Origin of the sequence: Sphingomonas dokdonensis, assembly GCF_002197685.1 — a bacterium.
Classification (GTDB): Bacteria; Pseudomonadota; Alphaproteobacteria; order Sphingomonadales; family Sphingomonadaceae; genus Sphingomonas; species Sphingomonas dokdonensis.
Genome location: NZ_NBBI01000001.1, coordinates 849731 through 902646 on the forward strand (window position 1 = coordinate 849731; position 52916 = coordinate 902646).

Here is a 52916-nt window from a genome sequence, read left to right on the forward strand (position 1 = left end):
GATGCCCCGGCCTTTCACATGCAGCATGATCAGAAGATCAACGCGTGCCGGGCACCTCCGGCTCGATCGCGTTAACCGCCTCATCCTCGTGTACCTCGACGAGGCCACGCCCGAGATGCGACGCGCGATAGCTGTAGCCGTAGTAGATCACGAGCCCGATCGCGCCCCAGATCGGCAGCACCAGCATGGCATCGATCGGCAGGTTGAAGAACAGGAAGATGCAGCCCGCGATCGTCAGCGGGCCGATGATCGAGAGCGCCGGCGTGCGGAAGCTGCGCGGGCGGTTCGCCTCCGTGCGGCGGAGGATCATCACGGCGATTGCCACCATCATGAAGGCGTACAGCGTGCCGGCATTGGCGATGTCCGCCAGCTTGCCGACCGGCAGGAAGGCCGCCGCGAAGGCGACGGCGATGCCGGTGATCGCGGTGACGATGTACGGCGTCTTCCACTTCGGATGCACCGCCGACAGCCGCTCGGGAAGCAGACCGTCACGGCTCATGACGAAGAAGATGCGGGTCTGGCCGAACATCAGGATCAGGATGACCGACGGCAGCGCGAGGAAGGCGGCGACACCCAGTGCGTTGCCGACGCCCGACCAGCCGATCTGGCGCAGCACATGCGCCAGTGCCTCGTCCGAACAGACCAGCGGCAGCTGATCGGCGGCATAGGTGGCGCACTGGCGCGCAAGCTCTTCCGAACCCGCCGGGAAGGGTACGCCATTCGGCCCCATGATCGGCTGGCCACCGATGGTGCCGATCGCGCCGGCGGCAACCAGGATGTAGAAAACGGTGCAGAACAGCAGCGAGCCGACCAGGCCGATCGGCACGTTGCGCTGCGGGTCTTTGGTTTCCTCCGCCGCCGTCGAGACGGCGTCAAAGCCAACGTACGCGAAGAAGATCGTTGCTGCCGCACCGACCGCACCAAGGCCGGTTCCAAAGCCGCCGAACACGCCCGCTGGCAGGAAGGGATTGAACCGATCCGTGCTGAACGCATCCGAGGGGATCGTCAGCGCCACGAAAGCCGTAAGCGCCGTGACCTTGATCGCCACCAGCACCGCATTGACGCGCGCGCTTTCGGTGGTGCCGATCATCAGGAGCCAGGTGATCAGCAGCGCGATCACGACAGCCGGAAAGTTGATAAAGCCACCCTCGACGCCGCCCAGCGCGAGGGGCGCACCAGAAAGCCAGGCGGGCAGGTGTATGCCCAGGAATTCGTTGAGGATCGTGCCCGTGAAATAGCCGGACCATCCGACCGACACGGCGCTGGCCGCGACCGCATATTCGAGGATCAGCGCCCAGCCGACCGTCCAGCCGACCAATTCGCCCATGGTGGCGTAACTGTAGGTGTAGGCGGATCCCGCAACCGGGATCATGGCGGCAATTTCCGCGTAACACAGCGCGGCGATGACGCAGACCGCGCCGGCAATGGCGAAGGCGAGCATGAGACCCGGCCCGGCCTTTTGCGCGCCGGCGGACGTCAACACGAAGATACCCGTGCCGATCACGCAGCCAATGCCGAACAATGTGAGCTGGAACCAGCCCAAGGTACGATGAAGCGATTTCTTCTCGGCAGTCGCCAAGATGGCATCGAGCGGTTTTACCCGGCCAAAGATCATGCGGCCCTTTCCCCCAGGAGGCGCGGCCTTGCCGGCCGCCCAATTCTTGAAGCGGGCGAACCTAGCGGGTGTTCGGCGCTGCGCAATCCCTCACGACGCCCGAGCGGGACATTGCGCTGTTTTCGGCTAGCTGCGGCTGTCGTTTTCGACCAGCATTGGGCCCAGCGGGCGGCCGGCAAGGATATGAACGTGCAGATGCGGCACTTCCTGGTGGCTGTGCGGCCCTGCATTGGCTAGCAGCCGGTAGCCCGGCTCCACGAGCCCCGCTTCACGTGCGACGTGGCCGACCGCGCGCACGAAGCCCGCGATTTCCGGATCGCTGCCACGCGCGGAAAAATCATCCCAGCTGACATAGGCCCCTTTCGGGATCACCAAGATGTGCGTCGGCGACCATGGCGCTATATCGTGGAACGCGAGTGCGAACTCGTCCTCATACACCCGTCGACTCGGGATCTCTCCACGCAGGATGCGAGCAAAGATGTTTTGGTCGTCATAGGGCAGGGTCGCGTCCACCGGCATCTGAGCGTCCTTATTCCGGGCGAAAGGAGAGGGGGCGTCCGGCCTTTTCGTCGTGGCCGGACTGGCCCTCGCGGCGCGCCAGCTCACGCCGGACATCATCGAGGCTTAGGCCAGCGTCCGCGAGCAGGATCATGAGGTGAAAGAGGAGATCGGCCGCTTCCGGCACGATGTCCTGATCTTCGCCGGAACAGGCAGCAATAACGGTTTCGACCGCTTCCTCGCCGACCTTTTGCGCGATCTTGTGCCGGCCCTGGAAAAACAGGCTGGCGGTGTAGGACCGCACGGCAGGAGAATCCTTGCGGGCGCGTATCGTCGCTTCCAGACGCGCGAGAATGTCTTCGTCGGCCATGGCGGCGAGGTGCCGCGGCGCCGCGCTCAGGTCAACCTTTTCGCCCGCGATTGCGCAAGGCACGGCGGGTGAGCCAGACGGCGACCGCTGCGACCAGGAACAAGGCGATGTCCGACAACTCCGGACCGGTACGCGGCGTCGATACCGCACTGGTAGCGGCGGATGCAGCCGTCGCGGCGAAGGAAAAGGCCAAGATCAGCGCCATGTCGCCCGATTGCCCGATCGGCGCCGCCGGTGGCGTGTGCGCATCAGTGTGCCCGTACCGGCACGCCCGCGGCGGCGAGCGCCTCATGGGCCTGCGCGATGGTTGCTTCGCCGAAGTGGAAGATCGATGCGGCAAGAACGGCCGAGGCATGACCCTGCGTCACGCCGCGGACCAGATCGTCGAGATTACCCACGCCGCCCGATGCGACCACCGGAACCGTGGTGCGATCCGCCACGGTGCGAACGAGGTCCAGATCATAGCCGTCCCGCGTGCCGTCGCGATCCATCGAGGTCAGGAGGATTTCGCCGGCCCCGAGCGCCGCAAGCCGAAGAGCGTGTTCGACCGCATCTATGCCGGTCGGGCGACGTCCGCCGTGCGTAAATACCTCCCAGCCCGCGCCAACTCGCTTGGCATCGACGCTGGCGACGCAGCATTGGCTGCCGAACCGCTCGGCAATGTCGGCGACGACCTCTGGACGCGAGACCGCGGCTGAGTTCACCGCGACCTTATCTGCCCCTGCGAGGAGAAGCGCGCGGGCATCGTCGGCACTCCGCACCCCGCCGCCGACCGTCAACGGCATGAAGCAGACTGCGGCGGTGCGGCGCACCACATCAAGGATGGTATCCCGCCCTTCATGGCTGGCGGTAATGTCCAGAAAGCACAGTTCGTCGGCGCCCGCCGCATCATAGGCGCGGGCCTGCTCTACGGGATCACCGGCATCGATCAGGTCGACGAAGTTGACGCCCTTCACCACCCGACCGTTGGCTACGTCGAGACAAGGGATCACGCGCGCGCGAACCGTCATGCGGCGGCGGCAACGTTGATCGCGGCGGCGAGGTCCAGGCGACCGTCGTACAGCGCGCGGCCGGTGATCACGCCCTCCACACCGTCGCGGGCGTGGAGCGCCAGGACGTGTATCTCGTCGATGCCTTTCACGCCGCCGCTGGCGATCACCGGGATAGAGACGGCGCGGGCGAGGTCGACCGTTGCCTCAAGATTGCACCCCTTCAACAGCCCGTCGCGGCCGACATCCGTGAACAGCAGCGCGGCAACGCCAGCGTCCTCGAAGCGGCGGGCGAGATCGACCACGGGCGTTGTCGAGACTTCCGCCCATCCCTTGGTCGCGATCATGCCGTCGCGTGCATCCACTGCAACCACGATGCCGCCGGGGAACGCCGCAGCCATCTCACGTACAAACTGCGGATTCTCCAGCGCCGCCGTGCCGATCACGACGCGTGCCACGCCTGCATCGAACCACGCTTCGACGCTTTCCGGCGTCCGAATGCCGCCGCCCAGCTGAACATGGCCGGGAAAGCGCTGAACAATGGCGCGGACCGCGTCGCCGTTTCGGCTCTCACCGGCGAAGGCACCGTCGAGATCCACGACATGAAGATGACCCGCGCCGGCATCAGCGAACAGCATCGCCTGTGCGGCAGGATCGTCGCCATAAATGGTTGCGCGGTCCATATCGCCTTCGGCGAGGCGGACGACCTGGCCGTTTTTCAGGTCGATGGCAGGAAAGACGATCAGGCTCATGGGCGCCACTTCAGAAAGCGAGAAAGAAGATCGAGCCCATAGCGCTGGCTCTTCTCGGGATGGAATTGAACGCCGACGATGTTATCGCGGCCGATGGCTGCGGCGACGGGGCCGGCGTGATCGGTGGAAGCGATGACCTCTCCGCCCTCATAGGCGAAGCTGTGGAGAAAATAGGCCTCACCGCTGTGCACGAGCGGATGATTGCCGGACGGCTGTACGTCGTTCCAGCCCATGTGCGGGACCTTGGCATCGGTGCCGGCCGCATCAAGGCGCCGAACGCTGCCCTCGAACCAGCCAAGGCCAAGATGGTGGCCAAGCTCCTCGCCATGCTGCGCCAGCAACTGCATGCCGACGCAAATGCCGAGGAAAGGCGCGCCATCCTCCAGCACCCGCTTGCGCAGCGCGCTTTCGAGGCCGTCGACTGCCCGGAGGTTGGCGGCGCAGGCACCGAACGCTCCGACACCGGGAAGCACGATGCGATCGGCCCGACTGATCCGATCGGGATCGGCGGTTATCGTCACGTCGGCAGCGCCTGCGGCGCGCAGCGCATTCTCGACCGAGTGGAGGTTGCCCGATTGGATATCGACGAGCGCTAGCATCAACACGTCCGCCTCACAGCACACCCTTGGTCGATGGGATCGCATCTGCCTTACGCGGATCGATCTCCACCGCTTGGCGCAGCGCGCGAGCAAGCCCCTTGAAGGCGCTCTCGGCGATATGGTGGTTGTTCTCGCCGTGCAGCGTCTCGACGTGGAGCGTGATGCCGGCAGCCTGCGCGAAGCTGTGGAACCAGTGTTTGAACAGCTCGGTGTCCATCTCGCCCAGCTTCTTTTGCGTGAACTCGGTCTTCCACACGAGCCACGGGCGACCGGAGATGTCCAGCGCCACGCGGGTCAAGGTCTCGTCCATCGGCGACAGCGCATCGCCGTAGCGGCGGATACCGCGCTTGTCGCCGAGCGCGCGCGCGACCGCTTCGCCGATCGCGATGGCCGTGTCTTCCACCGTATGGTGCTGATCGATATGGAGATCGCCCTTCGTCTTCACATCGAGATCGATCAGCGAATGGCGCGACAACTGCTCCAGCATATGATCGAAGAAGCCGACCCCGGTGGCGATGTCGTAGGTGCCGGTGCCATCGAGATTGACGGTTACGGCGATCTTTGTCTCGCTGGTGTCGCGACGGATCGTGGCGGTGCGCATGCGGCGCACATAGCGGCGCCTGTGCGTCATGCAATCTTGACCAGCCGTTTGCGACCGTTACCCATGGCGGGGATGGACGACCAAGCACCCGATAGCCTGATTCCGTACGACGAAATCGTACAGGAGGCGCTGCGCGCCGTTGTTGCACGCGTGCTCGGCTCGGTGGCGACCGGCGGGGGGCTGCCGGGCGAGCACCATTTCTATATCACCTTCAAGACGCAGGCTGCGGGCGTCGACATTCCGAAGCGGCTGATCGAGCGCTTTCCGGACGAAATGACGATCGTGATCCAGAATCGCTTCTGGGATCTGACGGTCGATGGCGAGCGCTTTTCCGTGGGGCTAAGCTTCAACCAGGTGCCTTCGAAGCTGGTGATACCCTATTCGGCGATCACCGGTTTTCATGATCCGGCAGTCAATTTCGAGCTCCGCTTCCAGGCACAGGAAGGGCCGGGCGACGGCCCCGAGCCGCACGATCCGGCAGAGAATGACGGCACGCCGACTGCGACCAGCGAGGACGGCTCGAACGTCGTGAGCGTGGATTTCAAGCGCAAGAAGTGAAGGGTGATGGGCGCGCCGGATGACCGGCGTCCCGCTCTCGCGTGAAACTGAACGGCCCGCTCAGCGCTTGATGTTGCGTTACTCTGCGGGAAATTGGGCATGACCACTCGGACCGAAACAGATTCCATCGGCGCGATCGAGGTGCCGGCGGACGCCTATTGGGGTGCGCAGACGCAGCGTTCGATCGAGAACTTTCCCTTTCCGCCGAGCGAGCGGATGCCGATGGCGATCGTTCACGCGCTCGCGCTGGTAAAGCAGGCCGCTGCTCGGGTTAACCGGCGACATGGGCTCGAAGGCAAAAAGGCCGAGGCGATCGAGGTTGCCGCGGCGGAGATCGTTTCAGGCAAGCTGGACGACCAGTTTCCGCTGGTGATCTGGCAAACCGGCAGCGGCACGCAGAGCAACATGAACGTTAACGAGGTGATCGCTGGCCGCGCCAACGAGATCCTGTCCGGCACCCGTGGCGGGAAATCGCCCGTTCATCCCAATGACGATGTGAACCGCGGCCAATCGTCGAACGACTCCTTTCCCACCGCCCTGCACGTCGCGGCGGCATTGGCGGCGAGCCAGCAATTGCTGCCCGCGCTCGATCGGCTGGAGAGCGCCTTTGCGGCGAAAGTGGCGGCGTGGAAGGGCATCGTGAAGATCGGCCGCACGCACCTGCAGGATGCGACGCCGCTTACGTTGGGGGACGAGTTTTCGGGCTATCACGCGCAACTGGCGCGCGCGCGGGAGCGGTTGGCGCCGCTGATTCGGGAGGAAGTCGCCTGCCTTGCTCAAGGGGGCACGGCGGTGGGGACGGGGCTAAACGCGCCGCCAGGCTTTGGCGAGGACATGGCGCGAGAGCTCACCGAGCTTACGGGCTTTCCGTTCAAGACCGCGCCAAACAAGTTCGAAGCGCTGGCAAGCAACGACACGCTGGTCGACTTATCGGGTCGGCTGAATACCTTGGCGGTGGCGCTTACGAAGATCGGCAACGACATCCGGTTACTGGGATCGGGACCGCGATGCGGGATCGGTGAATTGGTTTTACCGGCAAACGAGCCGGGTAGCTCGATCATGCCAGGTAAAGTGAACCCGACGCAAGTCGAGATGATGACCATGGTGGCAGCACAGGTGATGGGCAATCATGCGGCCATTACGATGGGTGGGATGCAGGGCCACCTGGAACTGAACGTCTTCAAGCCGATGATCGGTGCGGCGGTGTTGCGGTCCATATCGTTGCTGGCGATCGGCATGGAACCATTTCGGGAGCGCTGCATCGAGGGCCTGCAGGCGGATGAAAGACGGATCGCCGATCTGCTCGATCGATCGCTGATGCTGGTGACGGCGCTGGCGCCCGAGATCGGCTACGACAATGCGGCCAAGATCGCAAAACATGCCCATTCAGAAGGACTTACGCTGAAGCAGGCCGGTGTTTCGCTGGGGCTGGTGGATGAAGAAACCTTTGACCGGGTGGTCAAGCCGGAGGCGATGTTGGGAACCTGACCGCGGGCACCGGGTTCCACATTGGCATTGTTGAAAGGACTGTCATGCTTCGTAGCGTAATTGGCGCACTCGTCGACAAGGAGATCGATCAGCGGGACGGGCGTGGCGGGCTGAAAGGCGCGGCGATTGGCATGCTGGCGGCGCGCGCGGTGACGCGGACCGGCCCGCTGGGGCTGATGCTGGGTGGTGGCTATATCGCCAAGAAGATGCTCGATCGTCGCCGTGCCGCCAAGCGCCCGGTGAGAAGCGCGGCGCGCTGAGTGGCGGCAGCTGGCGGCCTCCGAGTACAGGCTGCCGGCCTGCCTCCGGCGCAATTTGGCCTTTTTGCTGAAGTGAGCGGCCTGAAGCCGGCCAGATAGCGCTCGGCCTTGACGCTTGCGCCTTGTGCGCGGCAGTAGCGCGCATGGCCGCTTCCAATTCCACCGATCCGCACGGCATGCGCCGGCGCGGCGTGCTGTTCGTTCTTTCGTCGCCGTCGGGCGCCGGCAAATCCACGATCGCGCAAAAACTGCTCGCGGCCGAGCCGGAGTTGTCGATGTCGGTGTCCTACACCACGCGGCCGATTCGGCCCGGCGAGGTGGACGGCAAGCACTATAACTTCGTCTCGCTCGAGAAATTCCGGGCGATGGTGAGCAATCACGAATTCCTTGAATGGGCGCACGTCTTCGACAATCGTTACGGCACGCCCAAGGCCGACGTGTTCCACACGTTGAGCGAAGGCCATGACATCCTGTTCGACATCGACTGGCAGGGCGCGCAGCAGCTGCACCAGCTGGCGGGCGGCGATGTGGTGCGGGTGTTCATCCTGCCGCCTTCGATGGCGGCGCTGCGCGATCGGTTACAGAAGCGGGCCACCGACAGCCAGGCGGTGATCGATGCGCGCATGGCGCGGGCGGCGAATGAGGTCAGCCACTGGGATGGCTATGATTACGTTCTGGTCAACGACGACCTGGAGCATTGCTTCGAGTGCGTGCGCATGATCCTGGCCGCCGAGCGGCTGAAGCGATCGCGCCAGACCGGCATCATCGGCTTCATTCGCAGCCTGCTGAAGCATGGCGGCGCGAACGAGCCGGCTTAATCCGCCGGTCTGATCCTTAGTCGAGGAGGGTGAGGAAGCGCACCGCAGCGTCAAAGTCGCGCCGGCGAGTCGCGCGGGTCTGAACGGCCTCGGCGTCATCGCCCCACAATTCGGCCTGCCAGCTTTCATCGACGATCGCCGCCGTCCAGAGCCTGTCCGCGTCGATCGCCTTCTCCGCCAGGGCGAGCGCGCCAATCAACGTACCGGCGATGGTGACGATCGGCTGTAACGCGACAAGGGCGAACGGCGGGCGACTCGCAACTGCTTCGGTCAGGCGGGCGAGGGTGGCGGGCGCCTGCGGACGGTGCATGATGCCGCTGACCGTTTCGAAGTGGATGTCGTAGCGATCGCGCGCCCAGGCGAGCAACGGATCCCAGGCGGCGGCCTCGCGTGTGATCAGCTCGGCAGGCGACTCGGCACGGTAATAGAGAAGGTCGCTTTCGGCATAGGTCGCCAAGCCACCGGCAAACGCCTGCGGGTCGGGCGCCACGCGGTCAATCGCGGCATTGGCGAGGCCAGTGAGCGGCATGAGGCGGGGATCAAGCGTTTCGCCGACCCCGCGCCATTCGCCAGCGATTGCCTCCGCCAGCGCAGCGGTTGGAAGCGCCAGGGGGGCGCGGCCCGGGGTGCGGACCGGACGACCATCAAGCCGGATCGCACGGTCGTTATCGACCGTCACCTCGGTCCAGAAGCGCTTCATTCCACGGGACTCCGCCACCGCCGTGCCAACGCTTGCGGCACCATCGCCATGCTCCACAAGGATATCAGAACCAGCGCGCCGCCCGTGACCTTTCCCGACACGTCCTGCGCACGCGCGAGCAAGACGATGCCGAGAACGGCAGCAGCCGCGGTGACCAGTCTGACGAGCACCAGGACGAACCAGCGCGATCGGGCGGGATCAGTAGCCATGTGGCGGCTATGGCGCAGACGCACCCCTTGCGCCAGCCACGACAAGTCGGTCCGCAAGCGGGATCAAAAGCCATCAACCCTTTGGTTACAGATGGACTTTATGGCTACATTTCGGCAAATTAGCCTGAGCGGGCCCGGGGGGGCGAGCCTCACATATCGTTAGCAGGAATGGGACGGCGATGGTCGGCGCGGCAGTGTTCTTTTATGGATTGTTGGTCAGCTTCATTTTTTCGGGCGCATCGCAGAATGCGAAGCTCCAACGCCCAAACCCGCCGATGGTTTCATACCTCGGCTATATGCTGGTTGGGGTGACCACGGGCGTTTCGTTGCTGCTGTTTGCCCACGCGCTTGGCCTGTCGATGGGCTACACGCTGCTTTCGCTGACGATCTGATCGAGAGCCGTTGAATTGCAGCAGCTCACCGGCATGTGCCGATGAGCTGCTGATCGTCAGCGTTCCTGCGCGCCGCCGCGGCCCCGGCGTTCGCCGCGCCGCGCCTTGCGCACCTGCTTGGCGTGCGCGCGCGCTTTTGCCTTCTGCACCTCACGCGTGGGCGGCGGGCGCGTATCGGCCGGCATCGAATTACCCAGCGACTCCTCGAACCCGAGGTTGGCGAGGCTCTCGGCGAAGTGGGTCGGCAGTTCAGCGGTGACGTCGATCGCGCCGCCATCGGGATGGTCGACGCGAATGCGCCGCGCATGGAGGTGCATCTTGCGGCTGATCCCGCCGGTCAGGAACGCCGCGGGGCCACCATATTTGCCGTCGCCGACGATCGGATGGCCGATCGCCGCCATGTGGACGCGCAACTGGTGCGTGCGGCCGGTGAACGGCTGAAGCTCGACCCAACAGGCGCGATTGCCGGCGCGCTCGATCACGCGATAGCGACTGCGTGCAGGCTGACCGTTTTCCTCATCGACGTGCATCTTCTCGCCGCCGGTGCCGGGCTGCTTGCCGATCGGCAGGTCGACGGTGCCATCGTCGATCGAAGGCACGCCGACGACGAGTGCCCAATATACCTTCTTGGCCGTGCGCCCAGAAAAGGCGCGGGCGAAAAAGGCAGCGGCGCGCGCCGAACGCGCGACGAGCAGCGCGCCGGACGTATCCTTGTCAAGCCGGTGGACGAGCTTGGGGCGGCCCTCCGCCTCGAACTGCAACGCGTCGAGCAGACCATCGACATGGGCGGTAGTTTTCGTGCCGCCCTGCGTGGCCAGGCCGGGCGGCTTGTTGAGCACCAAGGCGGCCTGATCCTTGTGGATCACCATCTCGCGCGCGAACGCGGCCTCGTCCTCGCTGAGCGGCGGGCGCTCCCGTTTGGGCTTCGCATCCACGCGGACCGGCTCGGGCGGGGGCAGGCGCAGGACCTGACCGGCGGTGACGCGGTCGCCCGGGCCGACGCGCGCGCCATCCAGCCGAAGCTGCCCGGTGCGCGCCCATTTGGCGACGGTGGTGAAGCTGGTGTCGGGCAGATGCCGCTTGCACCAGCGATCGACGCGGATGCCATCGTCATCCGCCGCCACCGTGAACTGGCGTACCGTGTCGCTCATGCCATCGACCTCGCAAGAGTAGCGCCGAGCGCTAGCGCGGCAATCGAGCCGATAACGGAAAGCGCGACATAGCCTGCCATCTGCACGATGGCGCCGCGCTCGATCATCAGCAGCGCATCGAGCGAGAAGGCGGAAAAGGTGGTGAAACCGCCGAGCACGCCAACCGCCAGGAACAGGCGCCACGGTTCACCGCTGGCGAAGCGCGCCACGGTCGTTGCGACGATCCCCATCATCAATCCGCCGACCAGATTGACGATCAGCGTACCCCAGGGCCAGCCAGCGCCGAACGCGTGCAGCGCCGCGCGACCGACCAGATGGCGCAGGCCAGCGCCCATCGCGCCGCCCGCCATCACCAAAACCAATGCATTCATGCTGCCGCCCCTAGCCCCATGCGGGGCGGGGCGGAAGGGTGCTCAACGCGCGTCGTCCACCATCAGGTCGACCGAGGTGCCGCCGCCATCGCGCCGGCGCACATGGAGCATGAAGGCCGCGGCCGGGCGCGTGCCGGCGAGCACATGGTCGGCACCTTCCATACCGTGGCCGTTGCGATAGCCCGCTTCGCTGGTGCGCGTGTGATACCAATCGAGCAATCGCTGCGGCGGGGCGGCGCTGACGAAGCTGACCACGCGCAGCGCGCAGCCTTGCTGATCGGCGCCGGCCGCTTCGGTGACGCGCGCGTCGGGATAGAGCGGCACCGACTGAGGCAAGCGGTTCGCCCAGTTCGCCGAATAAGCCGTGTTGCGGACGCAATTGGCGGACGCCCCTTGGCTGGCAGCGAGCGCGCCGAGCGTGAGGGCACGGCGCGCGGCGGCGCATTGCGGGCATTTGTCGGACGCGGCCGGGGCGGTTTTCAGCGCGCCGGCCTCCGCCTTGAACGCAGCATCGGCGACGTTCTCGGGCGGGAGCCCCAGCGACTCGGGCTGGGCGGGGGGGCGGAGCGTGTCGGCGTTGGCCTGCTGCACCAGCTTGGGATCGACCATGATCTGATCGCGCAGCGCGGCGGCGATCACCGGATCCTTGTCCGCCCCGACGCTCGCCGCCTGCGCCTGGTTCGCGGCGGCAGGCTGCTCGTCCGCCGTCTCGCCGCATGCCGCGGCAAGGAGGGCCAGCGTGGCGGCGACGGCGACGCGACCACGGCTTCGCGCGGGGCGGTCGCCGCTCATGCTGACGCTAGCCCTGGCATGTGTCTCGCCCTTGTAACACACTGGCTTTCTCTCCATGTAGCGGCCATGCTCAATATCGTTTCGATCCTGATCGGCCTTGTCACCCTCGCGCTCGGTCTGGTGGCGTTCATGCCCCTGCTGGGGTGGATGAACTGGCTGGTGATCCCGATCGGCATCGTCGGGGCGGCGGTGGGGGCGTTGTCGTCCAGCAATGGCGGGCGCAACCTCAACATCGTGCTGATCATCATCTTCGCGCTGCGCCTGATGCTGGGCGGCGGGATCATCTGAGCCGAGCCGCCCGATCGCCGACGTCAGGGTGCGACAACGACGCAGCTGACACCGGCCTTGGTGCACGCCTGTTGCGCGGCGCTGCGCGAGGCGAAGCCGGTTGCCTGTAGCCGCGTGACGCCGCCGGCGGCGACATAGGCGGGGCTGCCGCCGGTGCGGCTGCCGACCTTTGCCCACAGGCTGCGCGCGTTGCTCGCGTCGCGGAAGGCGCCGAGCTGGATGCGCCAGGCGCCGCCCGTGGCTGCCGGAGCGGCCGGGGTCGGCGCTGCCGCTTTCGCGGGCGCCGGCGAGGCGGTGCGCGTCGGGGTAGGCATCGGCGCGGCGCGGACCGCTGCGGCGGGCGGGGTGGTGGCGACGCGCGGCGGCGTGGTGGTGCCGGAGACGGTGCCGCCGGTCGGCGTGGCAGGGAGGCGCGTTGCGAGCGCGCGGCTGTCCGCCTCATACTTGCGCGCGAGGGTCAGTCCCTCCTGCCGCTGTGCCTCCGGGATATACTGGTCCATCTGCGCAAGCGTCTGCGACGCCTGCGGCAGGCCCTGCTGCGAGGAGCGGTTGACTAGTGCATAGGCCCGCACCCAGTCGCGCGGCACGCCATCTGCGTTGAACAGCATGGTGCCGAGCACGAGCTGCGCGCGGCGTTCGCCGCGGGCGACGGACTTTTCTAGCCACGGCAGCGCTTCGGTCTTCTTGCCGTCCTGAAAGAGCGCGAGGCCGTAATTGTCGATCGCCTGATTGTGACCCTGCGCGGCCGCCTTGCGGAACCATTCAATCGCGGTGGGAAGGCTGGCTGGGACGCCGCGCCCGAGCTTGAACGCTTGCCCGAGGTTGAACTGGGCATCGCTGTCGCCGGCCGCCGCGAGCGGGCGCCAGATGTCCACCGCCGCCTTGTAATCGCCGCGGCTCCAGGCATCGACGCCCTGCTTCACGTCAGCGCCGGCGACGCCCGCGACAAACACCGCCGCGACGGCCCCAGCAAGATACGCATTCTTCATTCGTTTTTCCCCGAATTACCCGCGAGCATTCTGCCGATCGAGCGTGATGTGGACGCGCGAGGTTACTTCAACGCTAACCGGCGAACCGCGCCGCCAATGGCGACGCGGCGCTGGCGTTTACCATTCCTTATCATCGCATTGGCATCAAGCGCACGAGAGGGAGAAACCCTGCGGCGCAAGCGGATTCCCGGCTTGGGACGTGAGGTTGAGGCTCCCGGTAGAGAATTGGCTCGGGGGAACCGACGATGAACAAGCGCGCACTTGCAGGTCTCAGCCTTTCGGCGCTGATGCTGGGCGGAACAATGGTCGGATGCGCGCAGGGCGGCATCTCGACCGCGAGCACGCGCAGCGACGCGGCGCTCGCCAAACATGCGGCGCGCAATGCCGAAAAGGCCAACGAGGCGCTGGCCAAGGGCGATACGGCGAAGGCGATCGGCTATGCCGAGGCCGCGGTGGCCGGCGCGCCGACGAACGCCGACTATCGCGCGCTGCTGGGCGGGGCCTATCTGAAGGCCGGCCGGTTTACCTCGGCGCACGCGGCCTATGCCGACGTGCTGAGCCTGTCGCCCGAGAACGGCAAGGCGGCACTGAACCTTGCGCTCGCCATGATCGCCGAGGGGCAGTGGGACGAGGCGCGCAGCCATCTGGAAGACCATGCCGCGATCGTGCCGGCGAGCGACCGCGGGCTGGCGATCGCGCTGGCGGGCGATCCGGCGGGCGGCGTCGAGGTGCTGACGGCAGCGGCGCGGACGCCGGGTGCTGACGCGAAGACGCGGCAGAATCTGGCGCTGGCGCTCGCGCTGGCGGGCCGCTGGGCCGAATCGCGGCAGATCGCCGGGATCGACATGGCACCGACCGATGCGGACGCTCGGGTGATGCAGTGGGCGAGCTTTGCCAAGCCGGTTGGCGCGGCGGATCAGGTCTCCGCGCTGCTGGGCGTAACGCCGGTGAAGGATCCGGGCCAGCCGGTCGCGTTGGCGCTGAAAACGCCGGCCCCGGCGAGCAATCCGGCCGAGCAGGTGATGCTGGCCGAAGCGACGCCGGCGCCCGAAGCTCAGGAAGCAGCGCCGGTGGCGGTCGCGGCGGCTGAGGGCGACGCCGGATCAGGCCCGCGGGTCGTTTTTGCCGCGCGCCGCGAGGTGGTGCAGGCATTGCCACAGGGCGCGTCTCGGCCGCAGCGCGTGATGGCTGCGGCGCGCGAGGTGAAGCTCGCCTCGGCAGATACCGTTGCCAAGCCCAAGAGCGGGTCGTGGTTCGTGCAGCTTGGCGCGTACGACTCGGCAGCGGTGGCGAAGGACGCGTGGGACCGCGCGCAGCAGCGCTATCCGGCCTTCGCCGGCGAGACGCCGACGGGCATGGCGTTCAAGTCCTTCTACCGCCTGTCGATCGGTGGCTTCTCGCGCGGGGATGCCAATGCCATGTGCCGCGGCTATCGCGCCAAGGGCGGGGCGTGCTTCGTGCGGACGGGCGCTGGCGACCAGACGGCGAGCTGGGTCAAGCCGGCCAAGGTGCAGATGGCCGGCCGCTAACGCTCCCGCCTCGGCTGCCGGCGCTCAGGCGAGTGCCCGGCCACCCTTGAACAAGCGAAGCACGCGGCCCTGTACCGGTAATCCGTCGAACGGCGTGTTGCCGGCGGCGCCGGGCAATGTGTCGGCGTTGATCTGCCATGGCGCGTCGGGGTCGACGAGCATGAGATCGGCCTCGGCGCCGGGCTGAAGCGAGCCGGTGTCGATGCCCAGCACCGCGGCGGGATTGCGCGACAGCATCGCCATGAGGCGCGGCAAGGCGACGCGATCGTCGCGCACCAGCCCTAGCGCGAGCGGCAGCAACGTGGCCGCGCCAGCCGCGCCGGCACTCGCATCGGCGAAGGGCAGGCGCTTTTCCTCGGGACCACGCGGATCGTGACCGGAGCACAGCACATCGATCGTGCCGTCGGCGAGCGCGGCGAGCGCGGCGCGGCGATCCTCCTCCGCGCGGAGCGGGGGCGACAGCCGGGTGAAGGTGCGAAAGTCGCTGACCGCGTTATCGGACAACAGCAGATGCGCCGGGGTGATCCCGCAGGTGACGGCCACGCCGCGCCGCTTCGCCGCACGCACCAGATCGAAGCCCGCAGCGGTAGTCACCTGACGCAGGTGGAGCCGGGCACCGGCGGCCTCGGCAAGCATCAGGTCGCGCGCGATGGCGATCGGCTCGGCCAGCGCGGGGGCGGCAGACAGGCCGAGGCGCGTGGCGGTTTCGCCCTCGGTGGCGACGGCGTCACCGACCAGACCGGCATCCTCCGAATGGACCACCACCGCGAGGCCGAGATCGCGGGCGTAGGCGAGCACGCGCGCCATGACTCCCGAATCGGCAATCCAGCTGCGTCCGGTGCCGACCGCGCGTGCACCGGCCGAGGCGCAGATTGCCATCTCAGCCAGGTCCGTCCCCTCCAGCCCGCGAGTCGCGGCGGCGATCGGATGGATCCACAGGTTCGGGCGACCGATGAGGGCGGAGCGCTGAACGATACCGGGCTCGTCGAGCACCGGGCGCTGATCGGGCATCAGGCCGACGCGCACGATGCCGCCGGCGCGAAATGCCCCGTGATCGATGCTGGCGACGCCAAGGTCCACGATGGCTGGTGCGAGGAGAGCGCCGCGGCAGTCGATAACCTGCGCGTCATCCGCAGCGTCGACGATGCGGCCATCGGCGACGAAGAGGTCGCCGCGCCGTTCGCCGGCGACGGGGCAGATGATGCGGGCATCGCGGAAGTGCAGCGCGCGGCTCATGCCCAGCCCTCCACGCGGCGCGCTCGGCGGGTGAGGACGTCGAGGCATGCCATGCGCACGGCAACGCCCATCTCTACCTGTTCGGTGATGGCGGACCGTTCCGCATGATCGGCGACGTTCGAGTCGATCTCGACGCCGCGGTTCATCGGGCCGGGGTGCATGACGAGCGCGTCGGGCTTGGCGCGCGCGAGTCGCTCCAGCGTCAGGCCGTAGCGCAGATGGTATTCGCGCGAGGAGGGGACGTAGCCGCCCGACATCCGTTCGGTCTGGAGCCGCAGCATCATGACGACATCGGCACCGTCGAGCGCGGCATCAAAATCGGTAAAGGGCGTGACGCCCATCCGCTCGATCGCGGGCGGCATCAGCGTGGACGGCGCGCAGACGCGAACCTCGGCGGCGAGCGCGGTGAGCGCAAGGATGTTCGACCGCGCGACTCGGCTGTGCAGCACGTCGCCGCAGATCACCACGCGCTGATTGTGGATCGTGCCGCGGCGGCGGCGGATCGTAAGCGCGTCGAGCAGCGCCTGAGTCGGGTGTTCGTGGCGGCCATCGCCGGCGTTGAGGACGGGGCAATCGACCTTGTCGGCGATCAGCCGCACCGCGCCCGAGGACATGTGGCGAATGACGATCACGTCGGCGCGCATCGCGTTGAGCGTCATCGCCGTGTCGATCAGCGTTTCGCCCTTCTTCACGCTGGACTGGGCGGCGTGCATGTTGACCACGTCGGCACCGAGCCGCTTGCCGGCGATCTCGAAGCTGAGCAGCGTGCGGGTCGAGTTTTCGAAGAACGCGTTGATCTGCGTCAGCCCGGCGAGCCGCTTGTCGGGGACGCCGCGCTCGCGATTGGCGGCGATCCAGTTTTCCGCTTCATCGAGCAGGAACGCGATCTCGTGCGGCTCTAACCCCTCGATCCCGGTGAGGTGGCGGTGCGGGAAAACGGCACCGCCAGGGATGAGGGAGGCGGGGCGGTGGTCCGAGGCAGGCATCGGGATGGGCAGGTAATCCCCGCGCGCCAGGGTGGCAAGCGGGGCTGCAATCCCTCGCCGCCACCGAGACCGATGGCGGCGAGGATCCTTGCTTAGCCGAGCGCCTTTTTCAGCAGGTCGTTAACGACCTGCGGATTGGCCTTGCCGCCCATCGCCTTCATCGTCTGGCCGACGAAGAAGCCGAACAGCGCGACCTTGCCGCCGCGATATTGCTCGAGCTGGTTCGGGTTCTTGGCCAGTACGTCGGCGATCACCGCCTCGATCGCGCCAGTGTCGCTGGTCTGCTTGAGGCCGCGCTCCTCAACGATCTTGCCCGGCGCGTCGCCGGTTTCGAGCATCACCTCGAACACCTGCTTGGCGAGGCTGCCCGACAATGTGCCGTCAGCGACCAGCGCGAGCAGCTCGGCGGCCTGACCGGGGGTGACCGGCGACTCAGTGATGTCCTTGCCGATGCGGTTGAGCGCGCCGAACAGCTCGCCCGTGACCCAGTTGGAGGCCGCAGCGGGGGCGGCGCCCTCATCGAGCAACGTGTCGAACCAGCGCGCGGTCTCGACCTCGGCGGTCAGCACCTCGGCATTGTACGGCGTGATGCCGAGCGCCTCGTAGCGCTTGCGCTTGGCGTCGGGCAACTCGGGCAGCGAGGCGCGGCATTCCTCGAGGAAGGCGTCGTCGAGCTCAAGCGGGAGCAGATCGGGATCGGGGAAGTAGCGGTAATCGTGCGCGTCTTCCTTCGACCGCATCGAGCGCGTGGTGCCGGTGTCCGGATTGAACAGCCGGGTTTCCTGGACGATCTTGCCGCCAGACTCGAGCACGTCGACCTGACGGTTCGCCTCATGCTCGATCGCGGCCATGACGAAGCGGACAGAGTTGACGTTCTTCGTCTCAGTCCGCGTGCCGAACTCCTCGCCGGGCTTGCGCACGCTGACGTTGACGTCGGCACGCATCGAGCCTTCCTCCATGTTGCCGTCGCACGAGCCGACGTAGCGCAGGATCGCGCGCAGCTTGCGCAGGTACGCGCCGGCTTCGGATGGCGAGCGCATGTCGGGGCGGCTGACGATCTCCATCAGCGCGACGCCCGAGCGATTGAGGTCGACGTAGGAGCGGGTGGGGTGCTGATCGTGCATCAGCTTGCCCGCATCCTGCTCGACATGGATGCGCTCGACACCAATCGTCTTGACGGTCTCGCCATCCTCGATCTCGACCGAACCTTCGCCGACAAGCGGATGATAAAGCTGAGAAATCTGATAGCCCTGCGGCAGATCGGCGTAGAAGTAATTCTTGCGATCGAAGCGCGACCATTTGTTGATGGCAGCGTCGATCGCCATGCCGGTACGCACAGCCTGGCGGATGCATTCGCGGTTCGGCACCGGCAGCATGCCGGGCATCGCGGCGTCGATCAGGCTGACCTGCGAGTTCGGCTCGGCACCGAATGCGGTGGCGGCGCCGGAGAAGAGCTTGGCGTTGGAGGTTACCTGCGCGTGCACTTCGAGGCCGATCACGACCTCCCAATCGCCCGTGGCGCCCTTGATGCGATAATCAGTCATAGTCCTGAACACCCGTTCGGGCCGGGGCAGCCATGGCCCCGCCCATCCTTCTGGGAAATCTTACGCGCTGCGAGACTCACCACCACGCCTGCGGCCGTGCGGTGAAGCCGGCGCGTTCCTCGATCGCGAGCGCCGCGTTCAGCACGCCTTGCTCGTCGAGTGCCTTGCCGATGAACTGGAGGCCGAGCGGCAGGCCATGCTTGTCGAGGCCGCCGGGCACGCTCATCGCGGGCAGGCCGGCGAGCGACGAGGGCACGGTGAAGACGTCGTTCAGATACATGGCGAGCGGGTCGTCGCTCTTTTCGCCCAGGCCGAATGCCGCCGACGGCGCGGTGGGGGTGAGCAGCACGTCGCAGCTTTCCCAAGCATTCTCGAAGTCGCGCGCGATCAGCGTCCGGACCTTGGACGCCTGCGTGAAATAGGCGTCGTAGAAGCCGGCGGACAGCACATAGGTGCCGATCAGGATGCGGCGCTTCACCTCTTCGCCGAATCCCGCCGCGCGGGTGGCGGCATACATCGCCTGGAGGTTTGCGCCCTCGGGCAGATCGCGCTGGCCGTAGCGCACGCCGTCATAGCGCGCGAGGTTGGACGATGCCTCGGCCGGGGCGATGATGTAATAAGCGGGGAGCGCGTATTTGGTGTGCGGCAGCGACACCTCGACCACCTCGGCACCGGCATCCTTTACCCATTCGATGCCGCGCTGCCACAATGCCTCGATCTCCTCGGGCATGTTGTCGACGCGATATTCGCGCGGGATGCCGACGCGCTTGCCGGCGAGGCTGGCGTTCAAGCCCTGCTCCCACTGCGGCACCGGCACGTCGAGCGACGTCGCGTCCTTCGGATCGAAGCCGCTCATCGCCTCAAGCATGATCGCGCAATCGCGTACGTCGCGCGCCATCGGCCCGGCCTGATCGAGCGACGAGGCGAAGGCGATGGTGCCCCAGCGCGAGCAGCGGCCGTAGGTGGGCTTGATCCCGGAGATACCGGTGAAGGCGGCAGGCTGGCGGATCGATCCGCCGGTATCGGTGCCGGTCGCACCGGGGCAGAGCCGTGCAGACACTGCAGCCGACGAGCCGCCAGAGGAACCGCCGGGGGCGAGCGGCGCGTTGCCGCCGTCGTTGCGGCGCCATGGCGAGATCACGTTGCCGAACGCGCTGGTCTCGTTCGACGAGCCCATCGCGAATTGATCCATGTTCAGCTTGCCGAGCATGCCGGCGCCGGCATCCCACAGCCGCTGCGAAACTGCGGACTCGTACTGCGGGGTAAAGCCCTCCAAAATGTGACTCGCCGCCGTCGAGGTGACGCCCTTGGTGCAGAACAAGTCCTTCATGCCGATCGGCACGCCGGCGAGCGGCTTCAGCGTCTCCCCGGCCGCGCGAACGGCATCGGCGGCATCGGCGGCAGCGAGCGCGTGATCGGGCGTTTCCACCAGGAAAGCATTGAGTTGGCGTGCGTTGCTGACAGCAGCGTTGAAGCTTTCGGCCACTTCTCGTGCGGAGAAGGTGCCGTCGCGCACGCCGTCGCGGATCTCGCGGATGCCAAGGTCGGTCAGGTCAGTCATCAGAACACCGTCACACCGGCATGCGCCGGCGCTGCAAGAGAAAGAAAGCGGCCGCCAGCAGCCGAGGAGAGGATCACTCGATCACCTTGGGCACGGTGAAGAAGCCGTGCTCGGCCTGCGGCGCGTTGGCGAGCACCGCGTCGCGGATGCCGCCGCCGGTCAGCGGATCGGCGTTCACCACATCGTCGCGCAGGCGCAGCGTGTTGGGGATCACCGCCGTCATCGGCGCGACGCCGCTGGTATCCACCTCGCCCAGTTGCTCGATCCATCCGAGGATGTTGTTGAGCTCGGGCACTAGGCGCTCGGCATGGGCGTCGTCGATCGCGATGCGCGCGAGGCTCGCGACCTTTTTCACGGTGGCAGTATCTACGGACATGGGCAGCGCGCTATCACCGCCGCCCGCCCGAAGGCAACAGCGCTGGCGGAGCGTAACGATAGTTGCGCGCGCGTGGCGGCTGGGGCAGGCGAGGGCATGGCTCGCAAGTTCCTTTACGTCATTGCCTTCCTGATCGCGCTCGTGATCGCCGGTGCCGTGGTCTACCGTATCTGGGGCAACGACCTGATCCGCTGGACCTTCGTGCCCGACCGGCCATTCGAGCCGCAAGGCGGCGTGGGCGAGAACGTCTATGACCGGGCGGACATGTGGCTGGCGCGGCCGGATATCGGCGGGAACCCGGCCTTGTGGACGCCGGTCGGCTATCAGCCGCGGCAGAGCCCCGGCGGACCGGCGGTGTTCTTCATCCATCCGACATCTTATCTGAGCGGGGATCATTGGAATGCCCCGCTCGACAACAAGGACGCCAACGATCGCGCCGCGCTGTTCCTGCGCGGGCAGGCGAGTGTGTTCAACGAGGTGGGGGAAATCTGGGCGCCGCGATACCGTCAGGCGACCTTCGGCTCATTCCTGACCGACGCCGCCGACGCGCAGCGTGCGCTGGATCTGGCGTATGGCGATATCCAGGTCGCCTTTGCCGCCTTCCTGCGTCAGATCGATGGCGATCGGCCGATCATTCTGGCCGGCCACAGCCAAGGCGCGCTGCACCTTACCCGCCTGCTGAAGGACAAGGTGGCGGGTACGCCACTCGCCGCGCGGATCGTCGCCGCTTACGTCGTCGGCTGGCCGGTGAGCCGCGACCGGGATCTGGCTGCTCTCGGCCTGCCAGCGTGCGCGCGGGCCGACCAGCGGGGCTGTATCCTGTCGTGGGAGAGCTTTGCCGAGCCGGCCGACCCGTCGCTGGTGATCGACAATTACGATCGCTCGACCGGGTTCGACGGCAAGTCGCGGAAGGACACCAAACTGGTGTGCACCAATCCGCTGACCGGCACGCTGGACGCGACGGCGCCGGCGAGCGCCAACAAGGGGACGTTGTTCCCGGCGGCTGACCTGGGCAGCGCGGAGATCAAACCGGGGCAGGTGCCCGCACGCTGCGACGCACGCGGATTGCTGCTGATCGGGGCGGGGCCGGATGTCGGACCCTATGTGCTGCCGGGCAACAATTACCATGTGTACGATTACAGCCTGTTCTGGGCCAATGTGCGCGCCGACGCCGCGCGGCGGGTGGCGGCGCGATGATCACCACCTCGGCATTAGAATTCCGCGCCGCCATGCCCGGCGGCGGTCGGCTGATCGGGCTGGACCTTGGCACCAAGACGATCGGTACGGCGCTGTGCGATGCCGGCTGGAGCTTTGCCAGCCCCGCTACGCTGATCAAGCGGCGCAAGTTCAGCCAGGACAAAGCGGCGCTGGTGGAACTGATGACCGCGCAGCATGTGGTTGGTGTCGTGCTCGGGCTGCCGCTCAACCTCGATGGCACGGAGAGCCCGCGCAGCCAATCGACGCGGGCGTTCGCGCGCAACATCGCCGATCTTGGGCCGGTTCTGTTGTGGGACGAACGCTGGTCCACGGTCGCGGTGGAGCGCGTGATGATCGAGCAAGACATGAGCCGCGCCAAGCGTGCCGAGCGAATCGACAATCTGGCAGCGGCGCACATCCTGCAGGCGGCGATCGACGCGCTGGTGCGCGACTGATCAGCCCTGCCGTAGCGAGCGGAAGGCGGTGCGCAGTTCCTCGACGAACAGTTCGGGCTGCTCGAAGGCGGCGAAGTGCCCGCCGCGGTCGAGCTCGTTCCAGTGGATGATGTTAGGGTACTGCCGCTCGGCCCAGCGGCGCGAGGCGCGGAAGATCTCCTTGGGGAACATGCTGTAGCCGGTCGGCACCGTGACCTTTTCGACACCGAAGGCGCGGAAGCTCTCGTAATAGAGCCGCGCCGATGATGCGCCGGTGCCGGTGAGCCAATAGAGCATGATGTCGTCGAGCATTTCGTCGCGGGTGAGCGCATTCTCCGGCTCGCCGTCGCAGTCGGACCATTCGCGAAACTTTTCGTAGATCCACATCGCCTGGCCGACCGGCGAGTCGACCAGGCCATAGCCGAGCGTCTGCGGGCGGGTGGCCTGCTGCTGCGAATAGCCGTTGCCGTCCTGCATGTAGCGTTGCAGGCTTTCAAGCGAGGCTTTTTCCTGCGGCGTGGCCCTGGCGAGATCCTCCGGTGTGGGACGGACGACGAGCATGTTGAGGTGAATGCCGGCCACTGCTGGATCGCCGCTGGCACCGATCGCGGTGGTGACGGCAGAGCCCCAGTCGCCGCCCTGCGCGACGAAGCGATCGTAGCCGAGCCGTTTCATCAGCGTAATCCAGGCCGCGGCGATCCGCGGTACGGGCCAGCCCTGTTCAGGGCGTGCGGAAAAGCCGTAGCCGGGGAGGGAGGGGCAAACGACGTGGAAGGCGTCCTCCGCCCGGCCACCGTGCGCTTCGGGGTCGGTCAGCGGGCCAATGACCTCGAGGAACTCGACCACGGAGCCGGGCCAGCCGTGCGTCAGGACGAGCGGCATGGCGTTTGGGGTGGGTGAGCGGCGGTGTAGGAAGTGTAGCTCCAACCCGTCGATCACCGTCTTGAACTGGCCGACGGCGTTGAGGGCTGCCTCGCACCGGCGCCAATCGTATTCATGCTGCCAATAGTCCGCGAGGGCGCGCGCTCGATCGAGTGGTACGCCCTGCTCCCAGTCCGACACCGTTTCGCGCTCGGGCCATCGCGTGCGCGCCAGACGATCGTGCAGATCCTCAAGCGCGGCCTCTGGCACATGGAGGTGAAATGGCGTGACGGCGTGGTTCGGCTGTTCGGTGCCAGTCATGTCAGATCCTCATCCGTCACGGCGCAAGAGCGCCAGTGCCTGTTCGGCAAGCGCCGGGCAGCCATTGATCGCCTCGCCGGCGTTGGGCGTGGTGCCGGCGAGGGCGCGCGCGTAGACACCCTGGCTGATCGAGGCGAGGCGGAAGACCGCAAAGCCGAGGTAGAAGCTCCAGTCGTCGATCCCGCTGCGGCCGGTGCGGCGGCAGTAGGCGGCGACATATTCCTCTTCCGTGGGGATCCCGCTGCTGGCGAAATCGACGCCGTCGAGCGTGCCCCAGGACGGCGATGTGGAATGCCACATGAAGCCATTGTAGCCGAGGTCGGCGAGCGGGTGACCGATCGTGGAGAGCTCCCAATCGAGGACGGCGATCAGCCGTGGCTCCGTGGGGTGGAACATGACGTTTTCGAGGCGGTAGTCGCCATGCGCGATCGCGACCGCTTCGTCGTGCGGGATGCGCGCGGGCAGCTCTGCGATCAGTGCTTCCATGGCGGGCACCGGCTCGGTCTCGGCGCCACGATATTGCTTGGTCCAGCGCGCGATCTGCCGCTCGAAATAGCCGGTCGGGCGGCCGTAATCCTGCAGCCCCACGGCGCGGTGGTCGACCGAGTGGAGCGCGGCAAGGGTGGCGTTCAGCTGATCATAGACCGCGCTACGCTCCGCGGGCGTGAGTTCGGGCAGAGTGGCATCGCGGAAGATGCGGCCCTCCAGATAGTCCATCACGTAAAAACTGGTGCCGATCACCTCGGGATCGTCGCACAAGGCGCGCATCACGGGCACGGGCACGTCGGCATCGCGCAGCGCGGCCATGACGCGATATTCGCGGTCGACCTGGTGCGCGCTGGCGAGCAACTGCCCCGGTGGCTTCTTGCGCAGGACGTAATCGCCGGCGTCGGTGGAGAGCATGAAGGTGGGGTTCGAGGCGCCGCCGATGAACTGACGCACCTGCATCTCGCGGCCGAACCCTTCCACATGGCGGCTCAGCCAATCGGCGAGGCGTGCCTCGTCGAACTTGTGACGTGGCGACACCTCCGCCAGGCGCGCACCGCTCATGCGCGCCTCACCCGGTGCGTTGCCGATGACCAACTTGCCATCATCCTCTCCCTCTATCGCGGCGTTCGCCTTCTAAGTCACTTTGCTTAATCGGCGGCGGATTGAAAGAGGGCGCGTGCGATTAGCGCTCGGTCGAGAGGATTTCGGCGAGCAGGCGAAAGTCACGCTCGCGCGGGCTGGCGCGGCGCCAGGCGAGCGCGATGGTGCGCTGCGGGTTGTCGCCGCCGAGCGGGCGGGCGGCGATGCCCGTGTGTTCGAGAATGCCGGCGTTGAGCGCGATCTCGGGCAGCATCGTGACGCCAAGGCGGTTGTCGACCATCTGCACGATGGTGTGCAGCGAGGTGCCCATCATGGTCGCCTCTGCGCGAAGCTCGGGGCGGTTGCAGGCGGCGAGCGCGTGATCCTTCAGGCAATGGCCATCCTCCAGCAGGAGGAGGCGGGTTTCGTCGATGTCTGCGGGCGAGATCGGCTTTACGTCCTCCGCCAGCTCGCCGGTCGGAAACGCGAGAAAGAGGCGGTCGTCGAACAGTTCCTGTGTGGTCACTTCGCCGCAGGAATACGGAAGGGCGAGGAGCACGCAATCCGCGCGGCCGCTTTGCAGCGAATCGCAGGCGGCGGCGCTCGGCTCCTCGCGCAGGAAGAGCTTCAGGTCGGGATATTCGGTGCGCAGGCGCGGCAACACGCGCGGCAGAAGGAACGGCGCGATCGTCGGAATGACGCTCATGCGCATTTCGCCCGAAAGCGGGCGTCCGGCTGCGCGGGCGAGGTCACCAAGCTCCTCCGCCTCGCGCACCACGCGCCGCGCCTTGGCGACGATCTGCTCCCCCAGCGGCGTGAAGCGCACGACGCGGCGCGTACGCTCCACCAGCGTCACGCCGATCAGCGTTTCAAGCTCGCGAATGCCGGCTGACAGGGTGGACTGCGTCACGAAACAGGCGTCGGCGGCGCGCCCGAAATGGCCGTGGTCGCGAAGCGCGATCAGATATTGCAACTGCTTGAGCGTGGGCAGGTAGGTATTCGCCATTAATCGTCCCGATCGATCACCGAGCGCTTGCTAGCCCGTTTTGGTCGATGATGCGAGCGGCGTGCCCCTTACAATACAGCGCGAATGAACCCGTAGGTGCTGGTGATCGTCAGCACGACGCCGACCAGGATCAGCATCGTCTTGATCGGGATCCGCTTGGCCATCACCGCGCCGAACGGCGCCGCAAGCACGCCGCCGATCAGCAGCCCCAGCGTTGCCGATGCGAAATCCTGCAAGCCGAGATTGGCGATAAAGGTGGCCGACACGGTCAGGGTGAGAAAGAACTCGACAGAGTTCACCGTTCCCACCACGCGGCGCGGCTCGACGCCCTGGACCAGTAGATTGGAGGTAACCACTGGACCCCAGCCGCCGCCGCCGGCCGCATCCAGAAAGCCGCCGATCAGGCCGAGTGGCTCCACCACCTTCGGCTTTTGCGTGGTCGGCGGAAACAGCAGGCCGCGGATCAGCAGGTAGATGCCGATCGCGATCAGATAGCCGAGCACGAACGGCTTCACCGTTTCGCCGTCGATGCTGGTGAGCAGATAGGCCCCGCCAACACCGCCGATGATTCCGGGAACAAGCAGCCGCAGGAACAGCCGCGGATCGACGTTGCCATGGAGCACATGGCTGATGCCCGAGACGGCGGTGGTGAAGGTTTCGACGATATGAACGTTGGCCGATGCGCGCGCCGGCGACAGGCCCATCACCGCGACGAGCAGGGTGTTGCAGATGACCCCGAAGGCCATGCCCAGCGCGCCATCGACGATCTGCGCGCCGAAGCCGACGAGAATGAACGGCAGCAACGGCTCGATGCTTAACTGCGACAAATCCATTTCGGCCCTCTGGTCCGGCAGACTCGCCCTGCATGCCGCACAATCGTAAAACCTACAAGATTGATATGGTTTCAGTAGCCCAGCTTTGCATTCGTGGGTGCTGGAAAACGAAAGGTGGAGCGCTTAAGTCGCGGCATCACGATTAAGGGGACGCGTGATGGCGCGACTTGGCAGGTATCTCGATTCCATCCGGGCCCGCGATCCGGCGCCGCATTCGCGGCTGGAGATCCTGACCTATCCGGGTGTCTGGGCGCTTGGCTGCCATCGCGTGGCGCATCGCTTGTACCGCGCGCGGCTGTTCTTCCTGGCACGCGCGGTGAACCACTTTGCGCGGTTCATGACCGCGATCGACATCCATCCGGGTGCAAAGATCGGCCGCAACTTCTTCATCGACCACGGCTTCGTGGTGATCGGCGAAACCGCGGAGATCGGCGACGACGTCACCATCTATCAGTGCGTGACGCTGGGCGGCACCAGCCCCGACGATGGCGTGGCGGGCAAACGCCACCCGACGATCAGCGACGGTGCGATCATCGGTTCGGGCGCGCAGGTACTGGGGCCGATCACGGTCGGTCGCCGGTCGCGCGTGGGCGCGAACGCGGTCGTCACCAAGGATGTGCCCGAAGGCGCGGTGATGGTCGGCATTCCGGCGCGTCCCACCATGGTGGAAGGTGGCCGGGCGCCCGAGCGCGCGTTCATGGCTTATGGCACGCCGTGCAGCGAGATGTTCGATCCCGCGACGCAGAAGGTGGAGATTCTGCGCTGCGAGCTTGAGGCGATGAAGAAGCGCCTCGACGCGCTGATCGAGGAGCAGGACGGCAGCCAGCGAGCGCGTGATCGCGCCTGATGGGCGTCGTTACGCCGTTTCCCGCGTCAGGCCGGCCGGGGCAGATCGGGTTCGATCGGCCTGAGCTCAACCGCATTCTCGACCTGTACGGCCGGATGGTCGCTGCCGGGCATTGGAAGGATTATGCGATGGAGCTGGGCCGCGATGCCGCGGTCTTTGCCGCCTTTCGCCGGGCGGCCGAGCGCCCCGAGTTCCGCATCGAGAAGCGGCCAGCGCTGCGCAATCGTCAGGGCATGTGGGCGCTGATCGGGGAGGCCGGGCAGGTCGTCAAGCGCGGCCACGAGCTTGGCCCCGTGCTGGCGCCGATCGAGCGCCGGCTGATGAAGCTGGTCGAGGACTGATCCTCACTCTGACGCGGCGTGGCGCGGTTCAGGTCGCCATGTTCACCGGCGGCAGGCGGCCGGCAAGGGCGGGCCCGACCAGGCCCACGACATGTTGGCGGACCTTGTGCCAGAAGGCGGAGAGCAGCAGCAGGGCCGATCCGATCACCAATGCGGTGAACGCCGCAGACAGCTCAACCGCACCGGCCGTTTGGAACAGCGTCGACAGGGCGTAGAGGACGTACGCGAGACTGGAGACGAGCAGCGCACGGCGATCGATCAGCAGGGCGACGAAGCCGAACGCGGCGTACAGAAGCAGCACGAGCAAGGCGCGCCAGCCGTTCATCGCATCCTCGAACACGCCGATGACGTTGAACAGCGCATGCGCAATCATCGGCGCGGCGGCGAGGTGCAGCCAGAAGGCGACGTCCGAGCGGCGTGTGCGACGCAGCGGGTCGCGCAGGTCCCACCACATGGCAAAGGCGAACACCGCCAGTCCCGCCGTCAGGACAATGGGTAGAATAGCCGCGCTCGCACCGGGCACAACGGCCAGGATCAGGGATATGACGACGCCGACGCCCGCCAGCGCGGCGGCAGCTACGGTGATCGGCACCATGAACCGTCGCCAATGGAGCCAGGCTGCCAATGCGGTCAGCGCAGCGATGCCGGCACCGAGGACGCCAACGATTGCGGTCTGAACATCCCGATCGACGGTGATGTCCTTTACCTGCGCCTCTACTGCATTGCCATGCGCGATCAGCCAAGCCAGCGGCGTCCAGGCGACACCCGCCAAAAAGGCGAGTAGCAGAACGATCGAGGGCAGCGCCATCCGGCGTTGGCCGGTGAAATATTCGGCCAACACCCAGCTGGCCGCAGCGACACCCATCGGCCCCAGAGGCGTTGCCATTGCGGCACCGATCCATCCGACGGCGACAAGGAGCATGACGATGGCGATCGAGACAAAGATGTCGTTGAAGCCGGTGAGCAGCCGGAACTGCTCTTCGTCAACGGCCGGCGCCTGGCGCAACGCTGCCATATGATTGCGAAATGCCGTCGCCGCCGCAGGGCTCAGCACCCCCGCCGCGACGGCACCGTCGATATCACTCTCGCTGTACAATCCGATGCTCCCCCGACGACCGCGAGGATAACGTAGTCGTCGGAAGAGGCAATCGGACGCTGCGTCAGTTGCCCTGAAGCTTCTTGCCGATCATCATCGACTGGCCGGCGCCCGAATCCGGCACGATCTCGCCGGTGCGATCGGTGATCTCGGCCCAATGCTTGGCGATGCCTTCCGGCGAAAGCTCGTCACCGCTGAGCGCCACGCCAGGCGTGAGCGTGACATAGGCCGCCTGGAACACGCCGGCGCCAGCGCCGACGATCTGATTGGTCGGCGCGTCTTCGCTGACGAGGTACAGCGCGGCGGGCACGACCTTGTCGGGCGAGAATGCCTGGAAGAGCTGCTCGGGGAACAGGTCCTCGGTCATGCGCGTGCCGGCGACCGGCGCGAGGGTGTTGACCTTGATGTTGTTCTTCGCACCCTCGAGGTAGAGCGACTTGGTGAAGCCGGCGAGACCGAGCTTGGCCGCGCCGTAGTTGGTCTGGCCGAAGTTGCCGTACAGGCCGGTCGACGACGCGGTCATCAGGATGCGGCCATAGTTCTGCTCGCGCATCGTTTCCCACACCGCCTTGGTCGCGTTGGCGGAGCCGAGCAGGTGGACCTGGACCACGAAGGCGAAGTCGGCCGGGTCCATCTTCGCGAACGACTTGTCACGCAGCACGCCGGCATTGTTGATGAGGACGTGGACGCCGCCCCAGGCTTCCTTGGCCTTGGCGACCATTTCGACCATCTGATCATATTCGGTGACACTGGCGCCGTTCGCCATCGCTTCGCCGCCGGCCGCCTTGATTTCCTCGACGACCTTGTGCGCGGCGTCGGAGGCACCGGAGCCGGTACGATCGCCGCCGAGATCGTTGACGACAACCTTTGCCCCGCGACGCGCGAGTTCAAGCGCGTATTCGCGCCCCAGACCGCCGCCGGCACCGGTGACAATGGCGACCTTATCATCGAAACGGATGGACATGGAAAAGGCGCTCCCCTCACGTGAAATGGAGCGCCTTCCCATACTGAACATTCAAACGGGCGCAACCGCCCGCATGGTCAGCCGATCATTTGCCGCCCGGCTGCATGCAGCCATCATACTGGCCCTTCTTGCAGATCGGATAATCCTGCTTCGGGGCCGGCGGCGGGAAGGCGACGTCCGGTGCCGGGGCCTGCTGGAAGCGGACGATCGCGCCCGGCGCCGGGGTACCCTGCAGCGCAGGCGTGCTGGGCATATAGCCGCCCGGCCCAGCCATCGCGTCGCTCGACATGGTGCCAGTGGTGTTCATCGAGCCGCTGGTGCTCATGGTGCTACCGTTGGTCGGCGCCTGCATGGCGGGATCAGCCGTGGTCGTGCTCATGGTGTCCGTGTTCTGCATTTCCGTGCCGGGCGTGGTCTGACCCGCGGTGTCGGCCGGCTGCATCTGCGCAAGCGCCGGCGTCGCGATGAGCGCGGCGGCTGCCAAAAGGAACGATTTCATCTGCCATTCTCCTGTCAGAATACGCTCGAATACGTGCAAGAACGCGGCTGACGAACGCGTTCGACGCTCAAAGTATCCTTCGTTTCGAAGGCGATTCGACAGGAGAAGTGCGCAGGCAGGGGTGCTGTGTAAGCTTAGTGTCCGGCGTCCAGCGCATAGCCGGCGGAACGCACCGTGCGGATGATGTCCGGGCGGCCGCCTTCGTTGATCGCCTTGCGCAATCGGCGGATGTGCACGTCGACGGTGCGGCTTTCGATGTCGCTGTCATGCCCCCAGACGCTGTCGAGCAGGCGTTCGCGCGAGAAAACGTGGCCGGGGTGTTCGAGGAAGTGCTTGAGCAGGCGGAACTCGGTCGGGCCGAGCGGGATCACCTCGCCGCCTCGGCGCACCTTGTGGCCGACGGTGTCCATTTCGAGATCGGCATAGGACAGGGCCTCACCGGCGAGGGCGGGGCGCACGCGGCGCAGCACGGCGGACACGCGCGCGACGAGCTCGCGCGGGCTGAACGGCTTCGTGACATAATCGTCCGCGCCGGTTTCAAGCCCACGGATGCGATCCGCCTCCTCGCCGCGCGCGGTGAGCATGATGATCGGCACGTTGGCGGTTTCGGCCGTGCGGCGCAGGCGGCGGCATACCTCGATGCCGGACAGCCCCTCGACCATCCAGTCGAGAAGGACGATGTCCGGCACCTTTTCGCGTGCGAGCAGCAACGCTTCCTCGCCGTCGATCGTGTGGACGACCTCGAAATCCTCACGCTTGAAGTGCCAGACGAGAAGCTCGGCCAGGGCGGCATCGTCCTCGACCAAGAGCATTCGTGCGCGTGCCATCATTCCCCCTTCTCGCGATCGGCAAGCTGCGTGCCGGTCGCCGCAAAATAGACCATTTCCGCAACATTGGTCGCGTGATCGCCGATCCGTTCGAGGTTCTTCGCGACGAACAGAAGGTGTGCGACCTCGCTGATCGTCTTTGGATTCTCGACCATGTGCGTCACGAGCGTGCGGAAGATGGCGTCGTAGAAATCGTCCAGCGCCGTATCACGCTCGCAGATCTCGACCGCGGCCGCTGCGTCGCGCGCGGCAAAGGCGTCGAGCACGTCGTGCACCATCTCGGCCGCCATGCGGCCCATCGCCTGGATCACGGATATCGGATCGATGCGGTGCTCGCTTTCGATCAGCGGTACACGCTTGGCGATGTTCTTGGCATAGTCGCCGATCCGCTCCACCACGGCGGCGATCTTCAGCGCGGCGACAACTTCGCGCAGATCGTTGGCCATCGGTGCGCGCAGCGCGATGATGCGCACGACCAGGCGCTCGACCTCCGCCTCGATGATATCGATCTGCTTGTCGGCCGCGCGTACCTGAGCGGCAAGCTCGAGATCGCCACGCTGCAACGAGCGCATGGCACCTTCGATCGCCTGTTCGGCAAGCCCGCCCATCTGGCTGATGAGGCCGCGTAGCCGGCCGATGTCCTCGTCGAACGCCTTGACGGTATGTTCCGCCATGTCCTGTCCCCTCAGCCGTAGCGGCCCGTGATGTAATCGGTGGTGCGCTGCTCGCGCGGGTTGGTGAAGATGTCGTTGGTGTCGCCGTATTCCACCAGTTCGCCGAGGTGAAAGAAGGCGGTTTTCTGGCTGACGCGCGCGGCCTGCTGCATGTTGTGCGTGACGATCACGATCGCGTAGCGGCCGCGCAGATCGTGGATCAGTTCCTCGATACGTGCGGTGGCGATCGGATCGAGCGCGCTGCACGGCTCGTCCATCAGGATCACCTCGGGATCGACGGCGATAGCGCGCGCGATGCACAAACGCTGCTGCTGACCGCCGGAAAGCGCGGTACCACTGTCGGACAGGCGATCCTTAACCTCGCTCCACAGGCCGGCGCGGGTGAGCGACTGCTCAACGATCGTATCGAGCTCCGCCTTGCCGCTGGCGAGGCCGTGAATGCGCGGGCCGTAGGCGACGTTCTCGTAGATCGACTTGGGGAACGGGTTTGGCTTCTGGAACACCATGCCGACGCGCGCGCGCAGCTGCACCACGTCCATGTCCTTGGAATAGATGTCTTCTCCGTCGAGCCGGATGTCGCCTTCGACACGGGCCGACGCGACGGTGTCGTTCATCCGGTTCAGCGTGCGAAGGAACGTCGACTTGCCGCAGCCCGAGGGGCCGATGAAGGCCGTGACGTCCTCCTGATCGACATCGATCGAGACGTTCCGGATCGCCTGCTTCTCGCCGTAGAAGACGTTGACGTTGTGGGCGTTGATCTTGTGGCTCACCAGCGGGTCTCGAAGCGGTTGCGGAGGTAAATGGCGAGGCCGTTCATCGCGAGGAGGAACACCAGCAGCACGATGATGGCGGCTGAGGTTTTCTCGACAAAGCCGCGGGCGACCTCGTCCGACCAGAGGAAAATCTGCACCGGAAGCACGGTTGCAGGATCGGTTAGCCCCTCCGGCGGCGCGGCAATGAAGGCGCGCATGCCGATCATCAGCAAAGGCGCCGTTTCGCCGAGCGCGCGCGCCATGCCGATGATCGTGCCCGTGAGGATGCCCGGCAACGCAAGCGGCAGGACATGGTGGAAGACGACCTGCACCGGGCTGGCGCCGACGCCGAGCGCCGCGTCGCGGATCGACGGGGGCACGGCCTTGATCGCGTTGCGCCCGGCGATGACGATCACCGGCATGGTCATGAGCGCCAGCGTGAGGCCGCCGACGATCGGCGCGGAGCGGGGAAGGCCGAAGGTGTTGAGGAACACGGCGAGGCCGAGCAGGCCGAAGATGATCGACGGAACGGCGGCAAGATTGTTGATCGACACCTCGATAAGGTCGGTCCAGCGGTTCCGCGGGGCATATTCCTCAAGGTACAGTGCCGAGAGGACCCCGACCGGAAAGGCGATCAGCAGGGTGACGAGCATCGTCAGCAGCGAACCCTTGAGCGCGCCCCAGATGCCGACGCGGGTGGGATCGGAGGAGTCCGCGCCGCCGAAGAAATCGTGATTGAGGCCGCTGGACAGTCGGTCGCCCATTGCGCTGACGATGCGTTCGGCCGCCGGCGTGCCTGCTCGTTTGAACGCCATATCGACGTCCGAATTCACCGGTACGTCGATCACCACCTGCTGACGCAACAGCGCGGGGTTCGCCTTCACGGCGTTGCGCACGCGCAGCCACGCGCCGTCCGAGAGCAGTTCTGCGCCGCCCGCCGTGGGGAAGGCTGCGCCCGCCGCTGCGTCGACGACGCCCTCCAGGCCGGCGCCGGCGAGCGCCAGGTCGCCGCGATCGCCGCGCAGCTGCTCGGGCGTCACGTTCAGCTCGGCGGCGCGAAAGTCGATCGGCAGCTGGACGCGCGTCTCCAGAAAGCCGGCCGCGCCCTGCATGACCATGGTGATGATCAGAAAGAAGAGAAAGGCGGCGGACAGCACGATTGCGCCGAGGCCGAGCCAGCGAAAGCGCCGCTCGGCCGCATACCGACGGGCGATGCGGCGCCGCATCGCCTCGGCGCGCCAATTCGTAGGAGCGCGATCAGTCATAAGCCTCGCGGTACCTTTTCACCACGATGAGCGCGACGATGTTGAGCAACAGCGTGATGACGAACAGAGTCAGCCCAAGGGCGAAGGCCGCCAGCGTCTTGGCGCTGTCAAATTCCGCCTCGCCGGTGAGCAAGTCGACGATCTGCTTGGTGACCGTAGTGGTGCTGGCGAACGGGTTGAGCGTCAGGGTGGCGACGCCCGATGCGGCCATGACGACGATCATGGTTTCGCCGATCGCGCGGCTGACGGCGAGCAGCACACCGCCGACGATGCCGGGCAGGGCGGCGGGGACGAGCACCTTGCGGATCGTCTCGGAGGGGGTCGCGCCCATGGCGAGGCTGCCGTCGCGCATGGAGCTGGGCACGGCCGCCAGCGAGTCGTCCGCTATGGAGGACACGAACGGGATGATCATGACACCCATGACGAGACCGGCGGCAAGCGCGCTCTCGCTGCTGGCCCAGCGGATGCCGATCATCACGGCGAAATCGCGCACGGCGGGGGCGACGGTGAGCGCGGCGAAATAGCCATAGACCACCGTCGGCACACCGGCGAGCACCTCCAGCAGCGGCTTGATCCAGCGACGCGTCGACAGTTTCGCATATTGCGTGAGGTAGATGGCGCTCATCAGGCCGAACGGGATCGCCACCAGCATGGCAATCACCGCGCCGATGAAGAAAGTGCCCCAGAAAAGCGGCACCGCACCCAGGTTCGCGCCGGGATCGCGCGGGTCGATCACCTGCGGCGACCAGTGCGTGCCGAACAGGAAATCGATGAGCGGCACGATCGAGAAGAAACGCGCGCTTTCGAACAGCAGGCTAGCGACAATGCCGAAGGTGGTGAGGATCGCGATCAGCGAAGCGCCCAGCAACAGCAGCATGACGATGCGCTCGACCGCCGTTCGGGCGCCGAACTGCGGCCGCACGCGCAGATAGGAGAAGGCGAAACCGGCAAAGGCAAGGATTGCGGCGAGCGCGGTGGCGATCCAGTCGAAGCGGCGTTGCGCGGCGGCATAGGCCGGGGCGAGCACCTCCGACAGGTCGTGAAACGCACCGAATGCCTCGCCACGCGCCAGATTTCGTGCCTCGGAGAGGATCGCGGACCGCTCGAAACCAGTCGGCGGCAGGCTGGCAGCTTGCGGCGTCGCGATCACGGCATCGGTGACCATCGCAGGCGAGACGAAGAACCAGATCGCGAGAAAGAGCAGCGGCGGCAGCGTCGTCCAGAGCGCGACGAACCAGCCGTGATGACCCGGAAGGGCGCTGAAGCGGCCGGTACGGGAGCTGCGCAGCGCGATCGCCCGCGCCCGCCCCACGAACCAGCCGATCAGGCCGAGCACGATCACCACGAAGAACAATGCGCCAACGCTCATTTCAGCGCGGCCTCTCTGAGCGGTGTTTCACGCTTCACGATCGCGGCGGCCTGAGCCTGAACGACGGACGGTGCCGGGATGAGCCCGCGCCGCGCGAGCGGTCCGCTGGCGCCCCACAGGGCCGTATATTGCTGCACGAAGCGACCGAGACCCGGCACAGCCTTTAGATGTGCTTTTTTCACATAGATGAAGAGCGGCCGCGCACCCGGATATTCGCCGCTCGCGATCGTTGCGCTGCTCGGCGCGACACCGGCGATCGGCACGCCGGTTACCGAGCCGGCATTTTCTTCGAGGTAGGAATAGCCGAAGATGCCGAGCGCGTCGGGATTGGCGGTCAGCTTCTGGACGATAAGATTGTCGTTTTCGCCAGCGTCGATGTAGGCGCCGTCCTCCCGGACGCGCTGGCACCGCGCCTTGAAAGCGTCCGTGTCGGACTCTTCCAGTTGCTTGGCCGTCGGATCACTGTCGATACAGCCGCGCGCCAGGATCAGTTCGGCCAGCGCGTCGCGCGTGCCGCTGGTGGCGGGCGGCCCATAGACCTGGATCGGGGTGGCCGGCAGCGACGGGTTCACATCGCGCCACGTACGGGCGGTATTGGCCTTGCCACCAGGTGCAGCGGCCAGCGCGCGATAGATGTCGGCCGGGGTGAGCGCCATTTTCGGTCCGGCCTTTGCCTCGGCGAAAGCGACGCCGTCGATGCCGACCTGCACTTCCAGAATGTCACGTACGCCGTTCTTGGCGCAGGTTTCGAATTCGCTTCGCTTCATGCGGCGCGAGGCATTGACGATGTCGGGGTGCGCCGCCCCGATCCCCGCGCAGAACAGGCGCATGCCCGCGCCGGTGCCGGTGGATTCGATCACCGGCGGGCGGGCGCCCGGATTGTTCGCCAGATACTGTTCGGCGACGATCGTGGTGAACGGGTAAACCGTGGACGAGCCCACCGCCTTGATCTGCGCACGCGCGCCGGCACCGCCGCTCGCCTGATCATGGCAAGCCGAACTGAGCGCAAGCAGCGCGAAGGGCAGAGCGGCGCGACTCATGATATTTCCGGTAGGTGTTTTCCCGACGCGCCGCCTGTGTGACACCCGAGTTACCGCTTCATGACACCGGCTCTGGAGGCGCGTTCGTCGGCGGGCGGAGCACCACCGTAACACGCGTTCCTTCGCCGACCCGGCTGACGATATCGAGCCGGCCGCGGTGGCGCTCGACGATATGCTTGACGATCGCGAGGCCGAGGCCGGTGCCGCCCACCGAGCGACTGCGGCCCGGATCGACGCGATAGAACCGCTCGGTCAGGCGGGGCAGATGCTCTGGCGGAATGCCTTCGCCCTGATCCGCCACGACGAGGCGCACCGCGTCCGGCTCCCGCACGATCGAGACGCGCACGGGCGTGCCGGGCTGGCCATATTTCATGGCGTTGCCGATCAGATTGTGGAGCAGCTGCGACAATTGCGTGCGATCACCCATGACGGGAATGACGCCGGTGTCGTGCTCCAGGATGATGTCGCGCCCGCGGCCGTCATGCGCCTGCGCCAGTTCGGCATGGGTTTCGTCGACCAGTGCGCCAAGGTCCACGGTGTCCGCCGGAGCGCGATATTTTTCTGCCTCGATGCGCGAGAGGCTCATCAGGTCGTCGACCAGCCGCTGCATCCGCCGCGCCTCGTCGAAGACGATCTTCAGAAAGCGCGCGCGGATCGCGGGATCTTCGCCCGCCGCGTCGGACAGCGTTTCCACATAGCCGAGGATCGACGCCAGCGGCGTGCGCAGTTCGTGACTGGCATTGGCCACGAAATCGACACGCATCCGCTCCGCCGCGTGGCTGCCGCTGCGATCGGCGAGATGGACGAGGCGGCGACCATCGCCGATCGGCGCGATCTGCATTTCCCATCGCTGCGACGGCGAGCCAAGCCCGGTCAGCGCGACCGGCCCGCCGCCGCCCTGATCGGCTAGAAGCCCCGAAGCCGCCGGGTGCCGAATGGCGGTGCGGGCGTCCTCGCCGATCACATGCGCGCCGAGCAATGCGCGTGCCGCCGCATTGGCCGTGACGATGCGCGGGCCGGACAGGATCAGCACAGGCTCCGCCAGCGCGTCCAGCACCGGCTCGAGCGTGAGCAGGGGGGCGGCTGCGGCCGCGGGCGCGACCGCATCGGGACCGTCGCTTCGGCCCGCGACGCAGGCAAGGACTGCGGCAACACCGCCGGCGATGCTGACGATGACGAGGTCCGCGCCCGCGCCGATCAGTCCGAGAATAAGGGCGGTAACGGCAACGATGCCGAGGGCGGTCCAGCCGCGTACAGACATAAACTGGCTCATCATCCTGGACACAGGGTCGTTTGCGCTACGGTCGTTCGGGGTTTGAGCGTCGCACGGGTGATTGTCCATCCCGCGCAATCCAGCGCCCGATCGTCCCATCGCGGCACGGGGCATGTCGCGCTTCTTGTGCCCGCGTTAGGATTATGGAAGGGCGTTGTGCGAGAAAGAGGCCCCATGACCGATCCCATCGATCACGATCAGCCGGCGCAGCCGCAGCGCCGTCGCGCGCTGCGCATCGGCGCGGTGGGCGCCGTGGCGGTTGTTTCGATCCGGCCTGCCATGGCGCAGGCCTATGGCTCGGTGCTGACCTGCGAAATTCCGGTGCCCGATCCCGGTCGCGCCGGTAGCTATATCGATGCCGCTGGACAACTCGTGCCGGCCGGAACGCAGGGCGCCTTCGCACCGCCCGGCCGCCCGCTGAAAGGCGAAGACGTACGGCGCGCGCTTGCCACCGGCGGCAATCTGCCGGGCGTCGATTACGACCGCAGCCGCGCCTATTTGAAATATGTGCAGAACCTGCGCAGCGGAACGACCGGCTTCACCTGTTTCGCTTCACTCCAGATGCCGCGGCGCTGATCGGTGAGCGCGACGCGCTATCGCGCGCCGCCGGCCGCCGATGTGGTGTTGGCCGATCTGGACGAACTGGTGGCGGTGTTCCACCGCGCCTCCGGCATCACGCATCTGGTCGCCCCTCCAGTGCCGGATCTGCTCGCGGCTATGGCTGCGCGCTGGTTAACGCTGGACGATCTGGAGCGAGAATTCGAACTGGTCGACGGTGATCGCGACGGGCTTGCGGCGATGCTGGACGAGATGGCGATCGCGGGGCTGATCGAGCGGGCATGAGGCACAGCTTTCACGTTCGGGTGGGGCCGGTCAGCTTCCGCATCGGATCGGCGTGGCCCGAACCGATCCGCCAGCTGCGCGCGCTGTACCGCGACTATCCGCAGGATGTAGGCGTGCCGGACTTCACCGTTCGGTTGGCGCCGAGCCGCCCCTGGCGCCGCTGGGTACGCCCGTCGGTGATGATCGAGGGCGACTACGTGATCCCTGATGCCGCGCCGCTGCCGGTCGCACATGGGCTGCTCGCTGCCGAGATGGGCATGAACCTGCAGATGGCGATGGGGCAGCGACGCTTTCTGCTGCTGCACGCGGCAGCCGTGGCGCGCGACGACCGTGCCATCGTGATGACCGGCGAGTCCGGCGCCGGCAAGTCGACGCTGGCCGCGCTGCTCCAGGCGCGCGGATGGCGGCTGATGGCCGACGAGTTCGTGCTGCTGGAGCCGAGTTCCGGCCTGATCCATCCGTTTCCGCGCCCCGTCAGCCTGAAGAACGGCGCCATCGATGTCGCTGCGGCAGCCTTTCCAGACGCGCACTGGGGGCCGCTGATGCGTGATACGCCAAAGGGGGCGATCCGCCATCTGGTGCCCATGCCTGATGGGCTTGCCGCTGGCGAGCAGCCGGCGCGGCCGGTATTGTTGCTTTTTCCTCGCTTCGGCCTGGCGGCGGAGCAACGACCGGTGGGGGCGGGGGAAGCATTCGTGCGCTTGACGCAGGCCTCCACCAATTACGTCATCCTTGGTGAACGTGGTTTTGCTGCCCTGACCGGCCTGGTGCGCGGCGTAACGCGCGCGGCGATCGATTATCCGGACGTGGAAACGGCCGCGACGATGATCGAGGCATTGTGGTGACGCCCGCCCGCACCTTGGCAGCGCTGCTCGTCGATCCGGCTGGCGCGCAGGCGCTGAATGATGCGGATTGGACCGGCGTGCTCGCCGTTGCCCGCGCCGAGCAGTTGATCGGTACGCTTGCGGCCCGGCTGGACGGCCTCGATGTGCCGACACGGGTGCGCGCCGTGTTGGCGGACGCCAGCGCGACGGCGCTCGAAGGGCGGCGGCAAGCATTGTGGGAGGCCGAAATGGCGCGGCGCGCGCTGCGCGACGCGGACGCGCCGGTGATCCTGTTGAAGGGCACCGCCTTTGCGGCGGCGGGCCTTGATGCCGGACAAGGACGGTCGATCGGCGACCTCGATATTCTGGTGCCGCACGCAAGCCTCGCCGCCGTGGAGGAGGCCCTGCTTGCGCACGGCTGGATGTGGGTGAAGCCCGACCCTTACGACGACGCCTATTACCGGCAGTGGATGCATGAGCTGCCGCCGCTGATCCATCCGGAGCGAGACCGGATGATCGATGTGCATCACACCATTTTGCCGCCGACCGCGCGGATCACGCCCGATGCCGCCAAACTGATCGCGCGGGCGGTGCCGCTTGCAAATGGTCTAGCCATGCTGAGCCCGCCCGACATGGTCGTTCATGCGGCGATCCACCTGTTCGGTGATGGCGATCTCAGCGGTGGCCTGCGCAATCTGTGGGATATCGACCGGCTGCTGCGCGAATTCAGCGAGAACGATGGCGACTTCTGGATCGCGCTGTCCGCGGCGGCCGTCGAACATGAGGCGGCGGCTGTCGTCGCCCGCGCCGTTCGGCTCTCGCATGATCTGTTCGCCACGCCGGTGCCGGACGCTTGGGCGAAACTGAGCACGGTGGATCATTGGTACCGGCGGCGATTGCTGGCGCGCGACGGCTGGGGTCGCGCGACCCGACCGGCGACGCGGCTCGCCTTTTACGTGCGCTCGCACTGGCTGCGGATGCCGCCAGCGATGCTGGCACGGCATCTGTGGATCAAATGGCGGAAGACTGCCGGCGACCGCGAACCACCGCCACCACCAGCAGAACGCCGATGATCACCGCCGTATCGGCAACCCAGTCCATGATGTCGCAATCGCGATGCAGCGCCGGGATCGACTGAACCACCTCGATCATCGCGCCGAGAAACGACAGCCGCTCACCGATGCGTAGCAGCGGCGTGCTCGGGTAAGCAGCAACGGACAGGATCGTGAGGGTGCCGAACGCGAGCATGTGCCGGTATTTGTCGTTGTCGATCGGCACCTCTGGCGGATTCGGCAGCAGCGCCATGGTGAGGACGACGACGCCGGTGATGGCGAGTAGGAGGCGCCAGAAGGCGGGGGGCAACAGCCTCATCCCAGTCGCTCCAATGCGGGCAGCAGATCGTCGAAATGGTCAATGATCGCTTCCGCTCCCAGTTCCTCCACCGGCTGCATCAGAAAACCGAAGCGGCAGGCGATTGCGGGAATGCCGGCGGCGTGCGCTGCGGCGACATCAAAGATCGAATCGCCGACGAACGCGGCGCGTCCGCCGCCCGATTGCTCGATCATCGCGCGGATCGGGGCGGGCGAGGGTTTGCTGTTTCCCGGCCCAAGGGTGTCACCGCCGATCATGCACGACAGGCGGTCGAGCAGGCCGACATCGCGCAGCACATCGTGCGCGAACCCCTCCAGCTTGTTGGTCACCACCGCAACCTTCACGCCGCGGGCCTTCAGGGCATCCAGTGCCGCGACGGCGCCGGGGTAGGGGCCCGTGTGAACCGACAGATTGCGCGCGTAATAGTCAAGCAGGACGCGGTGCAGCCGATCCAGCAACGCCTCATCCGCCCCACCGGTCGCCGCCAGGCCCTGTGCCAGCATGTGCCGCGCGCCGCCGCCGATCATCGGCTTGATGGCATCGACGCTCAGCGGTGGGCGATCCGCCTGCGCAAGCGCGTGGTTCACCGCGGCGGCTAGGTCTCCGCTGGTGTCGAGAAGCGTGCCGTCGAGATCGAAACCGACGATTTCAAAAGGAAATGGCTGCATCGTCGCGCGGGGTGGCCGCTTGCTATGGAAATGGCAAGCATGTGATGGCAAGGCCGCGCCATGACGCACCGTCCCCTCGCCGTAATCGTGCTGGCCGCCGGCAAAGGCACGCGGATGAAGTCCGCGCGGCACAAGGTGCTGCACCCGATCGCCGGCAAGCCGATGCTGCGTCACCTGCTGGACAGCGCAGCCGGGCTGAAGCCGGTGAAGACGGTGGTGGTGGTCGGTGCCGGGCGCGAGCAGGTGGAGGCGGCCGTCGCGCCGCTAGGCGTCAGCGTGGCGCATCAGGCGGAGCAGCTTGGCACCGGGCACGCGGTGGCGCAGGCGGCTGACGCGTTGCAGGGTTTCACCGGTGACGTGCTGATTCTGTATGGCGACGTGCCGCTGGTTTCGCCGGAGACGATGGAGCGGATGGTCGCGCGCCTGCACGAGGCGGATGCGCCGGCCGTGGTCGTGCTTGGCTTTCGTCCGAGCGATCCCGGCGCCTATGGTCGGATCATTGCCGACGCGGACGGCCGCATTGGCAAGATGGTCGAGTTCAAGGACGCGACCGCTGAGGAGCGTGCCGTCGACCTGTGCAATTCGGGGCTGATGGCCGTAGCGGGCGAGGATCTGTTCGCGCTGCTGGACCGGGTCGGCAACGACAATGCGGCGGGCGAATATTACCTGCCCGATATCGTGATGCTCGCCGCGGCGGACGGGCGTGCGTCCGCCGTGATCGAGACGACCGCCGGCGAAGTCGCCGGGGTGAACAGCCGGGCGGAGCTTGCGGTGGTGGAAGAGGCGTGGCAGCAGGCACGGCGCCAACAGGCGATGGCGGACGGCGCGAGCCTGGTGGCGCCTGACACCGTCTGGTTCAGCCATGATACGGTGATCGGCCGCGACGTCACGATCGAACCAAATGTGATCTTCGGGCCGGGCGTGACGATCGCCGACGATGTGACGATCCACGCCTTCAGCCATCTGGAGGGCGCGCAAGTCGCCGCTGATGCATCCGTCGGACCTTACGCCCGGCTGCGCCCCGGGGCGGTGATGGAGCGCGGCTCGCGCGTCGGCAATTTTGTCGAAATGAAGAAGGCCCGGTTGGGCGAGGGGGCGAAGGCCAACCACCTGACCTATCTTGGTGATGCCGAAATCGGCGCCAAGGCCAATATCGGCGCGGGAACGATTACCTGCAATTACGACGGCTTTTTCAAGTACAGGACGGTGATCGGAGCAGGCGCGTTTGTGGGTTCGAACTCGGCACTCGTCGCGCCCGTCACGATCGGCGAGGGCGCGATCGTGGGGGCAGGGTCGACCATCACCGCCGATGTGCCGGCGGACGCGCTGGCGCTCGTCCGACCACCGCAGACCAGCAAGTCCGGCTGGGCAGAGCGTTTCCGCAAGCTGATGCGTGCGCGTAAGGAAGCAAAGTAAATGTGTGGAATTGTTGGTATCATGGGCGGCGAGCCAGTCGCTGATCGGTTGCTCGACGGGCTCAAGCGGCTTGAATATCGCGGCTACGATTCGGCGGGCATCTGCACGATCCATGACGATCGGTTCGATCGTCGCCGCGCGCCGGGCAAGCTGAAGAATCTGGCGCAGCGCCTGGCCGAAGAGCCCTTGGCCGGGATGGCCGGCATTGCGCACACGCGCTGGGCGACGCACGGCGCACCGACCGAGGACAATGCGCACCCGCATATCGTTGGCGACGTGGTGGTGGTCCACAATGGCATCATCGAGAACTTCAAGCCGCTGCGGGACGAACTGATCGCACAGGGACGCGAGTTTCGCAGCCAGACCGACACCGAAGTGGTCGCGCACCTGATCGCCCGGGAGATCGAGAATGGCGCGGCGCCACGCGCGGCGCTGGCGACGGTGCTGCCGATGCTGCACGGCGCCTTCGCGCTGGGCGTGATGGTGCGCACACATCCCGATCTGCTGCTCGGCGCACGGCTCGGCGCGCCGCTGACGGTGGGCTATGGCGATGGCGAGAACTATTTGGGGTCCGATGCGCTCGCACTGGCGCCGCTGACCCAGCGTATCGCGTATCTGGAAGAAGGTGACTGGGTCGCGATCACGCGCGAGGCCGTGGAGATCTACGACCGCGACAACAATGCGGTGACGCGGCCGATCGTCAACTCCGGCGCGTCGGGCCAGTTGATCGACAAGGGCAATCACCGGCACTTCATGCAAAAGGAGATCTACGAGCAGCCGGTCGTCGTGGCGCAGACGCTGCGTTCGTACCTGCGGCCGCTCGAATCCAAGGTCGCGCTGCCGGACATGGATTTCGATCTGTCGGCAATCGAGCGCGTCGCCATCGTGGCGTGCGGTACGGCGAGCTATGTCGGGATGATCGGCAAATACTGGATCGAGCAGCTTGCACGGGTGCCTGTCGAGGTCGATGTGGCGAGCGAATATCGTTATCGTGATCCGGTGCTGCTGCCCAACACCCTGGGCATCGTGATCTCGCAGTCTGGCGAGACCGCTGATACGCTCGCCGCGCTGCGGCACATGCGCGCGGCAGGTGTGACGACCGCAGGCATCATCAACGTGCCGACGAGCTCGATGGCGCGCGAGGTCGATCTGCTGATGCCAACCCACGCGGGGCCGGAAATCGGCGTCGCCTCGACCAAGGCGTTTACCTGCCAGCTTGCCGTGATGGCGGCATTCGCGGCCAATCTGGCGCGTGCAAAGGGCCGGTTGGGCGACGAGGCGGATGTGGTGCAGCAACTGCAGCAGGTGCCCGAGGCGATGAGTGAAGCGCTGGGGCATGACGGTGACATCGAAGCCATGGCGCCCAAGATCGCCGCGGCACGCGACGTCCTCTATTTGGGGCGTGGCCCGGAGTTTCCGCTGGCGCTTGAGGGTGCGCTGAAACTGAAGGAAATCAGCTACATCCACGCCGAAGGTTATGCCTCGGGTGAAATGAAGCACGGGCCGATCGCGTTGATCGACGAAGCCGTGCCGCTGATCGTCATCGCCCCCTCCGGCCCGTTGTTCGACAAGACCGTCAGCAACATGCAGGAGGCGCAGGCGCGCGGCGCACAGGTGGTGCTGATCTCCGATGCCGAGGGCATTGCGCAGGCGGGTGAGAACACCATCGCGACGATTGAGATGCCAAAGGTTGCGCCGTTAATCGCGCCCCTGGTCTATGCAGTGCCGGTTCAGTTGCTTGCCTACCACGTGGCAGTCGCGAAGGGCACCGACGTCGATCAGCCGCGCAATCTGGCGAAGTCCGTCACCGTGGAGTGAACGGCCTGCCGGGGCGGCATGCATCCGTAGGATGGCCGCCCTGCTTGCCCGATCAGCGGGCGGCTTTCCACACCTGCGTCTGGCAGATGAAGGCGATGCAGCCTTTTACCCGCAGCGTGTCGTTCTCGCCGCGCGTCACGATCGACTTGTAGCTCTTGCCATTGCGCGGATCGTAGATCCGGCCGCGCCATTCGTCGCCCGACTGGGTGAAACCCGAAAGGATCGGCAAGCCGACCATGGGCCGACTACGCAGCTTGGCATCGGGATTATTCACATCGGTGGTCGGCGCACCCGGGCGCGCCTTCACCACGGCGGCAATTCTGCCGCAGGTGCTCGTACCACATGGACCGACCTGAACGATCGCGGCGCCATCCTCCGTCAGCCAGCGGCCGGCGATCGGCTGGGCGGCGTGCGCTGCTCCCGCGAGGGTGAGCGCAAAAACGGCGACAGAAGCGCGAAAGATCGTCATGGCGATGTTATCGGAGGAACGCGATGAACACGCAATGGACGATTGGGATCATCGGTGGCTCCGGGCTTTACGCGATCGACGGGCTGGAGGATGCGGAATGGCGCTCGGTTTCCACACCGTGGGGCGAGCCATCCGATGACATCCTGTTCGGCCGGATCGGCGAGGTGGCGCTACGCTTCCTGCCGCGGCACGGTCGCGGACATCGGATCTCCCCTGACGCGATACCTGCACGGGCCAATATCGATGCCCTGAAGCGTGCCGGGTGCACCGATGTGATCGCCATCTCCTCCGTCGGTTCGCTTCGTGAGGAGTTGGAGCCTGGCCGCTTCGCGGTTATCGATCAGTTCGTCGACCGCACGGTGCAGCGTCCGGCAAGCTTCTTCGGCACCGGTTTGGTGACACACGTCTCACTGGCCGATCCGGTGTGCGAGCGACTCTCGGCCTTTGCCGCGGCGGCGGTGCAGGCAGCGGGTGGGCGCGTGGCCGAGCGCGCGACCTATCTGGCGATGGAGGGGCCACAATTCTCGACGCGGGCGGAAAGCCGGCTCTACCGTCAATGGGGATGCGACGTGATCGGCATGACCGGGATGCCCGAGGCGCGGCTCGCGCGGGAGGCCGAGCTGCCGTATGCGCTGATCGGCATGATCACCGACTATGATAGCTGGCGAGAGGATGAAGCGCCGGTGACGACGGGTGAAATCGTCGCTCAGATGGCGGCGAACGGCGCGCTCGCCCGTGCAACGATCGCCGCATTGATCCGCCTGTTGCCTGCCGTTCGCACACCGTCGCCGATCGACACGACGCTGGATGGCGCGATCATGACCGCGCCGGCGCAGCGTGACCCGAAGCTCGCCGAGCGCAACGCCGCCATCCTAGCGCGGGTGCACGGTTGAAACCTGGCGACGAGTTTCGCATGGCAGGTGAGATGACACCGCCCGCCGCCGAGCTGATGCGATCGCTACCCGAGGTGCATGGCTCCATTACGGTTCCGCAGGGCGCAGGCTTTTGGCGGCGATTGCTCGCCTTTGCCGGGCCAGGCTGGCTGGTCGCTGTCGGCTATATGGACCCGGGCAATTGGGCGACCGACATCGCCGGTGGTTCGGCATTCGGCTATACGCTGCTCAGCGTCATCCTGCTTTCCAACCTGATGGCGATCGTCCTGCAGGCCTTGTCCGCTCGGCTAGGTATCGGCGTCGGAATGGATTTGGCGCAGGCGTGCCGGCAGCAATATTCGCGGCCGATATCGTTTGTTCTTTGGGCCTTATGCGAGATTGCGATCATCGCGTGTGATCTTGCCGAGGTGCTGGGCACGGCAATCGCGCTGAAGCTGCTGTTCAACATGCCGCTGGTCGCGGGCGTGTGTGTGACGGCGCTTGACGTGTTTCTGATCCTTGCGTTGCAACGCTATGGGTTTCGCCGCTTGGAGGCGTTCGTTGCCTCGCTTCTGGTCATCATCGCCGGGTGCTTCGCGCTTGAGCTGGCCTGGGCGGGGCCGGACTGGGGCGCAGCGGCGGTTGGGCTGATCCCGTCCACCGAGATCGTCAGCAACCCGCTCATGCTCTACATTGCGATCGGCATTCTCGGCGCGACGGTGATGCCGCATAACCTGTATCTGCATTCCGCGATCGTGCAGACGCGGGCGGTGGGCAAGGAGCTGGCCGAAAAGCGCGACGCGCTGACCATGGCGACGATCGACTCGACGGTCAGTCTGGGACTCGCATTCTTCATCAATGCCGCGATCCTGGTGCTGGCTGCGGCGACGTTTCACGTGGCGGGGCGCACCGAAGTGGCCGAGATCGAGGAAGCGCACCGCCTGCTCGCGCCGATGCTGGGCGTAGGCGGGGCAAGTGTCGTCTTCGCCATCGCGCTTCTCGCCAGCGGGCAAAATTCCACGGTGACCGGCACGCTTGCCGGGCAGATCGTGATGGAAGGGTTTCTGCACATTCGCCTGCCGCTCTGGTTGCGGCGCCTGATCACCCGCGGGTTGGCGATCATCCCAGCGGTGATCGGCGTGGTGGTGGCTGGTGAAAGTGGGGCGACGCAGCTGCTGGTGCTGAGCCAGGTGGTGCTGAGCCTTCAACTTCCCTTTGCCGTATTGCCGCTCGTGGCGTTCACCGGCAGCCGGCGTCTGATGGGCCCGCTGGCGGCGCCTACCTGGCTGGTGGCGCTCGCCTGGGCGATCGCTGCCGTCATCGTGGGCTTGAACGGCTGGATGCTTTGGGGACTGGTGAGCGGCGGTTGACGCGCCGCCACAGCCCCGCGCGCATGGTCAGGCGATCAGCTTACCCCGCAGCGCCTCGCGCCGTGCAGCATCGACGCCCAGCACCTCCTCGGCATAGCGCTCGGCCGAGCCATAGCGTTCGTTGATCGTGCGGGTGGCGGCGTCGAGGTACATTGCGTCGACACCCATCAGCGTTTCGATCGCCTCGTCGGTGATCTGCGCGCCGTAGCGCTGCCGGATCGAATCGCCGGCGGCGGCAATGCGGCGCTTCTGATTGCCGGCCTTGTTGGTGAGGAGATAGTCCTCCATCACATCGTCCTCGTGCACGCCGAGCAAGCGATGAAGCAGGGCGGCGGCGAGCCCGGTGCGATCCTTGCCGGCGAGACAATGCAGCAGGCTGGGTCCCTCGCGCGTCGCCAATGCCTCGAAATAGAGGGTCAGCGAGCGGACGAGAACGTCGCGATACGGCATGTTCTCGTACAGCCGCGTCATCGCCGCGCGGGCTTCGTCCGCGGTGGTGATGCCGCGCCCGGCCTCTTCGTGCGGCGCCAGTTCCGAACCCGCCGTCTCGCCCGGCGCGAACAGCACCAAGCCGTCGAAGCCGTCATGGCGCAAGCAGGGCATCAACTGCCGCTCACTGTCGCCGCGCAGGTCGACCACGGTGGTGATGCCCAGATCCCCGACACCCGCCAGGTCGTCCGGGGTCGCATCGGCATGCTGGCCCGAGCGCCACAGAACGCCCTGGCGAAGCCGCCCGTCGCGCGCCGTGTAGCCGCCATAGTCGCGAAAGTTGTGGATGCCGTCGAAGGCGAGGACACGTTCGTTCATACAGGCAACGCTAGCGCATCAATGTGACGCTGTCGCGTCCATTAAGCGTCTCGACTTAGCAGGCGGCAGCGCCGGTGCCCGCTACGCTGGGTCGCCGTCCTTATACTTCATCTCAAGAAAGCGGCCGCGGGTTTCGAGCGAATCGAGATCGTTGCTCGCGAGTTCCTCGGTCAACTGGCCGATCTCGCGCTCGATCAGTTCGAGGCCCTCGACCAGTTGCCGGTCGGGCGTTTTGCCGTTTCGCTCGGTCCCGCGCAGCTCGCGCGGCACGCGTTGATAATCGCGGACAAAGTCCGGCAGCTGCTCGCCAACCAGCCGGCGGATGTCTGCCGCGGCGGGGGTGCTGTCATCCACGGAGGCGAGTTGCTTGCCCAAGGTGTCGAGGCGCAAGCCGATGCGATCGGAGACCTGAACCGCAGGCGCCGGAAGCGCCGGGCGCTGCGCATCCAGCCAGCGCGTTGTCTGCATTGGCAATGCCTTAAGGTCGCTTTTTGCCAGCTTTTCTACCGTGACTGGGCGCGGTCCCGGCGCGAAGGCGATCGCGAGCGTCACTGCGAGCATCATCATCATGACGGCCAGCGCGCCGAAGATGCCGAGCGGCACGACTGCCAGCCCGATGATCGCTGCAACCAACAGGATCGCGGCATTGGCGCCGCCGATCGCCGCGACCCGCTTTGCCAGGCTTCGACCCTGGCGTGGGCGGCGGGCGGTCGGCAGCCCCTCAAAGGATTGGAGCTTCACCCGATCGAGCGTGCCGCGCGCGCGGGCGAGCGCCTCGTTGGTCTCGTACGAGGTCACAGCGACTCCAGCTTGAACGTTTCAGGCGACGACCCGAGGCGGTTCTGCGCGGCACCCTCTGCACGCGCGATATAGCCGCGTGATTTCTCCACCTCGTTGGAGAGCGTATTGACGGTGGACTTCATCGAATCGAGCGCCTTCAGCTTGAAGGTGTCGATCGCGTCCATCGTCTCGTAGATGTTCTGGAATGCGCGCTGCAGCGTCTCCAGCGGGATGGCGGAGCTTGCCGCCTGCTCGTGGATACGCGCGGTGTTCGACCGGAGCATTTTTCCTGTGGAATCAATGATCCCCGCCGTGGTGGTGTTAAGCTGTGTGATCTGTTCGAGCACCAGCTTCTGGTTCGTCATGGCCTGTGCGACCGTCACCGCGGTGCGCAGCGCGGAGACCGTGGTGGTGGAGGCGCGGTCGACGCCCTTGATCAACTCGACGTTGTTCTTCTTGACGAGGTCGAGCGCGAGATAGCCCTGCACCGTGACCGCCATCTGGGTCAGCAGGTCCTGCGTGCGCTGGCGGGCGTAGAACAGGGCGCCCTCGCGGATCGCCTTGGCCTTTGCCGGATCGGTGGCGTCAAGGTCGTTCGCCTTGTCCTCCAGCTTCTGGTCGAGCATGCGCGAGAGCTGGATCATCTGTTCCAGCTTGCCCATCGCGCTCCAGAGATTGGCGCGCTCGGTGTCGATGGAGGCATTGTCCATCAGGAGTTCGTCCTTGCCCGAAGCAAGGCTCTTAAGGATGGACGCGATGTGCGTCTGGCTCGACTTGTAGCTGTCGAAGTAATTGCGCATCTTGCCGCCAAACGGGATGATGCCGAACAGCTTTTGCGGCGCGGTCAGATTACCCTTCTTGCCGGGATCCAAATCTTCGACGACACGGCGTAGCTGGGCGAGATCTTTGCCGACGCCGGTTTCCTGGTCCATGGCACGCACCGGACGATCAAGAAACCTGTTCGACTGGCCAGCGGCGTCGCGGATCTCCTTGGCGCCCATGTTGGTGATCGCATCGACAACCTTGCCGAACTCGGGACTATTGGCGTCACGCTCCAGCAATTGCTGGACGGCATAGTCCGCGCGCTCTTCGAGCTTGGACTTGGTGCCCTCGTCCACGGGCACGAGACCAGCGGCCTTTTCGGCCGTGACGGAGGGGACGGGATCGGGCGGCGTCAGCTTCAGCACCGGCTCGGTCGCGGTGATCGTGTCGGGGTTGCTCGCCATGTTGGTCCTCCAGCGTTGCCGTTACGATGACGCCAGACGGGTCTTCGTTCAAGTGTGTCAGGGATATAATACGCTGCTGTTGGAACGCCAAGGTTTCTGGGCCGGCGCTGGAGTCAGATGGCCGCGCAGCGGTAACGGTCGGCCTGTACCCGGCGAAAATTGGCCGCGTTTCGCCGTACGCTGGCCAGTACCGTCTGCTGCGGGCGCGAAGGGTGGCGCTGGCGGACTGTTTCGGCTATGCGCGCCCGGAATGCGGCCACGCCGTGGCGGCCATCCAGGAAATCGTATGAATCTGCGCAACATCGCCATCATCGCGCACGTCGATCATGGCAAGACCACTCTTGTTGACCAATTGTTCCGTCAATCGGGCACGTTCCGAGACAATCAGCGCGTTGAGGAGCGCGCGATGGATTCGAACGACCTCGAGAAGGAGCGCGGCATCACCATTCTGGCGAAGCCGACGTCGATCGAGTGGGAAGGCACGCGGATCAACATCGTCGACACGCCGGGCCACGCCGACTTCGGCGGCGAGGTGGAGCGCATCCTGTCGATGGTCGACGGCGTCATTCTGCTGGTCGATTCGTCGGAAGGCGCGATGCCGCAGACGAAATTCGTGACGGGCAAGGCGCTCGCGTTGGGCCTGCGCCCGATCGTGGTCGTCAACAAGGTCGATCGGCCCGACCAGCGCATTCAGGAAGTGCTTGACGAGGTGTTCGACCTGTTCGTCAGCCTCGATGCGAACGACGAGCAGCTCGATTTCCCGGTGCTCTACGCGTCGGGCCGCAACGGTTATGCCAGCGACGATCCCGAGCGGCGCGAGGGCACGCTGACCCCGATGTTCCAGAAGATCGTCGATCACGTGCCGCCGCCGGCGCTGGACGTCGATGCGCCGTTCACGTTCCTCGTGACGCTGCTCGATCGCGACAACTTCCTCGGCCGCGTGCTGACGGGCCGCGTCAACTCGGGCACGGTGAAGGTGAACCAGCCGATCCACGCGCTCGACATGGACGGCAAGGTGGTCGAGACCGGCCGCGCGTCGAAGATCATGACGTTCCAGGGCCTGGAGCGCGTGCCGACCGACGAGGCGAAGGCGGGCGACATCATCAGCCTTGCCGGCCTGACCGTCGCGACGGTGTCGAACACCATTGCCGACACGACCGTGACCGAGGCGATCCAGGCGCAGCCGATCGATCCGCCGACGCTGTCGATGCGCTTTGCGGTGAACGATTCGCCGATGGCGGGTCGCGAGGGCAGCAAGGTGACGAGCCGCATGATCCGCGACCGCCTGTTCCGCGAGGCCGAATCGAACGTCGCGATCAAGGTGACCGAATCGAGCGATCGCGACAGCTACGAAGTCGCCGGCCGCGGCGAGCTTCAGCTGGGCGTGCTGATCGAGACGATGCGGCGCGAAGGCTTCGAGCTCGGCATCAGCCGCCCACGCGTGCTCTTCCGCGAAGACGAGAACGGCAAGCGCACCGAGCCGTACGAAACCGTCATCATCGACGTGGACGAGGAATATTCGGGCACGGTCGTCGAGAAGATGAACCTGCGCAAGGCCGAGATGACCGACATGCGCCCGTCGGGCGGCGGCAAGACGCGCATCACCTTCTCCGCGCCGAGCCGCGGGATGATCGGCTATCACGGCGAGTTCCTGTCGGACACGCGCGGCACCGGCATCATGAACCGGCTGTTCGAGAAGTACGGCCCGCACAAGGGCGCGATCGAGGGCCGCAAGAACGGCGTGCTGATCTCGAACGGTGCGGGCGAAGCGCAGGGCTATGCCCTTGGCCCGCTCGAGGCGCGCGGCATCCTGTTCGTCGGGCATGGCGAGGCGCTCTACGAGGGCATGATCATCGGCGAGAACGCCAAGACGGAAGACCTTGAGGTCAACCCGATGAAGGCGAAGCAGCTGACGAACTTCCGCGCATCGGGCGGCAAGGACGATGCGATCCGCCTGACCCCGCCGAAGAAGATGACGCTGGAGCAGGCCATCGCGTACATCGACGATGACGAGATGGTCGAGGTGACGCCCAAGACGATCCGCCTGCGCAAGCGCTTCCTCGATTCGAACGAGCGCAAGCGCAACAAGCGGTCGGCCGAGGCGGCTTGAGCGAACGGCCGATCCGGGTTGGCCTGATCGGCCTTGGTTATGCGGGACGCACGTTTCACGTCCCGCTGATCGGCGCGACCGAGGGGATGGCGATTACCGCCGTCGCCTCGTCGCAGCCGGACGTGGCGGCAGCGCTGCTGCCCGAAGCGGTCGTTGTGCGAACAGCGGCCGAATTGGTGGCGCGCGACGACGTGGATGTGGTCGTCGTCGCCAGCCCGAACGACAGCCATGCGCCGCTGGCGCTTGCCGCTTTGAACGCCGACAAGCATGTCGTGGTCGAGAAGCCCTTTGCGCTCGGCCTTGAAGAGGCGAGAACGGTGGCTGAGGCCGCGACGCGCGCGGAGCGTCTGCTCGCCGTGTTTCACAATCGGCGCTGGGACAGTGACTTTCTGTCGGTGCAGGCCGCCATCGCGGACGGCGCGATCGGCGATGTCGTGCATTTCGAGAGCCACTTCGATCGTTTTCGCCCGATGGTGCGCGATCGCTGGCGCGAGCGTGCCGAGGGTGGCGGCGGGATCTGGTATGACCTGGGGCCGCACCTCGTCGATCAGGCGCTGCTGCTGTTCGGCATGCCCGAGCGGGTCGAGGCGAGCCTGGCGGCGCTGCGCCCTGGCGCGTTGGCCGACGATTGGGCGCATGTCGTGCTGCATTACCCGGGCAAGCGGATCGTGCTTCAGGCAAGCATGCTGGTGGCGGGCGGCACCGCGCGCTTCACGGTGCACGGCACGGGTGGCAGCCTGGTGAAGCAGCGCGGCGACCAGCAGGAAGCGCAATTGCTCGCCGGCATGGTGCCGGGTGCGCTGGGCTGGGGCGAGGATGACGACCCGCTGATCTTGCACGACGGCGAGGGCGCGCGTGCCATGACGCTGGTGCGCGGCGACCAACGACATTTCTATCGGGCGCTGGCGGCGGCGATCCGTGGGCAGGGGCCGAACCCGGTGCCGCCCGATGAGGCGCTTGGCGTGATGGCGGTGATCGAAGCGGCGATCCGGTCAGCGGATGA

The 52916-nt window shown here is 66.3% G+C and carries 59 protein-coding genes and 1 pseudogene (1 of these 60 cut by a window edge); 21 read left to right on the forward strand and 39 right to left on the reverse strand.

The genetic code is table 11. The features are described 5' to 3' along the window. Positions 1-37: 37 nt before the first annotated feature. From SPDO_RS03935 to hisB, 8 genes are all read right to left on the reverse strand, one after another. Positions 38-1615: an amino acid permease gene (locus SPDO_RS03935; protein ID WP_088366085.1), complete on the reverse strand. Its 1578-nt coding sequence runs from the start codon at positions 1613-1615 to the stop codon at positions 38-40. A 126-nt stretch (positions 1616-1741) separates the two neighbouring features. Beyond that, entirely contained in the window at positions 1742-2134 is a 393-nt protein-coding gene (locus SPDO_RS03940) for a histidine triad nucleotide-binding protein (protein WP_088366086.1), read from the reverse strand. A gap of 10 nt (positions 2135-2144) precedes the next feature. Next, positions 2145-2483: a phosphoribosyl-ATP diphosphatase gene (locus SPDO_RS03945; protein ID WP_088366087.1), complete on the reverse strand. Its 339-nt coding sequence runs from the start codon at positions 2481-2483 to the stop codon at positions 2145-2147. Positions 2484-2514: 31 nt separating this feature from the next. Next, positions 2515-2688 (reverse strand): hypothetical protein, encoded by a 174-nt coding sequence (locus tag SPDO_RS16780; RefSeq protein ID WP_158212137.1) that lies wholly within the window; start codon positions 2686-2688, stop codon positions 2515-2517. A 43-nt stretch (positions 2689-2731) separates the two neighbouring features. Next, positions 2732-3493 (reverse strand): imidazole glycerol phosphate synthase subunit HisF, encoded by a 762-nt coding sequence (hisF, locus tag SPDO_RS03950; RefSeq protein WP_088366088.1) that lies wholly within the window; start codon positions 3491-3493, stop codon positions 2732-2734. Further along, positions 3490-4224 (reverse strand): 1-(5-phosphoribosyl)-5-[(5-phosphoribosylamino)methylideneamino]imidazole-4-carboxamide isomerase, encoded by a 735-nt coding sequence (gene hisA / locus SPDO_RS03955; protein ID WP_088366089.1) that lies wholly within the window; start codon positions 4222-4224, stop codon positions 3490-3492. The genes hisF and hisA overlap by 4 nt, the downstream gene beginning before the upstream one ends. Continuing rightward, positions 4221-4826 (reverse strand): imidazole glycerol phosphate synthase subunit HisH, encoded by a 606-nt coding sequence (hisH, locus tag SPDO_RS03960; RefSeq protein ID WP_088366371.1) that lies wholly within the window; start codon positions 4824-4826, stop codon positions 4221-4223. Before hisH ends, hisA begins: the two co-directional genes overlap by 4 nt. Positions 4827-4836: 10 nt before the next feature. Further along, the gene (hisB, locus tag SPDO_RS03965) at positions 4837-5424 is read right to left on the reverse strand and encodes an imidazoleglycerol-phosphate dehydratase HisB (RefSeq protein ID WP_088366372.1); all 588 of its coding nucleotides are present in this window, start codon (positions 5422-5424) and stop codon (positions 4837-4839) included. Positions 5425-5496: 72 nt separating this feature from the next. Between hisB and SPDO_RS03970 the strand changes: the two genes are divergently transcribed. The 4 genes from SPDO_RS03970 to gmk all read left to right on the forward strand — a co-directional run bounded on the left by SPDO_RS03970 (position 5497) and on the right by gmk (position 8548). Further along, on the forward strand, positions 5497-5982 hold the full coding sequence (locus SPDO_RS03970) for an SspB family protein (protein WP_088366090.1): 486 nt from the start codon (positions 5497-5499) through the stop codon (positions 5980-5982). A gap of 99 nt (positions 5983-6081) precedes the next feature. Beyond that, positions 6082-7470 carry a class II fumarate hydratase gene (gene fumC, locus SPDO_RS03975; protein WP_088366091.1) on the forward strand — a complete coding sequence of 463 codons (1389 nt, stop codon included), beginning with the start codon at positions 6082-6084 and terminating at the stop codon, positions 7468-7470. A gap of 44 nt (positions 7471-7514) precedes the next feature. Next, the gene (locus SPDO_RS03980; RefSeq protein WP_088366092.1) at positions 7515-7730 is read left to right on the forward strand and encodes a hypothetical protein; all 216 of its coding nucleotides are present in this window, start codon (positions 7515-7517) and stop codon (positions 7728-7730) included. A 143-nt stretch (positions 7731-7873) separates the two neighbouring features. Next, complete coding sequence (gene gmk / locus SPDO_RS03985) at positions 7874-8548, forward strand: guanylate kinase (RefSeq protein WP_088366093.1); 675 nt, start codon at positions 7874-7876, stop codon at positions 8546-8548. A 16-nt stretch (positions 8549-8564) separates the two neighbouring features. On the opposite strand, the gene SPDO_RS03990 is transcribed toward gmk, so the two are convergent. Then, positions 8565-9248: an ATP12 family chaperone protein gene (locus SPDO_RS03990; RefSeq protein ID WP_088366094.1), complete on the reverse strand. Its 684-nt coding sequence runs from the start codon at positions 9246-9248 to the stop codon at positions 8565-8567. After that, positions 9245-9457, reverse strand: coding sequence for a hypothetical protein (locus SPDO_RS03995; RefSeq protein ID WP_088366373.1), 213 nt, complete (start codon positions 9455-9457; stop codon positions 9245-9247). Before SPDO_RS03995 ends, SPDO_RS03990 begins: the two co-directional genes overlap by 4 nt. Positions 9458-9609: 152 nt before the next feature. Here SPDO_RS03995 and SPDO_RS04000 point away from each other — a divergent pair. Continuing rightward, positions 9610-9849: pseudogene (locus tag SPDO_RS04000) on the forward strand (hypothetical protein); the annotation flags it as partial. Positions 9850-9905: 56 nt separating this feature from the next. On the opposite strand, the gene SPDO_RS04005 reads toward SPDO_RS04000, so the two are convergent. From SPDO_RS04005 to SPDO_RS04015, 3 genes are read right to left on the reverse strand one after another with little or no spacing between them, the layout of a single operon-like run. Beyond that, a complete protein-coding gene (locus SPDO_RS04005; protein WP_088366096.1) occupies positions 9906-11000 on the reverse strand; it encodes an RluA family pseudouridine synthase in 1095 nt (364 codons plus the stop codon). Beyond that, a complete protein-coding gene (gene crcB / locus SPDO_RS04010; protein ID WP_088366097.1) occupies positions 10997-11371 on the reverse strand; it encodes a fluoride efflux transporter CrcB in 375 nt (124 codons plus the stop codon). The genes SPDO_RS04005 and crcB overlap by 4 nt, the downstream gene beginning before the upstream one ends. A 42-nt stretch (positions 11372-11413) precedes the next feature. Then, positions 11414-12163 (reverse strand): hypothetical protein, encoded by a 750-nt coding sequence (locus SPDO_RS04015; RefSeq protein ID WP_088366098.1) that lies wholly within the window; start codon positions 12161-12163, stop codon positions 11414-11416. Positions 12164-12229: 66 nt separating this feature from the next. Between SPDO_RS04015 and SPDO_RS04020 the strand changes: the two genes are divergently transcribed. Next, positions 12230-12451 carry a hypothetical protein gene (locus SPDO_RS04020; RefSeq protein ID WP_088366099.1) on the forward strand — a complete coding sequence of 74 codons (222 nt, stop codon included), beginning with the start codon at positions 12230-12232 and terminating at the stop codon, positions 12449-12451. 23 nt (positions 12452-12474) lie between these two features. On the opposite strand, the gene SPDO_RS04025 is transcribed toward SPDO_RS04020, so the two are convergent. After that, positions 12475-13440 (reverse strand): SPOR domain-containing protein, encoded by a 966-nt coding sequence (locus tag SPDO_RS04025; RefSeq protein WP_088366100.1) that lies wholly within the window; start codon positions 13438-13440, stop codon positions 12475-12477. A gap of 245 nt (positions 13441-13685) precedes the next feature. Between SPDO_RS04025 and SPDO_RS04030 the strand changes: the two genes are divergently transcribed. Then, positions 13686-14969: an SPOR domain-containing protein gene (locus tag SPDO_RS04030; RefSeq protein WP_088366101.1), complete on the forward strand. Its 1284-nt coding sequence runs from the start codon at positions 13686-13688 to the stop codon at positions 14967-14969. 24 nt (positions 14970-14993) lie between these two features. Here the strand turns inward: SPDO_RS04030 and SPDO_RS04035 are convergent, their stop codons facing one another. The 5 genes from SPDO_RS04035 to gatC form a co-directional block, all read right to left on the reverse strand. Beyond that, positions 14994-16205: a dihydroorotase gene (locus tag SPDO_RS04035; RefSeq protein ID WP_088366102.1), complete on the reverse strand. Its 1212-nt coding sequence runs from the start codon at positions 16203-16205 to the stop codon at positions 14994-14996. After that, complete coding sequence (locus tag SPDO_RS04040; protein WP_088366103.1) at positions 16202-17191, reverse strand: aspartate carbamoyltransferase catalytic subunit; 990 nt, start codon at positions 17189-17191, stop codon at positions 16202-16204. Before SPDO_RS04040 ends, SPDO_RS04035 begins: the two co-directional genes overlap by 4 nt. A gap of 92 nt (positions 17192-17283) precedes the next feature. Then, positions 17284-18735: an Asp-tRNA(Asn)/Glu-tRNA(Gln) amidotransferase subunit GatB gene (gatB, locus tag SPDO_RS04045; RefSeq protein WP_088366104.1), complete on the reverse strand. Its 1452-nt coding sequence runs from the start codon at positions 18733-18735 to the stop codon at positions 17284-17286. 76 nt (positions 18736-18811) lie between these two features. Further along, positions 18812-20296 carry an Asp-tRNA(Asn)/Glu-tRNA(Gln) amidotransferase subunit GatA gene (gene gatA, locus SPDO_RS04050; protein WP_088366105.1) on the reverse strand — a complete coding sequence of 495 codons (1485 nt, stop codon included), beginning with the start codon at positions 20294-20296 and terminating at the stop codon, positions 18812-18814. Between the two features lie 73 nt (positions 20297-20369). Next, positions 20370-20672: an Asp-tRNA(Asn)/Glu-tRNA(Gln) amidotransferase subunit GatC gene (gatC, locus tag SPDO_RS04055; RefSeq protein ID WP_088366106.1), complete on the reverse strand. Its 303-nt coding sequence runs from the start codon at positions 20670-20672 to the stop codon at positions 20370-20372. 96 nt (positions 20673-20768) lie between these two features. Here gatC and SPDO_RS04060 point away from each other — a divergent pair, with 96 nt between their 5' ends. Together SPDO_RS04060 and ruvX are read left to right on the forward strand one after the other, a co-directional pair. Beyond that, a complete protein-coding gene (locus tag SPDO_RS04060; RefSeq protein WP_088366107.1) occupies positions 20769-21869 on the forward strand; it encodes a DUF3089 domain-containing protein in 1101 nt (366 codons plus the stop codon). Then, positions 21866-22324 carry a Holliday junction resolvase RuvX gene (ruvX, locus tag SPDO_RS04065; protein ID WP_088366108.1) on the forward strand — a complete coding sequence of 153 codons (459 nt, stop codon included), beginning with the start codon at positions 21866-21868 and terminating at the stop codon, positions 22322-22324. Before SPDO_RS04060 ends, ruvX begins: the two co-directional genes overlap by 4 nt. Here the strand turns inward: ruvX and SPDO_RS04070 are convergent, their stop codons facing one another. The 4 genes from SPDO_RS04070 to SPDO_RS04085 form a co-directional block, all read right to left on the reverse strand. Continuing rightward, positions 22325-23485 (reverse strand): epoxide hydrolase family protein, encoded by a 1161-nt coding sequence (locus SPDO_RS04070; protein WP_088366109.1) that lies wholly within the window; start codon positions 23483-23485, stop codon positions 22325-22327. A 9-nt stretch (positions 23486-23494) separates the two neighbouring features. Next, the gene (locus SPDO_RS04075; RefSeq protein WP_088366374.1) at positions 23495-24535 is read right to left on the reverse strand and encodes a phosphotransferase family protein; all 1041 of its coding nucleotides are present in this window, start codon (positions 24533-24535) and stop codon (positions 23495-23497) included. 121 nt (positions 24536-24656) lie between these two features. Beyond that, positions 24657-25559 carry a hydrogen peroxide-inducible genes activator gene (locus SPDO_RS04080; RefSeq protein WP_088366110.1) on the reverse strand — a complete coding sequence of 301 codons (903 nt, stop codon included), beginning with the start codon at positions 25557-25559 and terminating at the stop codon, positions 24657-24659. Between the two features lie 68 nt (positions 25560-25627). After that, entirely contained in the window at positions 25628-26392 is a 765-nt protein-coding gene (locus tag SPDO_RS04085) for a sulfite exporter TauE/SafE family protein (RefSeq protein WP_088366111.1), read from the reverse strand. 157 nt (positions 26393-26549) lie between these two features. On the opposite strand from SPDO_RS04085, the gene epsC reads away from it, so the two are divergent. Both epsC and SPDO_RS04095 read left to right on the forward strand, forming a co-directional pair. Further along, complete coding sequence (epsC, locus tag SPDO_RS04090) at positions 26550-27239, forward strand: serine O-acetyltransferase EpsC (RefSeq protein WP_088366112.1); 690 nt, start codon at positions 26550-26552, stop codon at positions 27237-27239. Next, on the forward strand, positions 27239-27580 hold the full coding sequence (locus SPDO_RS04095) for a DUF2794 domain-containing protein (RefSeq protein ID WP_088366113.1): 342 nt from the start codon (positions 27239-27241) through the stop codon (positions 27578-27580). The genes epsC and SPDO_RS04095 overlap by 1 nt, the downstream gene beginning before the upstream one ends. A 28-nt stretch (positions 27581-27608) precedes the next feature. On the opposite strand, the gene SPDO_RS04100 is transcribed toward SPDO_RS04095, so the two are convergent. The 10 genes from SPDO_RS04100 to SPDO_RS04145 form a co-directional block, all read right to left on the reverse strand. After that, positions 27609-28676 (reverse strand): hypothetical protein, encoded by a 1068-nt coding sequence (locus SPDO_RS04100; protein ID WP_088366114.1) that lies wholly within the window; start codon positions 28674-28676, stop codon positions 27609-27611. Between the two features lie 64 nt (positions 28677-28740). Further along, positions 28741-29640 (reverse strand): SDR family NAD(P)-dependent oxidoreductase, encoded by a 900-nt coding sequence (locus SPDO_RS04105; RefSeq protein WP_088366115.1) that lies wholly within the window; start codon positions 29638-29640, stop codon positions 28741-28743. 85 nt (positions 29641-29725) lie between these two features. After that, on the reverse strand, positions 29726-30139 hold the full coding sequence (locus SPDO_RS04110) for a hypothetical protein (RefSeq protein ID WP_088366116.1): 414 nt from the start codon (positions 30137-30139) through the stop codon (positions 29726-29728). 134 nt (positions 30140-30273) lie between these two features. After that, positions 30274-30966 carry a phosphate regulon transcriptional regulator PhoB gene (gene phoB, locus SPDO_RS04115; protein ID WP_088366117.1) on the reverse strand — a complete coding sequence of 231 codons (693 nt, stop codon included), beginning with the start codon at positions 30964-30966 and terminating at the stop codon, positions 30274-30276. Then, positions 30966-31640 carry a phosphate signaling complex protein PhoU gene (phoU, locus tag SPDO_RS04120; protein ID WP_088366118.1) on the reverse strand — a complete coding sequence of 225 codons (675 nt, stop codon included), beginning with the start codon at positions 31638-31640 and terminating at the stop codon, positions 30966-30968. The genes phoB and phoU overlap by 1 nt, the downstream gene beginning before the upstream one ends. Positions 31641-31651: 11 nt before the next feature. Then, a complete protein-coding gene (pstB, locus tag SPDO_RS04125) occupies positions 31652-32410 on the reverse strand; it encodes a phosphate ABC transporter ATP-binding protein PstB (protein ID WP_088366119.1) in 759 nt (252 codons plus the stop codon). Beyond that, positions 32407-33657 (reverse strand): phosphate ABC transporter permease PstA, encoded by a 1251-nt coding sequence (gene pstA / locus SPDO_RS04130; protein WP_245829083.1) that lies wholly within the window; start codon positions 33655-33657, stop codon positions 32407-32409. Before pstA ends, pstB begins: the two co-directional genes overlap by 4 nt. Beyond that, positions 33650-35026: a phosphate ABC transporter permease subunit PstC gene (pstC, locus tag SPDO_RS04135; protein ID WP_088366121.1), complete on the reverse strand. Its 1377-nt coding sequence runs from the start codon at positions 35024-35026 to the stop codon at positions 33650-33652. The genes pstA and pstC overlap by 8 nt, the downstream gene beginning before the upstream one ends. After that, positions 35023-36066 carry a substrate-binding domain-containing protein gene (locus SPDO_RS04140; RefSeq protein ID WP_088366122.1) on the reverse strand — a complete coding sequence of 348 codons (1044 nt, stop codon included), beginning with the start codon at positions 36064-36066 and terminating at the stop codon, positions 35023-35025. The genes pstC and SPDO_RS04140 overlap by 4 nt, the downstream gene beginning before the upstream one ends. Positions 36067-36124: 58 nt before the next feature. After that, positions 36125-37327 carry an ATP-binding protein gene (locus SPDO_RS04145; RefSeq protein WP_245829086.1) on the reverse strand — a complete coding sequence of 401 codons (1203 nt, stop codon included), beginning with the start codon at positions 37325-37327 and terminating at the stop codon, positions 36125-36127. Between the two features lie 186 nt (positions 37328-37513). Here SPDO_RS04145 and SPDO_RS04150 point away from each other — a divergent pair, with 186 nt between their 5' ends. From SPDO_RS04150 to SPDO_RS04165, 4 genes are read left to right on the forward strand one after another with little or no spacing between them, the layout of a single operon-like run. Then, the gene (locus SPDO_RS04150) at positions 37514-37915 is read left to right on the forward strand and encodes a hypothetical protein (protein ID WP_088366123.1); all 402 of its coding nucleotides are present in this window, start codon (positions 37514-37516) and stop codon (positions 37913-37915) included. Positions 37916-37918: 3 nt separating this feature from the next. Continuing rightward, positions 37919-38182, forward strand: a complete 264-nt coding sequence (locus SPDO_RS04155; protein WP_143559573.1) for an HPr-rel-A system PqqD family peptide chaperone — start codon at positions 37919-37921, stop codon at positions 38180-38182. Further along, complete coding sequence (locus SPDO_RS04160) at positions 38179-39027, forward strand: HprK-related kinase A (RefSeq protein ID WP_088366124.1); 849 nt, start codon at positions 38179-38181, stop codon at positions 39025-39027. The genes SPDO_RS04155 and SPDO_RS04160 overlap by 4 nt, the downstream gene beginning before the upstream one ends. Then, positions 39024-40079, forward strand: coding sequence for a nucleotidyltransferase domain-containing protein (locus tag SPDO_RS04165; RefSeq protein WP_088366377.1), 1056 nt, complete (start codon positions 39024-39026; stop codon positions 40077-40079). Before SPDO_RS04160 ends, SPDO_RS04165 begins: the two co-directional genes overlap by 4 nt. Here the strand turns inward: SPDO_RS04165 and SPDO_RS04170 are convergent. Further along, positions 40018-40377 (reverse strand): VanZ family protein, encoded by a 360-nt coding sequence (locus tag SPDO_RS04170; protein WP_088366125.1) that lies wholly within the window; start codon positions 40375-40377, stop codon positions 40018-40020. The genes SPDO_RS04165 and SPDO_RS04170 overlap by 62 nt on opposite strands. Then, a complete protein-coding gene (locus tag SPDO_RS04175; protein ID WP_088366126.1) occupies positions 40374-41045 on the reverse strand; it encodes an HAD-IA family hydrolase in 672 nt (223 codons plus the stop codon). Before SPDO_RS04175 ends, SPDO_RS04170 begins: the two co-directional genes overlap by 4 nt. A 60-nt stretch (positions 41046-41105) precedes the next feature. On the opposite strand from SPDO_RS04175, the gene glmU reads away from it, so the two are divergent. Beyond that, the gene (gene glmU, locus SPDO_RS04180) at positions 41106-42461 is read left to right on the forward strand and encodes a bifunctional UDP-N-acetylglucosamine diphosphorylase/glucosamine-1-phosphate N-acetyltransferase GlmU (protein ID WP_088366127.1); all 1356 of its coding nucleotides are present in this window, start codon (positions 41106-41108) and stop codon (positions 42459-42461) included. Beyond that, on the forward strand, positions 42462-44279 hold the full coding sequence (gene glmS, locus SPDO_RS04185) for a glutamine--fructose-6-phosphate transaminase (isomerizing) (protein WP_088366128.1): 1818 nt from the start codon (positions 42462-42464) through the stop codon (positions 44277-44279). It begins immediately after the preceding gene. 52 nt (positions 44280-44331) lie between these two features. Here glmS and SPDO_RS04190 read toward each other — a convergent pair whose 3' ends face one another. Further along, complete coding sequence (locus SPDO_RS04190) at positions 44332-44748, reverse strand: DUF2147 domain-containing protein (RefSeq protein ID WP_088366129.1); 417 nt, start codon at positions 44746-44748, stop codon at positions 44332-44334. Positions 44749-44771: 23 nt separating this feature from the next. Between SPDO_RS04190 and mtnP the strand changes: the two genes are divergently transcribed. After that, positions 44772-45641 carry an S-methyl-5'-thioadenosine phosphorylase gene (gene mtnP / locus SPDO_RS04195; protein ID WP_088366130.1) on the forward strand — a complete coding sequence of 290 codons (870 nt, stop codon included), beginning with the start codon at positions 44772-44774 and terminating at the stop codon, positions 45639-45641. Between the two features lie 20 nt (positions 45642-45661). After that, complete coding sequence (locus tag SPDO_RS04200; protein WP_245829090.1) at positions 45662-46990, forward strand: Nramp family divalent metal transporter; 1329 nt, start codon at positions 45662-45664, stop codon at positions 46988-46990. Between the two features lie 27 nt (positions 46991-47017). Here the strand turns inward: SPDO_RS04200 and SPDO_RS04205 are convergent, their stop codons facing one another. The 3 genes from SPDO_RS04205 to SPDO_RS04215 form a co-directional block, all read right to left on the reverse strand. Next, positions 47018-47797 carry a tyrosine-protein phosphatase gene (locus SPDO_RS04205; protein WP_088366132.1) on the reverse strand — a complete coding sequence of 260 codons (780 nt, stop codon included), beginning with the start codon at positions 47795-47797 and terminating at the stop codon, positions 47018-47020. 81 nt (positions 47798-47878) lie between these two features. Continuing rightward, on the reverse strand, positions 47879-48595 hold the full coding sequence (locus tag SPDO_RS04210) for a hypothetical protein (RefSeq protein ID WP_088366133.1): 717 nt from the start codon (positions 48593-48595) through the stop codon (positions 47879-47881). Continuing rightward, entirely contained in the window at positions 48592-49803 is a 1212-nt protein-coding gene (locus SPDO_RS04215) for a toxic anion resistance protein (protein WP_088366134.1), read from the reverse strand. Before SPDO_RS04215 ends, SPDO_RS04210 begins: the two co-directional genes overlap by 4 nt. A 286-nt stretch (positions 49804-50089) precedes the next feature. Between SPDO_RS04215 and typA the strand changes: the two genes are divergently transcribed. Beyond that, on the forward strand, positions 50090-51913 hold the full coding sequence (typA, locus tag SPDO_RS04220; protein WP_088366135.1) for a translational GTPase TypA: 1824 nt from the start codon (positions 50090-50092) through the stop codon (positions 51911-51913). Further along, a protein-coding gene (locus SPDO_RS04225) for an oxidoreductase (protein WP_088366136.1) crosses the window boundary here: on the forward strand, positions 51910-52916 show its 5' portion. 46 nt of this gene lie beyond the right edge of the window; only the first 1007 of its 1053 coding nucleotides appear in the window; its start codon is at positions 51910-51912; the stop codon falls past the right edge of the window. Before typA ends, SPDO_RS04225 begins: the two co-directional genes overlap by 4 nt.

What these genes read in the sequence shown, in the direction of transcription:
- SPDO_RS04110 (WP_088366116.1), bottom strand. Translation starts at nt 30,139, where the DNA reads ATGAAATCGTTCCTTTTGGCAGCCGCCGCGCTCATCGCGACGCCGGCG.
- SPDO_RS04015 (WP_088366098.1), bottom strand. Translation starts at nt 12,163, where the DNA reads ATGAGCGGCGACCGCCCCGCGCGAAGCCGTGGTCGCGTCGCCGTCGCC.
- SPDO_RS04070 (WP_088366109.1), bottom strand. Translation starts at nt 23,485, where the DNA reads ATGACTGGCACCGAACAGCCGAACCACGCCGTCACGCCATTTCACCTC.
- hisA (WP_088366089.1), bottom strand. Translation starts at nt 4,224, where the DNA reads ATGAGCCTGATCGTCTTTCCTGCCATCGACCTGAAAAACGGCCAGGTC.
- hisB (WP_088366372.1), bottom strand. Translation starts at nt 5,424, where the DNA reads ATGCGCACCGCCACGATCCGTCGCGACACCAGCGAGACAAAGATCGCC.
- SPDO_RS04170 (WP_088366125.1), bottom strand. Translation starts at nt 40,377, where the DNA reads ATGAGGCTGTTGCCCCCCGCCTTCTGGCGCCTCCTACTCGCCATCACC.
- SPDO_RS04150 (WP_088366123.1), top strand. Translation starts at nt 37,514, where the DNA reads ATGACCGATCCCATCGATCACGATCAGCCGGCGCAGCCGCAGCGCCGT.
- SPDO_RS04200 (WP_245829090.1), top strand. Translation starts at nt 45,662, where the DNA reads ATGGCAGGTGAGATGACACCGCCCGCCGCCGAGCTGATGCGATCGCTA.
- SPDO_RS03995 (WP_088366373.1), bottom strand. Translation starts at nt 9,457, where the DNA reads ATGGCTACTGATCCCGCCCGATCGCGCTGGTTCGTCCTGGTGCTCGTC.
- SPDO_RS04080 (WP_088366110.1), bottom strand. Translation starts at nt 25,559, where the DNA reads ATGGCGAATACCTACCTGCCCACGCTCAAGCAGTTGCAATATCTGATC.
- fumC (WP_088366091.1), top strand. Translation starts at nt 6,082, where the DNA reads ATGACCACTCGGACCGAAACAGATTCCATCGGCGCGATCGAGGTGCCG.
- SPDO_RS04040 (WP_088366103.1), bottom strand. Translation starts at nt 17,191, where the DNA reads ATGCCTGCCTCGGACCACCGCCCCGCCTCCCTCATCCCTGGCGGTGCC.
- gatC (WP_088366106.1), bottom strand. Translation starts at nt 20,672, where the DNA reads ATGTCCGTAGATACTGCCACCGTGAAAAAGGTCGCGAGCCTCGCGCGC.
- SPDO_RS03970 (WP_088366090.1), top strand. Translation starts at nt 5,497, where the DNA reads ATGGACGACCAAGCACCCGATAGCCTGATTCCGTACGACGAAATCGTA.
- hisF (WP_088366088.1), bottom strand. Translation starts at nt 3,493, where the DNA reads ATGACGGTTCGCGCGCGCGTGATCCCTTGTCTCGACGTAGCCAACGGT.
- SPDO_RS04215 (WP_088366134.1), bottom strand. Translation starts at nt 49,803, where the DNA reads ATGGCGAGCAACCCCGACACGATCACCGCGACCGAGCCGGTGCTGAAG.
- SPDO_RS04075 (WP_088366374.1), bottom strand. Translation starts at nt 24,535, where the DNA reads ATGAGCGGTGCGCGCCTGGCGGAGGTGTCGCCACGTCACAAGTTCGAC.
- typA (WP_088366135.1), top strand. Translation starts at nt 50,090, where the DNA reads ATGAATCTGCGCAACATCGCCATCATCGCGCACGTCGATCATGGCAAG.
- crcB (WP_088366097.1), bottom strand. Translation starts at nt 11,371, where the DNA reads ATGAATGCATTGGTTTTGGTGATGGCGGGCGGCGCGATGGGCGCTGGC.
- SPDO_RS04205 (WP_088366132.1), bottom strand. Translation starts at nt 47,797, where the DNA reads ATGAACGAACGTGTCCTCGCCTTCGACGGCATCCACAACTTTCGCGAC.
- SPDO_RS04005 (WP_088366096.1), bottom strand. Translation starts at nt 11,000, where the DNA reads ATGAGCGACACGGTACGCCAGTTCACGGTGGCGGCGGATGACGATGGC.
- SPDO_RS04020 (WP_088366099.1), top strand. Translation starts at nt 12,230, where the DNA reads ATGCTCAATATCGTTTCGATCCTGATCGGCCTTGTCACCCTCGCGCTC.
- SPDO_RS04025 (WP_088366100.1), bottom strand. Translation starts at nt 13,440, where the DNA reads ATGAAGAATGCGTATCTTGCTGGGGCCGTCGCGGCGGTGTTTGTCGCG.
- epsC (WP_088366112.1), top strand. Translation starts at nt 26,550, where the DNA reads ATGGCGCGACTTGGCAGGTATCTCGATTCCATCCGGGCCCGCGATCCG.
- SPDO_RS04060 (WP_088366107.1), top strand. Translation starts at nt 20,769, where the DNA reads ATGGCTCGCAAGTTCCTTTACGTCATTGCCTTCCTGATCGCGCTCGTG.
- ruvX (WP_088366108.1), top strand. Translation starts at nt 21,866, where the DNA reads ATGATCACCACCTCGGCATTAGAATTCCGCGCCGCCATGCCCGGCGGC.
- SPDO_RS04105 (WP_088366115.1), bottom strand. Translation starts at nt 29,640, where the DNA reads ATGTCCATCCGTTTCGATGATAAGGTCGCCATTGTCACCGGTGCCGGC.
- SPDO_RS04035 (WP_088366102.1), bottom strand. Translation starts at nt 16,205, where the DNA reads ATGAGCCGCGCGCTGCACTTCCGCGATGCCCGCATCATCTGCCCCGTC.
- SPDO_RS04030 (WP_088366101.1), top strand. Translation starts at nt 13,686, where the DNA reads ATGAACAAGCGCGCACTTGCAGGTCTCAGCCTTTCGGCGCTGATGCTG.
- phoU (WP_088366118.1), bottom strand. Translation starts at nt 31,640, where the DNA reads ATGGCGGAACATACCGTCAAGGCGTTCGACGAGGACATCGGCCGGCTA.
- SPDO_RS04085 (WP_088366111.1), bottom strand. Translation starts at nt 26,392, where the DNA reads ATGGATTTGTCGCAGTTAAGCATCGAGCCGTTGCTGCCGTTCATTCTC.
- SPDO_RS16780 (WP_158212137.1), bottom strand. Translation starts at nt 2,688, where the DNA reads ATGGCGCTGATCTTGGCCTTTTCCTTCGCCGCGACGGCTGCATCCGCC.
- pstA (WP_245829083.1), bottom strand. Translation starts at nt 33,657, where the DNA reads ATGACTGATCGCGCTCCTACGAATTGGCGCGCCGAGGCGATGCGGCGC.
- mtnP (WP_088366130.1), top strand. Translation starts at nt 44,772, where the DNA reads ATGAACACGCAATGGACGATTGGGATCATCGGTGGCTCCGGGCTTTAC.
- gatA (WP_088366105.1), bottom strand. Translation starts at nt 20,296, where the DNA reads ATGACTGACCTGACCGACCTTGGCATCCGCGAGATCCGCGACGGCGTG.
- glmS (WP_088366128.1), top strand. Translation starts at nt 42,462, where the DNA reads ATGTGTGGAATTGTTGGTATCATGGGCGGCGAGCCAGTCGCTGATCGG.
- SPDO_RS04145 (WP_245829086.1), bottom strand. Translation starts at nt 37,327, where the DNA reads ATGTCTGTACGCGGCTGGACCGCCCTCGGCATCGTTGCCGTTACCGCC.
- SPDO_RS03990 (WP_088366094.1), bottom strand. Translation starts at nt 9,248, where the DNA reads ATGAAGCGCTTCTGGACCGAGGTGACGGTCGATAACGACCGTGCGATC.
- gatB (WP_088366104.1), bottom strand. Translation starts at nt 18,735, where the DNA reads ATGACTGATTATCGCATCAAGGGCGCCACGGGCGATTGGGAGGTCGTG.
- pstC (WP_088366121.1), bottom strand. Translation starts at nt 35,026, where the DNA reads ATGAGCGTTGGCGCATTGTTCTTCGTGGTGATCGTGCTCGGCCTGATC.
- gmk (WP_088366093.1), top strand. Translation starts at nt 7,874, where the DNA reads ATGGCCGCTTCCAATTCCACCGATCCGCACGGCATGCGCCGGCGCGGC.
- SPDO_RS04140 (WP_088366122.1), bottom strand. Translation starts at nt 36,066, where the DNA reads ATGAGTCGCGCCGCTCTGCCCTTCGCGCTGCTTGCGCTCAGTTCGGCT.
- SPDO_RS04175 (WP_088366126.1), bottom strand. Translation starts at nt 41,045, where the DNA reads ATGCAGCCATTTCCTTTTGAAATCGTCGGTTTCGATCTCGACGGCACG.
- SPDO_RS04160 (WP_088366124.1), top strand. Translation starts at nt 38,179, where the DNA reads ATGAGGCACAGCTTTCACGTTCGGGTGGGGCCGGTCAGCTTCCGCATC.
- SPDO_RS03940 (WP_088366086.1), bottom strand. Translation starts at nt 2,134, where the DNA reads ATGCCGGTGGACGCGACCCTGCCCTATGACGACCAAAACATCTTTGCT.
- SPDO_RS03945 (WP_088366087.1), bottom strand. Translation starts at nt 2,483, where the DNA reads ATGGCCGACGAAGACATTCTCGCGCGTCTGGAAGCGACGATACGCGCC.
- SPDO_RS04095 (WP_088366113.1), top strand. Translation starts at nt 27,239, where the DNA reads ATGGGCGTCGTTACGCCGTTTCCCGCGTCAGGCCGGCCGGGGCAGATC.
- SPDO_RS03935 (WP_088366085.1), bottom strand. Translation starts at nt 1,615, where the DNA reads ATGATCTTTGGCCGGGTAAAACCGCTCGATGCCATCTTGGCGACTGCC.
- glmU (WP_088366127.1), top strand. Translation starts at nt 41,106, where the DNA reads ATGACGCACCGTCCCCTCGCCGTAATCGTGCTGGCCGCCGGCAAAGGC.
- phoB (WP_088366117.1), bottom strand. Translation starts at nt 30,966, where the DNA reads ATGGCACGCGCACGAATGCTCTTGGTCGAGGACGATGCCGCCCTGGCC.
- SPDO_RS04190 (WP_088366129.1), bottom strand. Translation starts at nt 44,748, where the DNA reads ATGACGATCTTTCGCGCTTCTGTCGCCGTTTTTGCGCTCACCCTCGCG.
- SPDO_RS03980 (WP_088366092.1), top strand. Translation starts at nt 7,515, where the DNA reads ATGCTTCGTAGCGTAATTGGCGCACTCGTCGACAAGGAGATCGATCAG.